The organism is Salinisphaera dokdonensis CL-ES53, from assembly GCF_040361215.1.
Taxonomy (GTDB): Bacteria; Pseudomonadota; Gammaproteobacteria; order Nevskiales; family Salinisphaeraceae; genus Salinisphaera; species Salinisphaera dokdonensis.
The window spans coordinates 1-51,983 of the sequence record NZ_APND01000007.1 but is presented as its reverse complement, the minus strand read 5'-3'; the positions used below and the strand labels follow the sequence as shown (position 1 = coordinate 51,983).

45 protein-coding genes and 1 pseudogene are annotated in these 51,983 nt (G+C 62.8%); 29 read left to right on the top strand and 17 right to left on the bottom strand.

Features of this window, described 5'->3' with window-relative positions:
* Window positions 1–214: 214 nt before the first annotated feature.
* From SADO_RS16705 to SADO_RS16685, 5 genes are all read right to left on the bottom strand, one after another.
* Entirely contained in the window at window positions 215–736 is a 522-nt protein-coding gene (locus SADO_RS16705; RefSeq protein ID WP_353113489.1) for a hypothetical protein, read from the bottom strand.
* A gap of 13 nt (window positions 737–749) precedes the next feature.
* Complete coding sequence (locus SADO_RS16700) at window positions 750–1,709, bottom strand: caspase family protein (protein WP_353113487.1); 960 nt, start codon at window positions 1,707–1,709, stop codon at window positions 750–752.
* Window positions 1,709–2,116 carry a TIR domain-containing protein gene (locus tag SADO_RS16695; protein ID WP_353113485.1) on the bottom strand — a complete coding sequence of 136 codons (408 nt, stop codon included), beginning with the start codon at window positions 2,114–2,116 and terminating at the stop codon, window positions 1,709–1,711. Before SADO_RS16695 ends, SADO_RS16700 begins: the two co-directional genes overlap by 1 nt.
* 40 nt (window positions 2,117–2,156) lie before the next feature.
* On the bottom strand, window positions 2,157–3,365 hold the full coding sequence (locus tag SADO_RS16690; RefSeq protein WP_353113483.1) for a ribonucleotide-diphosphate reductase subunit beta: 1,209 nt from the start codon (window positions 3,363–3,365) through the stop codon (window positions 2,157–2,159).
* Between the two features lie 234 nt (window positions 3,366–3,599).
* Window positions 3,600–6,623: a ribonucleoside-diphosphate reductase subunit alpha gene (locus tag SADO_RS16685; protein ID WP_353113481.1), complete on the bottom strand. Its 3,024-nt coding sequence runs from the start codon at window positions 6,621–6,623 to the stop codon at window positions 3,600–3,602.
* Window positions 6,624–7,127: 504 nt separating this feature from the next.
* Between SADO_RS16685 and sixA the strand changes: the two genes are divergently transcribed.
* Window positions 7,128–7,637 carry a phosphohistidine phosphatase SixA gene (gene sixA / locus SADO_RS16680; protein WP_353113479.1) on the top strand — a complete coding sequence of 170 codons (510 nt, stop codon included), beginning with the start codon at window positions 7,128–7,130 and terminating at the stop codon, window positions 7,635–7,637.
* A gap of 19 nt (window positions 7,638–7,656) precedes the next feature.
* On the top strand, window positions 7,657–8,781 hold the full coding sequence (locus tag SADO_RS16675; RefSeq protein WP_353113477.1) for an FAD/NAD(P)-binding protein: 1,125 nt from the start codon (window positions 7,657–7,659) through the stop codon (window positions 8,779–8,781).
* A gap of 5 nt (window positions 8,782–8,786) precedes the next feature.
* Here the strand turns inward: SADO_RS16675 and SADO_RS16670 are convergent.
* From SADO_RS16670 to SADO_RS16655, 4 genes and pseudogenes are all read right to left on the bottom strand, one after another.
* Window positions 8,787–8,888: pseudogene (locus SADO_RS16670) on the bottom strand (VapC toxin family PIN domain ribonuclease); the annotation flags it as partial.
* Between the two features lie 73 nt (window positions 8,889–8,961).
* Window positions 8,962–10,116 (bottom strand): NAD(P)/FAD-dependent oxidoreductase, encoded by a 1,155-nt coding sequence (locus tag SADO_RS16665; protein ID WP_353113475.1) that lies wholly within the window; start codon window positions 10,114–10,116, stop codon window positions 8,962–8,964.
* 64 nt (window positions 10,117–10,180) lie between these two features.
* Window positions 10,181–10,348: a rubredoxin gene (locus tag SADO_RS16660; protein WP_353113473.1), complete on the bottom strand. Its 168-nt coding sequence runs from the start codon at window positions 10,346–10,348 to the stop codon at window positions 10,181–10,183.
* A 125-nt stretch (window positions 10,349–10,473) separates the two neighbouring features.
* Window positions 10,474–11,655, bottom strand: a complete 1,182-nt coding sequence (locus SADO_RS16655) for an alkane 1-monooxygenase (RefSeq protein ID WP_353113471.1) — start codon at window positions 11,653–11,655, stop codon at window positions 10,474–10,476.
* Window positions 11,656–11,811: 156 nt separating this feature from the next.
* On the opposite strand from SADO_RS16655, the gene SADO_RS16650 reads away from it, so the two are divergent.
* The 5 genes from SADO_RS16650 to SADO_RS16630 all read left to right on the top strand — a co-directional run bounded on the left by SADO_RS16650 (window position 11,812) and on the right by SADO_RS16630 (window position 18,282).
* On the top strand, window positions 11,812–12,456 hold the full coding sequence (locus tag SADO_RS16650; protein ID WP_353113469.1) for a TetR/AcrR family transcriptional regulator: 645 nt from the start codon (window positions 11,812–11,814) through the stop codon (window positions 12,454–12,456).
* A gap of 101 nt (window positions 12,457–12,557) precedes the next feature.
* Window positions 12,558–14,003 carry an aldehyde dehydrogenase family protein gene (locus SADO_RS16645; RefSeq protein ID WP_353113467.1) on the top strand — a complete coding sequence of 482 codons (1,446 nt, stop codon included), beginning with the start codon at window positions 12,558–12,560 and terminating at the stop codon, window positions 14,001–14,003.
* 207 nt (window positions 14,004–14,210) lie between these two features.
* Window positions 14,211–15,077, top strand: a complete 867-nt coding sequence (gene prpB, locus SADO_RS16640; RefSeq protein ID WP_353113465.1) for a methylisocitrate lyase — start codon at window positions 14,211–14,213, stop codon at window positions 15,075–15,077.
* 28 nt (window positions 15,078–15,105) lie between these two features.
* Window positions 15,106–15,741 carry a hypothetical protein gene (locus tag SADO_RS16635; protein WP_353113463.1) on the top strand — a complete coding sequence of 212 codons (636 nt, stop codon included), beginning with the start codon at window positions 15,106–15,108 and terminating at the stop codon, window positions 15,739–15,741.
* 558 nt (window positions 15,742–16,299) lie between these two features.
* Window positions 16,300–18,282 carry an alpha/beta hydrolase gene (locus SADO_RS16630; RefSeq protein ID WP_353113461.1) on the top strand — a complete coding sequence of 661 codons (1,983 nt, stop codon included), beginning with the start codon at window positions 16,300–16,302 and terminating at the stop codon, window positions 18,280–18,282.
* Window positions 18,283–18,318: 36 nt separating this feature from the next.
* Here SADO_RS16630 and SADO_RS16625 read toward each other — a convergent pair whose 3' ends face one another.
* From SADO_RS16625 to SADO_RS16615, 3 genes are all read right to left on the bottom strand, one after another.
* Window positions 18,319–19,356 (bottom strand): OmpW/AlkL family protein, encoded by a 1,038-nt coding sequence (locus SADO_RS16625; RefSeq protein ID WP_353113459.1) that lies wholly within the window; start codon window positions 19,354–19,356, stop codon window positions 18,319–18,321.
* A 346-nt stretch (window positions 19,357–19,702) separates the two neighbouring features.
* The gene (locus tag SADO_RS16620) at window positions 19,703–20,587 is read right to left on the bottom strand and encodes a phosphoribosylaminoimidazolesuccinocarboxamide synthase (protein ID WP_353113457.1); all 885 of its coding nucleotides are present in this window, start codon (window positions 20,585–20,587) and stop codon (window positions 19,703–19,705) included.
* A gap of 88 nt (window positions 20,588–20,675) precedes the next feature.
* On the bottom strand, window positions 20,676–21,131 hold the full coding sequence (locus SADO_RS16615) for a CopD family protein (RefSeq protein WP_353113455.1): 456 nt from the start codon (window positions 21,129–21,131) through the stop codon (window positions 20,676–20,678).
* Between the two features lie 71 nt (window positions 21,132–21,202).
* Between SADO_RS16615 and rpe the strand changes: the two genes are divergently transcribed.
* The 17 genes from rpe to SADO_RS16530 all read left to right on the top strand — a co-directional run bounded on the left by rpe (window position 21,203) and on the right by SADO_RS16530 (window position 41,795).
* Window positions 21,203–21,889, top strand: coding sequence for a ribulose-phosphate 3-epimerase (gene rpe, locus SADO_RS16610; RefSeq protein ID WP_353113453.1), 687 nt, complete (start codon window positions 21,203–21,205; stop codon window positions 21,887–21,889).
* A 290-nt stretch (window positions 21,890–22,179) separates the two neighbouring features.
* Complete coding sequence (trpE, locus tag SADO_RS16605) at window positions 22,180–23,769, top strand: anthranilate synthase component I (RefSeq protein WP_353113451.1); 1,590 nt, start codon at window positions 22,180–22,182, stop codon at window positions 23,767–23,769.
* Window positions 23,766–24,377, top strand: coding sequence for an anthranilate synthase component II (locus tag SADO_RS16600; protein WP_353113449.1), 612 nt, complete (start codon window positions 23,766–23,768; stop codon window positions 24,375–24,377). Before trpE ends, SADO_RS16600 begins: the two co-directional genes overlap by 4 nt.
* Window positions 24,374–25,426: an anthranilate phosphoribosyltransferase gene (trpD, locus tag SADO_RS16595; RefSeq protein ID WP_353113447.1), complete on the top strand. Its 1,053-nt coding sequence runs from the start codon at window positions 24,374–24,376 to the stop codon at window positions 25,424–25,426. The genes SADO_RS16600 and trpD overlap by 4 nt, the downstream gene beginning before the upstream one ends.
* The gene (trpC, locus tag SADO_RS16590) at window positions 25,423–26,244 is read left to right on the top strand and encodes an indole-3-glycerol phosphate synthase TrpC (protein ID WP_353113445.1); all 822 of its coding nucleotides are present in this window, start codon (window positions 25,423–25,425) and stop codon (window positions 26,242–26,244) included. Before trpD ends, trpC begins: the two co-directional genes overlap by 4 nt.
* A gap of 318 nt (window positions 26,245–26,562) precedes the next feature.
* Complete coding sequence (locus tag SADO_RS16585; RefSeq protein ID WP_353113443.1) at window positions 26,563–28,782, top strand: thrombospondin type 3 repeat-containing protein; 2,220 nt, start codon at window positions 26,563–26,565, stop codon at window positions 28,780–28,782.
* Window positions 28,783–28,923: 141 nt separating this feature from the next.
* Window positions 28,924–29,343, top strand: a complete 420-nt coding sequence (locus SADO_RS16580) for an OsmC family protein (protein ID WP_353113441.1) — start codon at window positions 28,924–28,926, stop codon at window positions 29,341–29,343.
* Window positions 29,344–29,460: 117 nt separating this feature from the next.
* On the top strand, window positions 29,461–30,246 hold the full coding sequence (speD, locus tag SADO_RS16575) for an adenosylmethionine decarboxylase (protein WP_353113439.1): 786 nt from the start codon (window positions 29,461–29,463) through the stop codon (window positions 30,244–30,246).
* A gap of 123 nt (window positions 30,247–30,369) precedes the next feature.
* Window positions 30,370–31,410 carry a DNA polymerase III subunit delta gene (holA, locus tag SADO_RS16570; RefSeq protein WP_353113437.1) on the top strand — a complete coding sequence of 347 codons (1,041 nt, stop codon included), beginning with the start codon at window positions 30,370–30,372 and terminating at the stop codon, window positions 31,408–31,410.
* Window positions 31,411–31,422: 12 nt separating this feature from the next.
* Window positions 31,423–32,712, top strand: a complete 1,290-nt coding sequence (locus tag SADO_RS16565) for a glutamate-5-semialdehyde dehydrogenase (RefSeq protein ID WP_353113435.1) — start codon at window positions 31,423–31,425, stop codon at window positions 32,710–32,712.
* A gap of 40 nt (window positions 32,713–32,752) precedes the next feature.
* Complete coding sequence (gene nadD / locus SADO_RS16560; protein WP_353113433.1) at window positions 32,753–33,418, top strand: nicotinate-nucleotide adenylyltransferase; 666 nt, start codon at window positions 32,753–32,755, stop codon at window positions 33,416–33,418.
* Window positions 33,415–33,807 (top strand): ribosome silencing factor, encoded by a 393-nt coding sequence (rsfS, locus tag SADO_RS16555; protein WP_353113431.1) that lies wholly within the window; start codon window positions 33,415–33,417, stop codon window positions 33,805–33,807. Before nadD ends, rsfS begins: the two co-directional genes overlap by 4 nt.
* 18 nt (window positions 33,808–33,825) lie before the next feature.
* The gene (rlmH, locus tag SADO_RS16550; protein WP_353113429.1) at window positions 33,826–34,317 is read left to right on the top strand and encodes a 23S rRNA (pseudouridine(1915)-N(3))-methyltransferase RlmH; all 492 of its coding nucleotides are present in this window, start codon (window positions 33,826–33,828) and stop codon (window positions 34,315–34,317) included.
* A 126-nt stretch (window positions 34,318–34,443) separates the two neighbouring features.
* Window positions 34,444–35,943 (top strand): Rne/Rng family ribonuclease, encoded by a 1,500-nt coding sequence (locus tag SADO_RS16545; RefSeq protein WP_353113427.1) that lies wholly within the window; start codon window positions 34,444–34,446, stop codon window positions 35,941–35,943.
* Window positions 35,944–36,038: 95 nt separating this feature from the next.
* Window positions 36,039–39,872 carry a YhdP family protein gene (locus tag SADO_RS16540; protein WP_353113425.1) on the top strand — a complete coding sequence of 1,278 codons (3,834 nt, stop codon included), beginning with the start codon at window positions 36,039–36,041 and terminating at the stop codon, window positions 39,870–39,872.
* 61 nt (window positions 39,873–39,933) lie between these two features.
* Window positions 39,934–40,797, top strand: coding sequence for a carbon-nitrogen hydrolase family protein (locus SADO_RS16535; RefSeq protein ID WP_353113423.1), 864 nt, complete (start codon window positions 39,934–39,936; stop codon window positions 40,795–40,797).
* 23 nt (window positions 40,798–40,820) lie between these two features.
* A complete protein-coding gene (locus tag SADO_RS16530; protein ID WP_353113421.1) occupies window positions 40,821–41,795 on the top strand; it encodes a quinone oxidoreductase family protein in 975 nt (324 codons plus the stop codon).
* Between the two features lie 3 nt (window positions 41,796–41,798).
* Here SADO_RS16530 and SADO_RS16525 read toward each other — a convergent pair whose 3' ends face one another.
* Window positions 41,799–41,930, bottom strand: a complete 132-nt coding sequence (locus SADO_RS16525) for a hypothetical protein (protein ID WP_353113419.1) — start codon at window positions 41,928–41,930, stop codon at window positions 41,799–41,801.
* Window positions 41,931–41,985: 55 nt separating this feature from the next.
* Here SADO_RS16525 and SADO_RS16520 point away from each other — a divergent pair, with 55 nt between their 5' ends.
* The 5 genes from SADO_RS16520 to ggt all read left to right on the top strand — a co-directional run bounded on the left by SADO_RS16520 (window position 41,986) and on the right by ggt (window position 46,952).
* Entirely contained in the window at window positions 41,986–42,330 is a 345-nt protein-coding gene (locus SADO_RS16520; protein WP_353113417.1) for a GNAT family N-acetyltransferase, read from the top strand.
* Between the two features lie 24 nt (window positions 42,331–42,354).
* Entirely contained in the window at window positions 42,355–43,821 is a 1,467-nt protein-coding gene (gene tldD, locus SADO_RS16515; protein WP_353113415.1) for a metalloprotease TldD, read from the top strand.
* 26 nt (window positions 43,822–43,847) lie between these two features.
* On the top strand, window positions 43,848–44,489 hold the full coding sequence (gene rsmD, locus SADO_RS16510) for a 16S rRNA (guanine(966)-N(2))-methyltransferase RsmD (RefSeq protein WP_353113413.1): 642 nt from the start codon (window positions 43,848–43,850) through the stop codon (window positions 44,487–44,489).
* Window positions 44,490–44,609: 120 nt separating this feature from the next.
* Entirely contained in the window at window positions 44,610–45,104 is a 495-nt protein-coding gene (gene coaD / locus SADO_RS16505; protein ID WP_353113411.1) for a pantetheine-phosphate adenylyltransferase, read from the top strand.
* Window positions 45,105–45,194: 90 nt separating this feature from the next.
* Window positions 45,195–46,952: a gamma-glutamyltransferase gene (gene ggt / locus SADO_RS16500; RefSeq protein ID WP_353113409.1), complete on the top strand. Its 1,758-nt coding sequence runs from the start codon at window positions 45,195–45,197 to the stop codon at window positions 46,950–46,952.
* Between the two features lie 905 nt (window positions 46,953–47,857).
* Here ggt and SADO_RS16495 read toward each other — a convergent pair.
* From SADO_RS16495 to htpG, 4 genes are all read right to left on the bottom strand, one after another.
* Window positions 47,858–48,343: a hypothetical protein gene (locus SADO_RS16495; protein WP_353113407.1), complete on the bottom strand. Its 486-nt coding sequence runs from the start codon at window positions 48,341–48,343 to the stop codon at window positions 47,858–47,860.
* 105 nt (window positions 48,344–48,448) lie between these two features.
* Window positions 48,449–48,943, bottom strand: coding sequence for a DUF2489 domain-containing protein (locus SADO_RS16490; RefSeq protein ID WP_353113405.1), 495 nt, complete (start codon window positions 48,941–48,943; stop codon window positions 48,449–48,451).
* 6 nt (window positions 48,944–48,949) lie between these two features.
* On the bottom strand, window positions 48,950–49,525 hold the full coding sequence (locus SADO_RS16485; protein ID WP_353113403.1) for a hypothetical protein: 576 nt from the start codon (window positions 49,523–49,525) through the stop codon (window positions 48,950–48,952).
* 124 nt (window positions 49,526–49,649) lie between these two features.
* A complete protein-coding gene (htpG, locus tag SADO_RS16480) occupies window positions 49,650–51,605 on the bottom strand; it encodes a molecular chaperone HtpG (protein ID WP_353113401.1) in 1,956 nt (651 codons plus the stop codon).
* Window positions 51,606–51,983: the final 378 nt, after the last annotated feature.

Sequence of the window (51,983 nt, the reverse complement as noted above, 5' to 3'; positions counted from 1 at the left end):
CGAAATACCGATGGCGGGGCTTGAAATTCAAGAGGGTATCTGACCCCATTCGCCCTCTACATTTTTCCCTTGCGCCACTTACAATTGATTGGCAACATTAGATCACTAAAAAAGAAAAATATTCACTACAATTAAAATTGAGAGCTGCTCGACATGTCGGTCGATGATAAGAAAAAACCGAATATCCCCCAGCCTCAACCGATAAAGCGCGGACCTAGCCGCCCAACACCGAACAAACAAGATCCTTCACGGAGGCCTCCCAGCCCTCGTAAGCCATCCCACTAAGAATAGCAACAAAAGGCGTCCCGCTCGCCAGCAACCGCAAGTTGTTTAAACTTCTAGTTCGAGACGAATTAACCTGCTGAGCTTCTTCTATACGAGCTTGGAGGTTGTCTAGCTCAGCCCAACGTATACTAGATAACTCATAGCCCACAGCGTTTAAATTTTTAGGCTCGTTCGCAGGCGCAGGAAAATTCCTGACCTTAAGGCAAAGCTGCACGACCGCTGCAGATAGCGCAAAGAGGTATACACTCACACAGATCGCTGAGAAGGAGATATGCCCAAGCGGCAAGTTTTGTTTTGCGGCAAAGCCTAAAGCTGCTCCGGCACCGGCTAGTAAAACTGTTACCGTGGTGACGGACTCTCGTTGCAGTATGGCCGAAGTCTCAAGATGAGCGGTAAAATTTTTTTCGCCCGCGTCTTCTATATATCGAAGCTTTTCCTCGTCGCCCACCATCACCCCTAAGCTGCTAGATCAGATTTCTCTGGACTAAACGCCGATAATGCTCTCCGAGCGCAGTCAGCTTACATCCCGTCGACCCCATAGCGGCGTGATACATGTGGGGAGCGTCTACCGGCACCACTAGATTTACTCGATTGTATTTTTGCAGAATCGCGAAAATCTCAGTTTTATCAGCATCAGGGGCATCACTTTCAGGCTCATAACCGGGGTCTAAAGCGAACTCGTGCCCCGGAGATGGGAAAAGCTCAGTGATACGCTGGAGAACTTGTAAATCAATTGGCGGCTGGGTGTGCCGCATCGAGACAAACGACTTAACGTTAGTCTTAAAAACAGGGCGCTGCTCCCATGGACCGAGCGACTGATCTATGTGCGCATAAACGCTTCCTGGGGTGACATCCCCTAAAAGGTTAGCTCCAGCGCCGCCTAAAGCATCTACCAATAGATTCGTAAACACACCTCCGTTACGATCTTCGGTTGCATATTGGTCTTTAGTGGACGCCGTTAATACGGTCAAGCCATCGGTTAGCTCGGAAATTCCGGATTCAGTCGAGCGATCGCAAACTACTCCGGAATGGCAGCTGTCCAAAATTATTATTTTATTCTGAGTCTTAGACCGATTAGCAAACGTCAGAATATCGTTTAATGCTAGGCCGTCGTCGCCATTATCGCACTCGCTAGTAACGAGATATCCACCAGTAGAATCAACTAACCCATGCCCAGCAAAATACAATAAAGCGATCTCATTTTCGCCCTCGAAAAGCTCTTGCACTTCTTCTTTTAGCGTGCCACGGGTGAGCTTAGAATTCTCAGCGTTGGCAGCAATCGTTTTTACGCTAAAGTTAACGGTACCGTCTGCATGCCGATCCAATACGCTAGCGACAGAGTATGCGTCATTGACACAACCATGCAGGCCTTTCATTTGATCGTAGTAGTCGACCCCCACGACCAAGGCTTTTCGATATCGCATCAGGCAACCTCGCGAATCGCATCGACGATGGAACTAGTATTCCATTTAACTATTCTAGTGGCATTATCTTTAACAATTTTTGAAGTACGCTGCGATGCCCAAGGCTCAATCGCGATAATCGGTTTTTTTGTACTAAAACTCTCGTTGCAAATGATTATTTCTTTGTTAATCCACTTGCTATAACTAGAGTACACTCCCGCTAAGATTAACACTACGTTAGATAACGCCATTTTTCGAGAAATAGCGTCCGCCAGCTCGCGATCAGTGCCGCGAGTATGCACTGGATTATCTTTAGGAACTGAAAAGTTCTTGAAAGAGAAGTAAGGGGCATCTTCGAGCTTTTTTACAAGGTTGTCGTATGTATCGCTATATGCCCACGAATGGCTAATGAATAGATTATAAGACATTATTTATCCCCTCCTCCGGTCGAATACAGAATTTAAATGATTAGTCCCAGCTCAACGCCCCACCCGACTGATACTCAATCACCCGAGTCTCAAAAAAGTTCTTCTCCTTCTTGAGATCCATCATCTCGCTCATCCACGGGAACGGGTTCTCGGCCCCTGGATACAGCTCGGCGAGGCCGATCTGCGAGCAGCGGCGGTTGGCGATGAACTTCATGTACTCGTCGAACATGGCGGCGTTGAGGCCGAGCACGCCGCGGGGCATGGTGTCGTGGGCGTATTCGATCTCGAGGTGCATGGCTTCGTCGATCATGTCGCGAACTTCGGCCTGGAATTCTTCGGTCCAGAGGTTCGGGTTCTCGATCTTGATCTGGTTGATGACGTCGATGCCGAAGTTCAGGTGCATGGACTCGTCGCGCATGATGTATTGCATCTGCTCGGCGGTGCCGGTCATCTTGTTGCGGCGGCCGAATGACAGGTACTGCACGAAGCCGGCATAGAACCAGATGCCTTCGAAGATGACATAGAAGGCGATCAGGTCACGCAGGAAGATCTGGTCGTTTTCGTGGGTGCCGGTCTGGAATTCCGGATCGTTCAGGCTCTGGGTGTACTGCATGGCCCAGGCGGCCTTGTTATGCACGCTGGGCAGCTCGCGGTACATGTTGAAGATCTCGCCCTCGTCGAGGTTGAGGCTTTCCACGATGTACTGGAAGGTGTGGCCGTGCACGGCTTCCTCGAAGGCCTGGCGCAGCAGGTACTGGCGGCATTCGGGGTTGGTGAGGTGCTTGTAGACGCCGAGCACGATGTTGTTGGCGACCAGTGATTCACTGGAAGCGAAGAAGCCGAAACCGCGCTTGAGGATCTGGCGCTCGTCGTCGGTTAGGGCGTCCGGATCCTGCCACATGGCGATGTCGGCGGACATGTTCACTTCCTGCGGCATCCAGTGGTTGGCGCAGGCGTTGAGGTACTTTTCCCAGGCCCAGGTGTACTTGAACGGCACGAGCTGGTTGACGTCGGCGCGGCAGTTGATGATGCGCTTGTCGTCCACCGAGACGCGGTCGCCGCCGAGCTCGACCTGTTCCAGACCGGTGACGGCCTCTTCCGGGCCGGACTGGTTGGTCTTTTCGGCCTGCTTGTTAAGCGCGTACGGGTCGGGCGAGACGCCTTCGCCGGCCGGATTCGGGTTGGCCGTGGTCGGCTTGGGCGTGCCGGGGCTGTCGTCCTGGCGCGGGGTGTCTTCGAAGTCGAGCATGGCGTTGTCCTTGTTCGCTTAAGTCTTCGCTGTTATTTGCGGCGCCGGTGATGGATCACGCGGCGGCTCTTGATCGTTTGCCGGATGGCGTTGGCCCGGCGTGGCCGGCTTGCCCCGGGTGTGGGGCAAGCTGGCTCGCCTGCGGCGGCCTCGGCGTTATCGAAGTTGGCGGAAGCGGCGTTGTCGTTGCTGTTCGACATGGCTTTTCCCTTATCGCCTATAGCCTTGCTTGGCCTACTGGCAGGCTTCGCAGTCCGGATCGTCGATGGCACAGGCCATCGGCGCGGTGGGCTGGGCCTCGGGCGCCGGCGACGGCTTGGCTGCTGCGGCACTGCTGCCGCCATTGCTGGCCGATGCACCGGCCGGGGCCGGACGGCTGCCGCCTGCGGACCCGGCAACCGAGCCGCCTGCACCGGCACCACCGCCGGAGCCCTGGCCGCCATTGCCGACCGCGTTCAGACGGTGGTCGGTAATGGTGGACTTCTCGGTATGCGTGGCGCTCATGGAACGCAGGTAATAGGTCGTCTTCAGGCCCTTGGTCCAGGCGAACTTGTAGAGCTCGTCCAGCTTACGACCGGACGGTTCGGCCATGTAGAGGTTCAGGCTCTGGGCCTGATCCAGCCACTTCTGGCGCCGCGAACCGGATTCGATCAACCAGCGGGCATCGATCTCGAAGGCGCATTTGTAGAGCACCTTGAGGTCGTCCGGAATCCGGTCGACGGCCTGCACGGAACCGTCGTAGTACTTGAGGTCATTGGCCATGACCTCGTCCCACAGATCCAGCGCCTTGAGGTCTTCGACCAGGTATGGGTTGATGACGGTGAACTCGCCCGACAGGTTCGATTTGACGTACAGGTTCTGATACGTCGGCTCGATCGACTGCGATACGCCAGTGATGTTGGCGATGGTCGCGGTCGGCGCGATGGCCATGCAGTTGGAGTTGCGCATGCCGACTTGGCCGATGCGGTTACGCAGGGCTTCCCAGTCCAGGGTCTGCGTCTCGTCCTGATCCAGATATTCCGCGCCGCGGTTCTCGCGCAGGATCTTGATCGAGTCGATCGGCAGGATGCCCTGGTCCCACAGGCTGCCCTTGAAGGAGCTGTAGGCGCCGCGCTCTTCCGACAGGTTGGTCGAGGCCTTGATGGCGAAATAGCTGATCTGCTCCATGGAGTGATCGGCAAACTGGACGGCTTCGGAGGATTCGTACGGCAGCTTGAGCTTGTAGAGCGCGTCCTGGAAGCCCATCAGGCCCAGGCCGACCGGGCGGTGACGCAGGTTGGAGTCACGCGCGGTCTTGACGCTGTAGTAGTTGTACTCGATGACGTTGTCGAGCATGCGCATGGCGGTGTTGATCGTGCCTTCCAGCTTGGCCACGTTCAGCTCGCCGCCCTCGATGTGCTGCGGCAGGTTCACCGAACCCAGGTTGCAGACCGCGATTTCCTTGCCCGGCGAGGTGTTGAGCGTGATCTCGGTGCACAGGTTGGACGAGTGCACCACGCCCTTGTGCTGCTGCGGGCTGCGCAGGTTGCACGGATCCTTGAAGGTGAACCAGGGGTGGCCCGTTTCGAACAGCAGGCTGAGCATCTTGCGCCACAGGTTCACGGCCGAGAGCGTCTTGTAGTTCTTGATCTCGCCGCGGGCGGCCTTGGCTTCGTAGCCGGCATAGGCTTCTTCGAAGGCCTTGCCGGTGAGATCGTGCAGGTCCGGCACGTCGTTGGGCGAGAACAGCGTCCACGGTTCATCGTTCAGAACACGTTTGACGAACAGATCCGGGATCCAGTTCGCGGTGTTCATGTCGTGACAGCGACGACGGTCGTCGCCGGTGTTCTTGCGCAGGTCGAGGAATTCCTCGATGTCCTTGTGCCAGGTTTCCAGATAGGCGCAGACCGCGCCCTTGCGCTTGCCGCCCTGGTTCACGGCCACGGCCGTGTCGTTGACCACCTTGAGGAACGGCACGACGCCCTGCGACTTGCCGTTGGTGCCCTTGATATGGGCGCCCATGGCGCGGACGTTGGTCCAGTCGTTGCCCAGGCCGCCGGCAAACTTGGACAGCATGGCGTTGTCCTGCACCGCACCGTAGATGCCGTGCAGGTCGTCGGACACGCTGGTGAGATAGCAGCTCGACAACTGCGGGCGCAGGGTGCCGGAGTTGAACAGCGTCGGCGTGCTGCTCATGAAGTCGAACGAGCTCAGCAGCTTGTAGAACTCGATGGCGCGCTCTTCGCGCTCAATCTCGTTGATCGCCAGGCCCATCGCCACGCGCATGTAGAACGCCTGCGGCAGTTCGAAGCGCTTGGATTCGTGATGGATGAAGTAGCGGTCGTAGAGCGTCTGCAGGCCCAGATAGGTGAACTGCAGGTCACGATCGGCGATCAGTGCCTGGCCGAGTTTGTCGAGGTCGTACTCGAGCAGCTCGGGATCCAGCAGTTCATGCTCCACGCCCGTGGCGACGAAGTCCTTGAAATACTGCGGATAGCGCTCGCGCATTTCGGCGTGCGTGGCATATTCCACGGCGCCGTCGGCGAGGAAAGTCAGGCCTTCGTGACGGATCTTGTCCATCAGCAGGCGCGCGGCAACCGTGCCGTAATTGGGCTCGGCTTCCAGGCGCTGGCGTGCGGACAGCACGAGGGCGGTGGAGAGTTCGTCTTCCGAGATGCCGTCAAACGCGTTCTTGAGCGTGTCCTTGAGAACCTGCTCGGCGGAGACGCCGTCGACGCCGGCACAGGCTTCGTCGATCACACGGCCAAGGCGGTCGCGGTCCAGCGTGCGCGTGGTGCCGTCCTTGAAGGCGACATTGATGTCGGCATTCTCGGCGGCTTCTGCGCCGGTCGGGCCCTTCTCGGCCTGCTTGGCAGCACGCTCGTGGGCACGCTCTTCGCGATAGAGCACATAGGAGCGGGCGACCTTGTGCTCGCCGCTGCGCATGAGCGCGAGCTCGACGTAGTCCTGGATATCCTCGATATGCACCGCGCCGCCGCCCGGCAGGCTGCGGGTCACGCCCTGCACGACCTGCTGGGTGATGTCCTTGACGGTCTGGCGGATACGGCTGGAGGCCGCGCCCTGCTGGCCTTCCACGTCGATGAAGGCCTTGGTGACAGCCAGCTCGATCTTGGAGGCATCGAACGGCGTGACCTTGCCGTTACGACGAATGACCTTGTGGCCGCCGGGCGCGGTCGCTTCGATGCTCGCACCGTAAACGTCCTCGGATGGCTGCTGGCCGCGCGATTGCGCGCGCTCGGAAACCTGTGTCTGCTCCATGGCAATGCCTCGCATGAGCGGCCCGTCGGGAGAAAGACGCACCGATTGAAAATCTGGACTCGCGACGACGCATCCGTGGGGACAACGCCGTTGCAGACGAACTCTACCCCACTAGATGCTGTGGTCAAGCACTCGTTTTCAGCACTACAAAGACTATATGTTGTGGTTTCCCGGTTAACAAGAGGTGCACAACACTGTGGATAAACCAGGGTACAAAAAGCGCGAATCCGCATCCCGCAAGGCTTAGCCGCCCTGATCATCGCGTCGCCATCCCGGGTAATAATTCGACAGTGACCGCACAAGGCCCCGTGACGGCATCACGACGCGCAAAAATCGAATCAGTCCCGCGCTGAATAAATTACCTGTTTAACAACAGCTGCTTGCATGCCCGTCAGAGATACAGTGAAACGACGATTATTTTTTTCATCGCTCACGCGCATCTTGATAGTGCGATACCGGCCTATCTGCCTGGCGGCCGTCATCTTCCCGGGTGACAATAGGGGTATGGAAATCATCGTAATCCGCCACGGCATCGCGCTGGATGGCGACAAGGCACGCGACATGGGGTTGTCCGACGGCGAGCGGCCGCTCACGCCCGAAGGCATGCGGCGCACACGCGCAGCAGCGGCCGGGCTGCGGGCCACGCTCGCGGATCTGGCCATCGACGACATCGTCACCAGTCCGCTGCTGCGCGCCACGCAGACCGCCGAAATCCTGGCCGGCTATCTGGACGACCCGACCATCGAGGAATCCGACGCGCTCGCGCCGCCGGTCGATATGGAAGCGCTGGACGCATTCCTGCACTCGCATTTCGGCGACCGGCGGCTGCTGCTCGTTGGCCACGAACCGGATCTGGCGACCTGGGTGTCCTGGAGCCTGACCCGCCGGCGTGATCGGCTACTGGCGTTCAAGAAAGCCGGCGCCGCCCTGCTCGAATTTCCCGGCCCGCCGGAAGGCGGCACCGGCACCCTGCGCTGGCTGCTCGCCGCCCGCCAGCTGCGCGCACTGGGCTGATCGCCGTTCGCGTGCATTGATGTTCGACTGGCTGATTGTCGGCGGCGGCCTGCACGGCAGTTTCGTCGCCGAAGCGATTCGCCGTGCGGCACCGCGGTCCACGCTCGCCGTGCTGGACGACCAAGGCCCGCTCGATGCCTGGCAACGCCGCGCGGCCGCTTGCCGGATGACCTATCTACGCTCGTCCAACGCCCACCATCTGGGCCCGCGTGCCGATGACTTGCGTCGATTCGCGGCGGAAAAGGATTTCGACGCCGCCCACGAACTCGGCTACTACCGGCGCCCATCACGCGCGTTGTTTGAAGCCCATGCCGCACGGGCGTTAACCGGCATTGAAAGAATCCTCGATCGCGCGGAGAAGATCGAACGCACCGCCAGCGGGTGGCGGGCCATTACTGTCGGCGGCGCGCGCCACGACACCAAACGGTTGGTATTGGCGCTTGGCCCTAACGCGCCCTACCGGCCGGCCTGGGCCGCGGGCTGCGAACACGTCTACGACAAGGACTTCGACGCGGCAGCCGACCCGGCTGCACGCACTGCCGTGGTCGGCGGCGGCATCACCGGCGCACAACTGGCTTTGCGGCTACAGGCGCAGGACCAACGCGTGTGCTGGGTCACAAGAGACACGCCCAAACGCGCCGATTTCGATAGCGACCCCTGCTATGCCGGCCCGCGTTGCCTCGCGCCATTCGAACGCACGCTGATCGAGCAGCGCAGCGCCCTGCTCTGCGCCGCTCGACAACCCGGCACGCTGCCGCCCGACGTCTTTGCACGCATTACCGCCGCGTTGGCCGCCGGCGATATCGCCTGGCGCCGCGGCACGGTAGAAACCTGCGAACAAAACGGGCTGGGCTTTTCCGACGGCACCCGTCTCGCAGCCGATCGCATAATCCTCGCCACCGGCTTCGACCACCGGCCAGCGCGCGGCAGCCTGCTGCATCGTTGCATCCAGGAATACGACCTACGCTGCGACGAGGACGGCCACATATTCATGAACCCATCGCTGGAAGCAGCGCCGGGGCTACACCTGCTCGGCCGCCCGGCCAGCCTGCAACTCGGGCCGATGGCCGGCAATATCAAGGGCGCGCGGCTGGCGGGAGTACGGCTTGGCGATTTGGCGCGTGCGTCGGATCGCGCCGCCTGATTCGTTTAGTTGCCCGAAGCCTGGATCCAGCTCTCGATACGCAGCTCAGGGACTCGCTCGAATTCTCTGACGTTGTTCGTTACCAGCACGAGGCCCGGGGCACGCGCGGGCACAACGTCACGTCTGGTCGATTTTTACGCCCGTCGCTATATGGCGCATCGTGGACTAACGCGAACTGCGCTAGTCCATCAGTGGCGGCGCGTCCTTGAGATAGTCGCGGCGCTTGTTGGTGGCGTCGCCGGTGAGCGCGAAGCCGAGCAGCTCGCCGTCTTCATTCACGAAGCGGGCTTCCAGGTTGGCGCCGTCGCCCTCGACCTGCCACTCGCCGTGCTTGTCGACCGGCGGGTAGACGATCACCGGGCAGACATGGGTCTTCACGATGATGGGCAGGGTGGGGTATTTCACCGCGCCAGCCGTATCGCCTTCGCCACCGGCCAGGGTCTTGCCGAGCGTACGGGCGCACTGCATGAGCGGGCCGACGTATGGCCGCCATTGCCCGTCGACTTCGGCACAGTCGCCGAGCGCATAGATATGCGGGTCGCTGGTGGCCAGGGTGCGGTCGACCTTGATGCCCTGATCGGTCTCGAGCCCCGCATCCTGCGCCAGGCTCACGCCGGCACGCAGGCCCACGGCCGAGAGAACGACATCGGCATAGACACTATCATCGTCGTCGAGCACGACCTGCAGTTGCTCGTTCGATTCGTGCACGGCCACCGCAGCATGGCCGAGATGCCAGTGCACGCCGGCGCGCGCCAGCTCTTTTTCGACAGCGTGGCCGCACGCTTCCGGCAGCAGCTGCGACAGCGGCCAGCCGGCCGGGTCGAACACCGAGACTTCGTAGCCCGCGCCCACCAGATCGTTGGCGAACTCGCAGCCGATCAGGCCGGCGCCGAGAATCGCAACATGCTTGGCGTCACCGAGATGGCTCCGGAAGCTGCGGTAGTCGGCCAGGTTGTTGACCTTGTGCACGGACTGGGTAGCGTCGCCGCCGAGGTTTAGCAGGATCGGATCGGCACCGAAGGCGAGCACAAGCTTGTGGTACTTGAGCGTATCGCCGTTGAGCGACAACTCGCGCGCCTCGGGGTCGATGGATTCGACCTGACGATGAGTATGGATCGTGGCGTCGAGCTCTTCGGCCATGGCGTCGACGTTTTTCTTGATCAGATCGTCGGGCGAGGCTTCCTTGGCATGCGCTTCCGAAAGGTCGGGCTTGTAGTAGCTCGCGCCATCGTCGCGCGTGATCAGGACCAGCGGCGTTTCCTTGTCGTGCTTGCGAAACTCGCGGGCGGTGCCGTAGCCGGCCAGCCCGGTACCGACGATGATGATCGGATCCATGCAATTTCCTGCGTTGAAAGCGAAACGGGCCGCGCTTACGGCCCGTCGAGTGCGGCCGTAAGTTCTAGTCGACTTCCATCATTTCAAAGTCATCCTTGGGGGCGCCGCAGTCGGGGCAGGTCCAGTCTTCGGGGATGTCTTCCCACTTGGTGCCCGGCTTGATGTCCTCGTCCGGCATGCCTTCGGCTTCGTCATATTCGAAACCGCAGACGATGCATTGCCACTTCTTCATTTAACGTCCCTTGACTCGTTGCGCGTTACTCGAAAAACGGGCGCTGTCGTAACAGCGCCCAGTCGGTGGAGCCCAAGGCTACCAAAACCGCCTTGTCACGGCGATCTGCAACCTCTTCCGTAGCATTACGCCGCGGCGTTCTCGCGAGTTGCGGACGGCGTGTAGTTCTTCAGCAGTCGTTGACGCGCCGACGGCTGCAGATTGGCCTGGCGCAGATCGCCGTCATAATGAGCCACAACACGCTTGTCCATGACCCGATACCAGAGCGGCGGGAAATAGGCGAGCACAATCATGCCCGCATAGCCGGTCGGCAGTTCCGGTGCTTCGTCGAAGTGACGCAGCGACTGGTAACGACGGGTCGGATGCGCGTGATGATCGGAATGGCGCTGCAGGTGGAACAGCATGATGTTGGTCACGATGTGATCGTTGTTCCAGGAATGCTCCGGCTGACAACGCTCGTAGCGGCCGTCTTCACGCTTTTTGCGCAGCAGGCCGTAGTGCTCGGCGTAGTTGACCGCTTCCAGCAGCGAGGCACCCAGCACCGCCTGAATGACCAGAAACGGCAGCAGTTCGATGCCGAACGCGAACATCAGCGCGCCCCACAGTACGACCGTCATGCCCCAGGCCTGCAGTACTTCGTTATGCACGCTCCAGACGCTGCGGCCCTTACGGGCAAGCGTGGCCTTCTCGATCTCCCACGCCGAGCGCAGGCTGCCCATCACGGTGCGCGGCAGAAACGCCCAGAAGGATTCGCCCATGCGCGCGCTGGCCGGGTCTTCCGGCGTGGCCACCTTGGAATGATGGCCGCGGTTGTGCTCGACATAGAAATGGCCGTAGGCGACCGGTGCGAGCGCGATCTTGGCCAGCCAGCCTTCCAGCCAGGTGCGTTTATGCCCCAGCTCGTGCGCGGTATTGATGGAAATACCCGAGAGCATGCCGATCGTGGTCACGAAGCCCAGCCACTGCCAGGCCGTCAGATCCTGGGTGCCGGCGATGGCGCAGGCGCCGATGAACAGACCCATCTGCACCACCACATAGATATAGGTGGAGTAGCGATAGAACGGGTCGTGCTCGAGGATTTGCATCACCCGCTCAGGCGGATTGCTGCTGTCCTTGCCGATGAAGAAATCGAGCAGCGGCACGATCACGTAGACCATGAGCGGGCCCGCGAAGATCAACGGCGTAATGCCGGTATACCAGCCCGTTAGCGCGGTGACGGCAACGATGATGATGATGCCGAAGCCCATCGGCCACAGCCAGCGTTTGCGGTCGTGGGCCCTTGCTTCGGCCATGGTCATAGTACTCATCTACATACTCCTCAATCCGGATCGACGCGGAACGCGTAATTGCCCGGCGGGTTGTTGTCTTTTACATTGCGCGCTGTAAGCGTAGCCATTAACCGACCGGTCAGTCAACTCGCTGTGCTAACGTCGCGACAAATTCATGGTTGTTCAACTGATTCAATGGCGAGACCGGCGGACGTCAATCCCGGCGAGACACGCAAACGCATCCACGAAGCCGCATTCCGCCTGTTCGGGCGCTTCGGTTACGACGGCGTCTCCATGACCCGCGTGGCGACCGAATCCGGGGTGACCAAGGCCGCCCTGTACTGGCATTTCGAGAGCAAGGAAACGCTCTATGTGGATGCCATGCGACAGCTCGTCAGCGTTTTCGAGACCCATGTCTTCGAAGCGGTCGCGCGCGAGGACGACCCGGTCGAACGCATCTTTGCGATGTTCTCGGGGCTGGAACAACTAGTAGAAGACCCGCGTCTGGCCGAGGGCATTGCCGGCTTCTGGCTCAAGCCGAGCACGGCGGATGTGGCCCATGCCACCGCCGTTCAGGACGATTTCGAGGCCGGCGCGGCGGAGGCCATCGAGACCCTGCTCGACAACGCGCGCGATACCGGCGCCCTTGGCGTGGAAGGCTCGACGCATGACATGGCGCGGGCGTTCATCGCTCTCATGGAAGCGATAGTCCTGCCGCTGGGCCATCGCAGCGCCCGCGATCATCGTCGCCTGGTGCGGGTGCTCGCCCATATCTTCTTCCAGGCGCACGCCCGGGCACCCGAGCTGGCAGCCCGCGCCGCGCGTAGCCTGGAAAGCTGAGCACAGGCCCGGAACCCGCAAACCAGAACCGAAGAACTAGACTAAGCTCACTACGGCCGACCGATCATACCGACAAGAATCGGCCGAGCAGGAGGAACCCGATGAGCACCGCCGTTCAAGATATCGCCCCCCAGCAGGAAGCCGATACCGGCCGTACAGAGCGCCTGTTCGAAGCCCAGCGCGGTCGCGCCCTGGCCTTGCGCACATCCAGCGCCGCAGACCGTATCGACAAGATCAAGCGCCTGCGCCAGGCGATGTTCGATCGCACGGATCAGATCTACGCTGCCTGCCACGCGGACTTTGCCAAGCCCGCGCCGGAAGTCGACATCACCGAAATCCTGCCGGTGGTGATGGAGGCGAACCACGCCATCCGTCATCTCAAGGGCTGGATGAAGCCGGAGCGCAAGCGCCCGACGCTGCTCATGTTCGGCACCTCCGCCGAGGTGCGCTACGAGCCGCGCGGCGTGTGTCTGATCATCTCGCCCTGGAACTACCCGATCAATCTGTCGCTGGGCCCGCTGGTCTCGGCGATCGCGGCTGGCAACACCGTGATCCTCAAGCCATCGGAGATGACGCCGCACTGCGCGCAGCTGATGGCCGAGATCGTCGACGAGGTCTTCGACGAAAACGAAGTCAGCGTCGTGCAGGGTGCGGTGGAAACCTCGCAGCACCTGCTGGGTCTGCCGTTCGACCATATTTTCTTCACCGGCTCGCCGGCGGTCGGCAAGATCGTCATGCGTGCGGCGGCGGAACATCTCACCTCGGTCACACTCGAGCTTGGCGGCAAGTCGCCGGTGATCGTCGACAAGACCGCAGATCTCGACAAGACCGCGCAGAATCTTGTCTGGGGCAAGTTCGCCAACAACGGCCAGACCTGTATCGCGCCGGACTATCTCTATGTCCATGCCGACGTCTCCGATGCCTTTGTCGAAGCCATGGGCAAGGCACTGACCCGGCTCTATGGCGACCAGAAGGCGATGGCGTCCAACACCGACTACTGCCGCATCGTCAATGACAAGCATCACGGCCGGGTGAAAGCGCTCATCGACGACGCCACCGAACGCGGCGCGCGCGTGTCGACCGGCGGCACGCCCGCGAACGAAGACAACTACATCGCGCCCACGATTCTCACCGACGTCGATGCCCAGTCGCGCGTGCTCGACGAAGAGATCTTCGGCCCGGTGCTGCCGATCATCCCGTTCACCGATACCGACCGCATCCTCGCCGACATCAACGCCAAGCCCAAGCCGCTGGCGCTTTACGTGTTCGCACGCGACAACGAATTCATCGACAAGGTGCTCGACAACACCAGCGCGGGCGGCACCTGCGTGAACCATTCGATGGTGCAGTTTCTGCACGCCAACCTGCCCTTCGGCGGTGTGAACAACTCCGGCATCGGCAACTCGCACGGCCACTATGGCTTCAAGGCGTTCTCACACGAACGCGCCGTGGTGCGCGAACGCTTCTCGCTGAGTTTCCTGTTCCTGCCGCCCTACAAGGGCTTCACGAAATGGTTCATCCGGTTCGCGGTCAAGTACCTGAACTAGTCACAAGAAACTTATCCGCAGGTTTCGCAGCTGGTGGCGCGGGCTGCAGATAGGCGTGGCATGAACAGGCGAACGCTCGCCTACTGAAGTGTCGCCTCGTATCTGCGCGATCTGCGGTTTGTGTCTTGTCGGAACCCGCGCCGGGCGTCGCTATCTCACCCTTGAGTTAAGCTGACGCCCGCCATTCAACCTGACCGTTCGATGCCCATGACCGCAGCGCAACGCTTCCTTTCCGCTCTCGAAACCGAGAAACCACTCCAGATTGCCGGCGCTATCAATGCCTATTCGGCGATGCTTGCCGAGCACAGCGGCTTCAAGGCGATCTATCTGTCCGGCGGCGGCGTGGCCAACTGGTCCTATGGCCTGCCCGATCTGGGCATGACGACAATGAACGACGTGCTCGAAGACGTGCGTCGTATCACCTACGCCACCGACGTACCGCTGCTGGTCGATATCGACACCGGCTGGGGCAGCGCCTTCAACATCGCGCGCACCATTCGCCAGATGGAAAACGCCGGCGTCGCCTGCGTGCATATCGAAGACCAGGTCGCGGCCAAGCGCTGTGGCCATCGCCCCGGCAAGGAAATCATCTCGAAAGACGAGATGGTCGAACGCGTCACGGCCGCGGCCGATGCGCGTGATGACATGTTGATCATGGCCCGTACCGACGCACTCGCCGTCGAAGGCCTGGATGCAGCCGTCGATCGCGCCAAGGCCTGTATCGAAGCAGGGGCCGATTTCATCTTTGCCGAGGCCATGACAGATCTGGCTATGTACAAGCGCTTCACCGATCTCGGCGTACCGGTACTCGCCAATATCACCGAGTTCGGCTCCACCGATCTGTACACCACCGAAGAACTCGCCAGCCAGGACGTGGCGATGGTGCTGTATCCGCTGTCGGCCTCCCGGGCGATGGCCAACGCCGCGCTCGACGTCTATGCCGCCATCCGCGCTGAAGGCACGCAGAAGAACGTGGTCGATCGCATGCAGACCCGTAGCGATCTCTACAAACACCTCGGCTACCACGAATACGAAGACAAGCTCGACGCGCTGTTCGGCCGCGACAAGGGCTGATCTCACCCCCGCAATACCGGAGACGTCCATGTGGAAACCCATTGCCATCATTACGGCGGTTGTCGCCGTGCTCATGGCTGCGATTATTTTCTGGCTCGCGCGTGACCCGGGCCGGGTCAACGACGGTGCAGCGTCGACGGCTATAGAGCAGCCCGCCGACAACCTGGCCACCAACGAAGCCGGCGCCGAGGCGCCGGCTTCGTCGATTGAGTCGACGGAATATGACGCCCAGGCCCAAGTCGACGCCAAGCCGAAGGGTTTCTGCGAACGCGATTTCGAGCAGGTCGAAGCCCGCGAGGCCGATGCATCCGAGTTGCAGGCCGCCGGCGGACTGGTGCATATCTTCGAACGCGAAGCCCAGCTCGAAGACCCCTACGGCTGTGCCGATTTCTATCTCGCCCACGGCCTCGACGTCGACGCCGTAGACGAGCGCGAGGACACCGAGCCGCTGACCGGCCTGTTCTACGCCATCCAGCGCAACGACCCGAAAATGCTGCGTTTCATGATCGAGCACGACGCCGATCTGGAAAAACGGGCCGGCGCCAAGGACACCCGCGCCATGGGCTATGCCTACTACCTGGCGATCAAGGACCAGCGCATCGATCGCAACAAGATCATCAGCCTTCTTGATGCCGAACTGACCCGCCAAGCCAATAGCCGCTAAAGCGCATAGAAACAACTATCCAGCAGCTTAGGCCGCTGGTCCGCCGCGACCACCCTCGATTTCGACACCGGCCGGCTTGTATTCCATTGCTGAATCGGGAACGCCCTGCCTGCCCGGTATATGCCCCACCCCGGCTCGCCTCGCCTTCGATTGGGAACGCCGAGCCTAGGCCGCGAGCCAATCGCTCTGCGTAACGCCATCGAGAGCCATGCCGACTCAAATCCCAGCGACTGACTTAGCGCTACAAGCAAGCTAGTACGCTTATCCAGGCGCGCCGAAGCGTGCGCCAACGGGCACCCGCATCTTTATCGATTCGGCGCCTGGGTCATAGATTTCTTATTGGCCGCCCGATACTTGCTTCGTCCGCTGATTCGCTGCGGCCCATAGCCCGGTGCATCCCACTACGCAGCCCGTATTGCGGGCGCTCAAGCTTTCCCGTAAAGATTTCTTTTCAGATTCGCGACAAACGCCGCACGACCGGATAACAGCGCGGCCGCTGATCCCGAAGAAACAGAAAACAACGCGATAGCCGGCAAACGGCACGGGGGAGAAGACCACATGGCAACGATTCAATTCGGCCGCGTGACGCGGGCGATCCTTGTAATGATGTGTTTGACGCTGGCACTGGCCGGCTGCAACGACGACAGCGATGTGGTGCTCGGCGGCACCCAGGCCGGCCAGAACGGCGGCGGCAGTGGTGGTAGCGCCAGCGGTGGGGGCACGCCGCCCACCGATTCCGGCACACCGGACGACGACAGCAGCGAACCCACGGTGCCGGTCAGCGAAAGCCGCGCCGGCACGGTCTATCGTCAGGCCCTTGAGGTCGACTCGACGGGCGATACCATCGTGATCCAGCTCATGGAACCCAGCGAACTCGTCGAGGGCGAAAGCTATCCGCTGGTGCTGCATGGCCACGGCTACGGCGGTTCGCGCAGCGTCGAACCGGACGCATTTCAGCAACAATTGCGGGACGCGGGCTACTACGTGCTGTCGATCGACGAGCGCGGCTTTGGCGAATCGTCGGGCACCGTGCGCGTGATGTCGCCCGACTTCGAAGGCCAGGACCTGATCGCCGTGCTCGACTGGGCCGAGGATCTCGAAGGCCTCGCTCGGCGCGCGAACGGCAAGATGAAGGTCGGCAGCTACGGCGGCTCCTATGGAGGCATGTACCAGTGGCTGCTCGCCGGGGCCGATCCCGAGGAGCGGCTGCGTGTACTCGCGCCGGATATCGCGCCTTTTGATCTCACCTATTCGCTCAACCCGAACAATGTCGTGAAGACCGGCTGGGTCTTGGCGCTGGTCGGCGCCGGCGAACTGCCGATTCTCGGGCTAGCGACCACGGGCGATCCCACCGCGCTGGTCGACGACGCGCTCGAGCAGTTCCAGCGGGCCGAGGGACTGCGCCAGGACCCGGTCATCTACGAAAGCGTCGTCCGCGGCGCACTGACCAACAACCTGCCCGATCCGGCGTCCAACCTGTTCCGTTATCACAGCCTGCGTTATTTCTGCGAAACCACGCCGGCCGCATCGCAGGCAGGTTTCACGCTCGGTGTTCCGGACCCGTTAGCCGTAGCGCCGGGCGGCCTCCACGAGCTCGATGCACTCATCACCCAGGGGTTTCGCGACACCCTGTTCAACTTCAACGACGCGGCCAACAGCTACGACTGCCTCAAGCAGCTCGGCGGCGACGTGCGACTGCTCACCCACCAGACCGGGCATGTGCTACCCGTCAGCCTTGGCGCGGTCGGCCTCGAAGAACCACTCGACCCGTTCTACGCCGCGCTCACGCTGCCCGGCTTTCAGGACGCCGGCGGTAGCCAGACCTGCGGCAGCCTCGATCTCTATGCGGTTACGTTTGCCTGGTTCGAGGAGAAGCTACGCGGCCAGACCGGCGCCATCGACAACGCGCTCACGATCGGCGACGACGTCTGCCTGAGTCTCGACGAGGGCGACGCAATCGCGGTCGACACGATCACCTTTGGCGGCGAAAGCCACGATCTGACCATGGACACGCCCGCCCTTTCCGGCGTGCTGGGGCTGCTCGGGGCGACGCTGGGCAGCGAAGGTCGCGAGCGCCTGCTTCAGACCCAGTCGATCTATACCGCGCCAATGGGTGGAGCGGTCCTTGCCGGCGTTCCCAAACTGTCTGTAACCATCGAGCCGACCGCTCTGCTGGAAGACGTGCTGCCGCTACCGAGGATCGCCCTGCTCGATCCCGACGCCTGCGTGGCCGCGTTACCGCTGAACTGCGATCCCGTGTATTTCTTCGCCCTCGGCAAGCGCGCGCCGAACTCCGAGCGCTGGGACCTGATCGACGATCAGCTGACACCGCTGCGCGGCTTTGGCACGCACGACCTCGACATGACCGGCGTGGCCGAGCGCCTGAGCGCGGGCGACGAGGTCGGCGTACTGATCTACGGCTTCCATCCGCAGTACCCGATCAGCTTCTCGCGAGATCTGTTCGTACCGGCCAGCACCATCAATGGCAACGTCGAGATTCCGATTCTCGACCCGCAGGAGATCGCGCGCGAAGGCGTCTGAGCTAAGGCGGGCAGCCGGCAGGGCTGCCCGCCTGCATCAGAACCGGTAGCCCACGCCCACGGTATAGATGATCGGGTTGATATCCAGCTCGATATCGGCGTCGCCCACGGCGATGTCCTCGCCGTAACCAAGCGCATCGAGGGTGGCGCCCAGCGCCTGATTGCGTACGCGTACGTTCACGTCGCTGAGCTCGCCCTTGACCGTGGCCTCACCGATATAGCGCACGTCGGCGAAACCAAAGAAGCCGTGCTCCGGATTGCCGATATCGATCCCCGCCTGCAAGACGTAGCCCGGCGTGGAGGACACATCGAAGCCCGGGTCGTTGACCTGGGTCAACACGTCGTTGGTGATCTCGGAGTCGAAGTTGTAGAGGTACACCGCGCCGCCACCGATATAGGGCCGAAAATACGAATCCGGGAACGGGTGATAGAGCAGCGTCATCATGATCGGCAGGCTCTTGACCGACCCCAGTTCGCGCCCGAGCGGCGGGATGCCGGTATCGAGCAGGCCGGTGGTGTCGTTGACCGCGCCGCCGAGGCCGTTGAGCAGATCCTGCAACGCCTCGCCGCCGATGATGCCCTCCGGCACCACGTTGCCGAGTCGCGCGGTCGGCGCCAGCGATTCATCGCGCAACGCCCCTTCCTGGGCGACAAAGCTGATATCAATCGGCTTGCCGATGATGGTCTCGAACGACAGATGCCGACCGGTACCGGGAATGTTGTAACCGAGCGCGATGGTGCCGATCGTCTGGTTGCTGATCGAGGCCTTGGCGCCATCCACTCCGCCATTGCCGATCGCGAGCGTGGCCGGGAATTTCACCCCGGACAGCTTCAGGTCGGTGCTTTCCAGACGCCCGAAATCGAGATAGCTCGCCCCCGGCTTCAGGTAAAGACGATCCTTGATATAGCGCTTGTAGAAGCCATCCGACTCGGCTGCCTCGCCCGTGTCCGGAACCGCAAGGCCGTCGCTATTCTCCACTGCCCGTGCGGGTGCCGTCACCGCGGCCAGCAGCAGACCCAGACCAATAAACATGAACCGAACATGGTCCGGTCGTTGGTTCCCGTTTTCAGGCATGCATCTCCTCCCTTGCGTATAACCCTAAACGTCGCTCGCACACGGATTCAGGTTACGCGTCCCAACGGTTTTGGGAATTTGTAACCATTTGTTTTTGATTCGCTTTTACGAAATAAAACCGCGATAAACGACGCAGCGGAGCCTAGCAACGGCGGCGCTCGGAAAACATGCCTTTTCGGCTATGGGTGGCGCGCGCAGACGGCCAAAAGCCGCGTCGCGACGGGCGTCGCGGCGGCTGGAAAGAAATTGAAATCAGCGCCTTATCGGCTGCCGTATCCCGAAATTCGCGCGCGCTTTGCGCAAAAATCGCCTATGAACAACGGGTTATCTGGATAGCCCGAGGCGTCTAGCGCGCCATCAGACGCTCGCAGGCTTCGCGATACTTGGCCGCGGTGTTGTCGATCACCTGCTGCGGCAGACGCGGGCCGGGCGCCGTCTTGTCCCAGTCCAGCGTTTCCAGATAGTCACGCACGTACTGCTTATCGAAGCTGGGCGGGCTCATGCCGGTGGCATATTCCGACACCGGCCAGAAACGCGAGGAGTCCGGGGTGAGCACCTCGTCGATAAGAACCAGCTCACCTACCTTGTCGACGCCGAACTCGAACTTGGTATCGGCAATGATGATGCCGCGTTCGCGCGCGTAGGCCGCTGCTCGCTTGTAGATCGACAACGTGGCATGGCGAATCTGCGTGGCGCGATCACGCCCGACCAGATCGACGACGGCATCGAAATCGATCGCTTCGTCGTGGTCACCGGCCTCGGCCTTGGTCGAGGGCGTGAAGATCGGGTCCGGCAGCTGCTCGGCCTGCGCCAGGCCCGCTGGCAGTTCGATTCCCGACACCGAACCACTCGCCTGATAGTCCTTCCAGCCGGAACCGATGATATAGCCGCGTGCCACGGCCTCGACCGGCAACGCGTCGAGACGCTTGACCAGCATCGCGCGCGTGCCGACCTGCTCGATCTCGTCGGCGGTGAGGATATCCGTCAGCGGCATATCGGCGCGGTGATTGGCGATATCGTTGGCGAAATGGTCGAACCAGAAATTGGAGACGGCCGTCAGCACGATGCCCTTGCCCGGAATCGGGTCCGGCAGGATCACGTCGAAGGCCGACAGTCGATCCGTCGCCACGATCAGCAGATGGTCGTCCCCCACGGAATAGACATCGCGAACCTTGCCGCGCATAAGCAGCGGCAGGCTGTGCAGATCGGATTCGAACAGCGTATCGGGCATGGCGCGGACGCCTCGTGGGCGCGGGCTGAAGAATGTGACGCGGGAATTCTAGCAGTGCGGGCGCTGCGCCCGGCACGAGTGCGCTAGATCAGACCAGTCCGTAGCGCCCGCCGGTGGCAATCACCACGATGACCAGGCCGATCACCAGATTGACCGTGGCGAAGAAACGCAGCTGGTTCATTGCCCGGCTCGCGTCCGCAAGCGCGCCCGCGGCCAGCGCAACCCGCACCCGTCGCCAGGGCGCGAAGAACATGTGCCCGAACAACAGGAACATGATCCAGCCCAGGCCCTGCATGAGATGAATATAGAGCGGCACGGCGCCCATGCCGCCGAGCGCAAAGATCATCGTGTTGCCGGTCACCAGCAGTACGATCACCGCAATCCACACCCACAGGAAAAAGCGCCCCATGGCGTTGGAAAGCAGCGGCAGGCGTTCGGCCAGCGGCACCGCCGAGGCGGCCGGCCGCAGGATGCCGACGAGGAAAAACAGGCCGCCAACCCAGATGACTGCGGCCAGCGCATGCAGCGCAACGAGATATGCCATTCCAGCTTGACTGACAGGGGTAATTCGCAGAGCGTAAACTAGCTCCGCCCGCCGATCCACGGTTTTTATCTATGTCTGTATCCAAGCTGCCGCCGCTTATCGCGCCTTCCATTCTCGCTGCCGATCTGGCGGCCCTGGGCGACGAGTGCGAAGCTGTCATCGACGCCGGCGCGGACTGGATCCATTTCGACGTAATGGACAACCATTACGTGCCCAATCTCACCTTCGGCCCGCCGGTCTGTGCAGCCTTGGCGAAGCGCCTGAAGGCCAAGCATCCGAACGTGCCGATCGATGTACACCTGATGGTCAAACCGGTGGATTCGCTGATCAGCGCCTTCGCCGATGCCGGGGCGGATTCGATCACCTTCCACCCGGAAGCCAGCGAGCACATCGATCGCAGCCTTCAGCTGGCGATTGATGCCGGCTGCAAGACCGGCCTGGTGTTCAACCCGGCCACGCCGCTGGAATATCTCAAGTACGTGCTCGACAAGATCGACATCGTGCTGATCATGTCGGTGAACCCCGGCTTCGGCGGCCAGAGCTTCATCGAGGAAGCGATCGGCAAGATCGCCGAGGCGCGCGAGATCATCGATGCCTCCGGCCGCGACATTCGTCTCGAGGTCGACGGCGGCATCAAGACAGAGAACATCGGTCGCATTGCAGCGGCCGGCGCGGATACCTTCGTGGCCGGTTCCGCCATCTTCGGCCAGTCCGACTATGCCAAGGTCATTAAGGACATGCGCGCCGAACTCGGCTGATCCCGGCCGCTTCAGGCCCAGAGCGTGTTGCCTGAACCGACTTGGCAAGGCGAACGAGATAAGTCAGCATTGCGTGAATTCGGCGCGGCTACGCGCGATAAGCGAACGACGACAGACATGGCATCGAATCGATCGAAAAACACCGCCAACTGCGCATTCGACGCAGCCTGGCGATGGCAAGAAGGCGACTGGCGGGGCTAACACCCCTTCATCCGGTCGCGCGTTTTCCGGTGGTTGCTGCAAACCGACGCGCGTACCCGTTTTCTTGACTGTCCTGATCGAGTGATCCCATGAACAATCCGTCTTCCCCGGACCGTAATTCGGCCCATCCGCTCCATGCCAAGCGCGTACCGCTGGTTGTCGAGGCGCTGGCCGATCTCGACACCCCGCTGTCGACTTATCTCAAGCTGGCCGACGCGCCCTATTCGTTTTTGCTGGAATCCGTTCAGGGCGGTGAGCGCTGGGGCCGTTATTCGATCATCGGCCTGCCCTGTGCCGAACGCATCCGCGTGCGCGGCAAGACCCTCGTTCACGAGCGCGACGATGAGGTGCTCGAAGAGATCGAGACCGACGACCCGCTCGCCTGGATTCAGGCTTTCAACGACGCCCGGCCGCTGCCGCGCCTGCCCGAACTACCGCGCCTGACAGGCGGGCTGGTCGGTTATTTCGGCTACGACACCATTCGTTATATCGAACCGCGGCTAGCCAAGGGCGCCAACAAGGACGACCCGCTCGACCTACCGGATATCCTGTTGCTGGTGGCCGAGGAACTGGTCATCTTCGACAACCTATCCGGCAAGCTCTATTGCGTGGCCCACTACGTGGACGGCGATAGCGCCGACCGCGAGCGCGTGGCCGCGCGGCTCGATCAGCTGCTCGACGCGCTCGAACAGCCGCTGACCACGAGCACTACCCGCGGCAGCACGAAGGACAGCGGCGCATCGACCACGACGCTCGACGACAGCCGTTTCGTTTCCGGTCTCACCCAGGCCGGCTACGAGGACGCGGTCCGGCGTATCCGCGACTACACCCAGGCCGGCGACGTGATGCAGGTGGTGCCCAGCCAGCGCCTGTCCGCGCCGTTCAACGCGGAGCCGATGTCGTTGTATCGGGCGCTGCGCAGCCTGAACCCGTCGCCTTATATGTATTACTTCAACTTCGGCGACCATCACGTCGTGGGCGCTTCCCCGGAGATTCTGGTGCGCGCCATGGACGGGGAAGTCACCGTTCGGCCGATCGCCGGCACGCGCAAGCGCGGCGCCACGCAAGCGGAAGACGAAGCGCTGGCCGAAGACCTGCTCGAAGATCCGAAAGAGATCGCCGAGCACCTCATGCTCATCGATCTCGGCCGCAACGATGTCGGCCGAGTGTCCCAGCCGGGCAGCGTGAAGCTGACCGAACGCATGGCGATCGAGCGCTACTCGCACGTTATGCATATCGTGTCGAACGTCACCGGCAAGCTAAAAGCCGGTCTCACACCGATGGATGCGCTGCGCGCGGCGTTCCCGGCCGGCACGCTTTCCGGCGCGCCCAAGATCCGGGCGATGGAGATCATCGACGAGATCGAGACGGTCAAGCGCGGCGTCTATGGCGGCGCGGTAGGCTATCTGGCGGGCAACGGCAGCATGGATCTGGCGATCGCGATTCGTACCGCGGTGCTCAAGGACGGCGAGATCCATGTGCAGGCCGGCGGCGGCATCGTCGCCGACTCGCAGCCGACCGCCGAATGGGAAGAGACCATGAACAAGGCCAAAGCCGTGATGAAGGCGGCGGCCATTGCCGAACGCGGCCTGTCGACACGCAACGCGGTCGGCAGCGGCCCAACCTACGGCCAGAACGACACGCCGGCCACGGCAGGCAGCAAGGGAGACGCATCATGATCCTGATGCTCGATAACTACGACTCCTTCACCTACAACCTGGTGCAGTATCTCGGCGAGCTCGAGGCCGAGGTGCATGTCGTGCGTAACGACCAGGTCACGGTCGAAGACATCGAGGAAATGAAGCCGAAGGGTATCGTCGTCTCACCCGGGCCGTGCTCGCCGGACGAGGCTGGCGTGTCGATCGAGCTGATCCAGCGCCTGGCCCATCGCCTGCCGATCTTCGGCGTGTGCCTGGGCCATCAGGCACTGGGCCAAGCCTATGGCGGCAAGGTGACCCGCGCGCGCCAGGTCATGCATGGCAAGACGTCGGTGATCCGACATACGGGCCGCGGCGTGTTCGAGAACCTCGCCGAGCCGCTGACCGCGACGCGCTACCACTCGCTCATCGTCGCCCGCGACGGCCTGCCGGATGATTTCGAGATCACCGCCTGGACCGAGAACGACGCCGGCGAGATGGACGAGATCATGGGCTTTATCCATACCCCCACCGGCGCCGAGGGCGTGCAGTTCCACCCCGAGTCGATCCTGTCCGAACACGGCCACGAGATGCTGCGCACCTTCCTCAAGCGCTGCGGCGAGTCCACGAAAGACGAGAACGCGTCATGATCGATCGCGAACTGATGAACCACATCGTCGCCGGGCGCGACCTGAGCGCGGATCGCATGCATGACGCCATGAAGGCGATCATGACCGGCGAAGCCACCGAGGCGCAGATCGGTGGCTTCCTGATTGCCATGCGCATGAAGGGCGAGACCGTCCCCGAGATCGCCGCGGCCACCGCGGTGATGCGCGAACTGGCGACCGATGTGCCGATTGATGACGCACTGGCCGAAGACCTGGTCGATACCTGTGGCACCGGCGGCGACGCCGCGGGCCTTTTCAATGTATCCACCGCAGCCGCATTCGCGGTTGCCGCAGCCGGTGGCCATGTGGCCAAGCACGGCAACCGCTCGGTCTCCAGTTCGTCGGGCAGCTCCGACCTGCTCGAGGCGGCCGGTGTCGCGATCAACACGTCGCCGGAACAGGTTGCTGAATGCATCCGCCGGCTGGGCGTAGGCTTCATGTTCGCGCCGGCGCATCACGGCGCGATGAAGTACGCCGTCGGCCCGCGTCGCGAACTGGGCGTACGCACCATCTTCAACATCATCGGCCCGCTGACCAATCCGGCCGGTGCGCGCAACCAGGTGATGGGCGTGTTCAACGGCCATCTCTGCGAGCCGCTCGCCGAAGTATTGCAGCGCCTGGGCAGCAGGCACGTGATGATCGTGCACGGTGAGGACGGCCTCGACGAGCTCTCGATCAATGCACCCAGCCGGGTCGCCGAACTCAAGGACGGCAAGATCGAGACGTACAAGATCGCCCCCGAGGATGTCGGACTGGAGCGCGGCTCGCTGGACGGCCTGCGTGTCGAGTCTGCCGCACAGAGCCTGGAGATTGTGCACGAGGTGCTGTCCGGCAAGCCGGGGCTGGCGCTCGACATGGTCGCCTTCAACGCGGGCGCGGCGCTTTACGTCTCCGGCCATGCCGTCGACATCACCGCCGGGGTGAACCTGGCGCGTGACGTGCTGCTCAGCGGCGCGGCCGGCGAACGCATGGCTGCCCTGGCCGAGCTCACCCAGACCATGACCGGCGCGACCGGCGTCGTACAACCATGAACGTCCGCACCACCGACACCATTCTCGACCGCATCCTGACGCGCAAACGCGAGGAGATCGAGGATTTCCGTGCCGCCACGACGGACGCCGAACTCGCGCGCGCCGTGGCGGCAGCCGACGCACCCCGCGGATTTGCCGACGCCCTGCGGGCCAAGGTGCCGCGCGCGGTGATCGCCGAGGTCAAGAAGGCCTCGCCCAGCAAGGGCCTGATTCGCGAGGATTTCGACGTCGCCTGGCTGGCCGAGCGCTATGCTGCCGGCGGCGCGGCCTGCCTGTCGGTGCTTACCGATCGCGACTTCTTCCAGGGCGACAACGACTTCCTTGCCGCCGCGCGCCGCGCCTGCGACCTGCCGGTATTGCGCAAGGACTTCATGATCGAGCCGATCCAGGTCGACCAGGCCCGTGCCTTGGGCGCGGACTGCATTCTGCTGATCGCCGCAGCCCTGTCGACCGACCTCATGCAGACCCTCGCCGCCCGTGCGTTCGAGCTGGGCATGGACGTGCTGGCCGAAGTCCACGACGGCGAAGAACTCGAGCGCGCGCTCGAACTGCCCGCGCAGACCATACTCGGCATCAACAACCGCGACCTGCGCACCTTCGAGACCACGCTCGACACCAGCCTCGCCCTGCGCGACGCCATCCCCGGCGACCGACTGCTGGTCAGCGAAAGCGGGATCCACACGCCGGCGGATCTAGAGAAGCTCGCCAACGCCGATTTTGGCGCCTTTCTCATCGGCGAGTCCTTCATGCGCGAACCTGATCCGGGCCAGGCAGTGGCGGCACTGCTGGGCACCCATGTGTCGACTGGTGCGCCGTAGCGCGGCACTGCCGCCATTAAAATGACATTAGACGTCATTTTTTTGAATGAAACCATGTTTCATTTCTCGTGCTCGAAGCTCGCCTAATCGGCATTCCACGTGCTTGATATTTTTAATTATTGTTTTTTATCAAGCGATTAGTCGGTTTCGCCTGGCGCTACACGTGTAGTCGCCACGTATAGGTTTGCGTCGCTTATTTGACACTCTATTAAATAATGCACGATCTAGTGTGACAATTTTTGTCAACGAATGCTCTCATCGTCCCAGAGCTCGCTGAGGCCAATGCGGCGAGCCGATCAACTACGAGGGAGACACACCATGAGGGCGAAACATCTTTTCGCGCTCCTGCTACTGAGCCTGGTACTGGCTCTGGCGGGATGCAGCGGAGACGAGGACATCAATCTGCCGCTGGGCAATGACAACGGCAGCCAGAACGATAACGGGGACGACAGCGACGACGACGGCGTTCCCGACGATGAAGACAACTGTCCGACGGCTGCCAACCCGGACCAACTGGACACCGACGGCGACGGCATCGGCGACGTCTGCGACAACGACGATGACGACGACGATATCGCCGACGATGTCGACAACTGCCCGCTGGTATCGAATCCGGACCAGACCGACAGCGACGGCGACGGCATCGGCGATGCCTGCGACGAGGACGAGGGCAACGGCGACAACGATGCCGACAATGACGGCATTCCGGACGACGACGATAACTGTCCGACCACGCCGAATCCGGATCAGGCGGATGCCGACAACGACGGCATTGGCGATGTCTGCGATCCCGGTAGCGACGTCGACCAGACGGCCTGCAGCTTCGGGACCGATTCGCCCTACACACCGTTGGCAAACGCCGACGGCTCGAGCAATATCTCGATCGACAGCGGCTCGAACGGTATCTGCCTACTGTGCGGCGTCGATGGCGATGAGAACGTCATCGATGACAATCTCGACAACGCCGCGCGCATGAACACCACCGTGGGCGCTCTCGGCGGCGCGAGCTTCCTGCGCGTCAGCGACAGCTCGCAGTCCTTCAGCGGCAACCGTCGCGTGGGCTTCGTGGTTTCGCGCCCAGACAACATCCTTACGCTCGATGTGATCCGCAACGCCGAAATCACGCTATTCGACGGGGACACAGAGGTCGCCAACTCTGGCGACACCGGCGTTCTCAATCTCGATCTACTGGGACTGATCGGCGACAACGCACGCCAGCTGTTACTGGTCACCGCGCCAGAAACGTTCGACTCCATCCAGATTGAGCTCAACGGTGCCGTGAACGCCGTATCCAACCTCGACGTGTATTCGGCCTGTGTCCAGAACGGCACGGTTCCGGATGGCGCGGGCGATGGTACGGATGACGACGCCACCGCGGCCGTGACCAGCGGCGTAAGCCAGCTCACGAACGCTCTGACCAGCATCGGCACCGATAACCCGGTGGCCGACGAGCTGAACACGGTCGTGACCGATCTCGTCGACTCCATCGAGGAACTCAACCTCACCGGCGAGAACACCAGCATCTCGACTGCGCTGAACAACACGCTATCGAGCCTGCAATCGGTACTCACCGGCTTCGCGCCAGGCGATACGCCCGACGCCCCCGCCCCGCAGGACCTCGTCGACCAGCTCCAGGATGCGCTGGCTGGCGGTGTGCCGGGCGGAGACGGTGACGACAACGCCCTCCTGATGGCCCTGGCACAACTGCAGGGCGCGCTGACCGGACTGGGTGATGGCGAGGATCCGGCTGCTGCTTTGCAACAGGCGGTCTCCGACTTCACCACACAGCTGCAGTCGCTCGGTGGCGATGCCGGCAGTGATGAACTGCAGGGTGTTCTGTCCCAACTGATGACTGCTCTCGGCCAGTTCGACCCGTCCAACGGCGACACCGACGTGCCGGAGCCGTTGGCCATGGTTCTCGAGACCTTGCAAGGGACCCTCCCTGGCCTGGAACCCGGCCAGGGTCCGGACGCCGACTCGGTCCAGGAAGTCGCTCAGCGCCTCCAGAACGCGCTGAGCGGCTTCACGCCGGGCGAAGTGGGTGGCGACAATGCGCTGACGCAGGCGCTGACCTCGCTCCAGACCCAGCTTGAGTCCACCCTGTCAGGACTCACCGGTGGTGAGCAGGATCCAACCGCGGCGCTGACTAGCGCACTCAATCAGCTACAGAGTGCGTTCGAGGATGCCAGTGGCGGCAGTATTGGCGGCGACCAGCTCACCAGTGCGGTCACCAATCTGCAGTCGACGCTGGGCGACCTGGCTGGTTCCGGCGAACAGCTGCCGGGACCACTGGCCGACGTGGTGTCGCAGCTCACCGAGGCCGTTAGCGACTTCGACCCGAGTAGCGGCAACGCCACCGACCTCAACAATGCGGTCGGGTCCATTCAGGATGCCCTAAGCGGCTTCTCACCCGGTGACCTGGGCGATGATTCTCCGCTTACCGGCGTCTTGGCGCAGCTACAGAGCACGCTGGACGGGCTGCTCGGTGGCCTGCTTGGCGGGCTGCCGCTAGGCGGTTCGGGTCTCGGCCTGCGCTGAGGCCAGTAGAGAGAACGCGTTCCGCCTGCCCCGCCCCCGGGCAGTCGGAGCGTCTCCCGGGAGGCGCGGGTAACCGCGCCTCTTTTTTTGTCTGTCGCCAGCCCCATCATCCCGAGAGCACATCAACGCGCGACAGTAAATATGAAGGCAACGATCGACTGGCAGGGTCAGCTGCAGTTCTCCGGCACCGCAGACAGCGGCCACCAGCTGACCATCGACGGCCCGCCCGACATCGGCGGCGAGAACGCCGGTTTTCGCCCCATGGAGATGATTCTTCTCGGTGTGGGTGGCTGTAGCGCCATGGATGTCATGCACATCCTCAAGAAATCCCGTCAGGATGTGACCGGCTGCCGTATCGAGGTGGATGGCACACGGGCGAGCACTGACCCGAAAGTGTTCACCGATATCCACCTGCAGTTTTTCGTGTCTGGCCGCGACCTTAACGACAAACATGTCGCCCGCGCCGTCCAGCTGTCGGCAGAGAAATACTGCTCGGCCTCGATCATGCTCCAGGAAAGCGTCAACCTCACCCACGACTACACGATCGAGACCGCGGACTGAGGCTTGCCCGCCTAGGCGCTCCAGGCGCCAGGCGGCCCCACGCTGGCACCATGCTTGACGCCAGCGCATGGGTACGGATACTGCGCTCCTTCGATCGGCCCGCATCGCGAATACGCCATGGATAAACTGCGCCTGCACGGCTTCAACAATCTCACCAAATCGCTGTCGTTCAATATCTACGACATCTGCCATGCACGTACGCGCGAGCAGAAAAAAGCGTATATCGCCTATCTGGATGAGGTGTTCAACGCGGATCGGCTTACGCAGATCCTGACCGAGGTTTCGGACATCATCGGCGCGCATATCCTCAATATTGCGCGCCAGGACTACGAGCCGGAAGGCGCGAGCGTGACCATTCTGATCGCCGAGGAGGCCGCCTACGACGGCCCCACTCCGGATGCCGTGGTTGGCCATCTCGACAAGAGTCATATCACGGTCCACACGTATCCCGAGTTCCATCCGGATAACGGCATCTCCACGTTTCGTGCGGATATCGATGTCTCGACCTGCGGCCTGATCTCGCCGCTCAAGGCGCTGGATCATCTGATTCACAGCTTCGAGTCCGACGTGGTTTCGATGGACTATCGCGTACGCGGCTTCACCCGCGACGTGGACGGTGTGAAGCACTTCATCGATCACGAGATCAACTCGATCCAGGATTACATTCCGGAAGACATCCGCAACCGCTACCAGATGATCGACGTGAACGTGCTCGCCGAGCGTATCTTTCATACGAAGATGCGACTCACCGAGTTCTCGCTCAACGACTATCTGTTCGCCGAAAAAGCCGAAGATCTCTCCGAGGCCGAAGCCGCCGAACTCACCGACCGGATCGAGGCCGAGGTCAACGAGATTTTCTACGGCCGCAACTTCGCCAGCGACGGTAGCGCCAGCACGAGCTGAACAGGTCTCTGCACGGTTTCGCCGTGCCTCGACCGGCGCAATCGGCGCGTCTATTGCTTGTCCTATCGCGTGATGTGTTCTGATCGTGTTTCAGTAGCCTTGCCGACCCGATAAGAGACGCCCATGGAATTGCGCGCGGACCAGTTCCAGCGACAGCTCGACAACCAGCCGCTGGCCCGTTGCTACCTGCTGGCCGGCGACGAGCCGCTACAGGTGCTCGAGGCCGCGGACGCGTTACGGGCAACCGCCCGCGCCCAAGGCTTCGACGAACGCGAAGTGCTGCATGCCGAACCCGGCTTCGACTGGGGCCAGCTGGCCAGCGCGGGCGCGAGCCTATCCCTGTTCGCCGACAAGCGCCTGCTCGAACTGCATCTAACCGACAAGGGCCCGGGCAAGCCCGGCAGCGCGGCAATCACCGAATACGCCAAGAACGCTCCGGACTCGACCCTGCTTCTCATCATCGCGACACCACTGGCCGCGAGTGCGCGCAAGAGCGCCTGGTACAAGGCCATCGTGAAGGCCGGGGTCGCCATGTACGCCTGGCCGCTGCCTGGCGCACGCATGGTGCAATGGGTGGAACAGCGCGCTCGCGGGAACGGCCTGACCTTGAATCGCGATGCAGTCGCACTGCTCGCAGAGCAGACCGAGGGCAATTTGCTTGCGGCCGCGCAGGAAATCGATCGGCTGGCGTTGCTGCACCCCGATGAAATGATAGGCGCGGCGGAGATCGAGGCTGCCGCCAGCGATCACACCCGCTTCGGTATCTTCGACCTGCCGGCCAAGGCCATGGCCGGCGACGCGGCCGGCGCGCTACGCACCTTGTCGCGACTGCGCGCCGAGGGCGTGGACGCCGTGCCCATCACCTGGGCGCTGGTTCGCGAGATCCGCATGCTTTATCAGGCCGCGCTCGCGGCGCGCGCCAACCGGCTGGACGCGATGCTGGGCAAGATCTTCATGCCGCCCGCGCGCAAGCGCCAGCTTGGCGAAGCAGCCGGCCAGGCAGATCCGGCCCTGCTTGCCGATCTGCTACGTCGCGCGGCCCGGCTCGACCAGATCAACAAGGGAGCGGCTGCCGGCCGGGCCTGGGACGAACTGATAACATTGACCCTCGGACTTTCGGGTAAACCCGTACGTCAATCCGCCATACTCGCAAACCGCCCCTGAATTCAAAGGATCATGAGCGCCAACCTAAGCGACCGCGACAACAACGATTCCCGCGTCGACCGTCAGATGCAGGCCATGGGCAAGCGCGCCCGCAAGGCGTCGCGCACCATGGCCGCCGCCGAGCCGGGGGCCAAGAACGCCGCATTGTTCGCGATCGCGGAAGCGCTGATCGCCAATCGCAGCGCGATTCTCTCGGCCAACGCCCGCGACATGCGCGAGGGCCGCGACGAGTTGGACACCGCCCTGCTGGAGCGCCTCGAGCTCAATGAAAAGCGCATCGAGCAGATGGCCGAAGGCCTGCGTCAGGTCGCGGCCCTGGCCGATCCCGTGGGCGGTATCACCGATCTGAACTATCGCCCTTCCGGCATTCAGGTCGGCCGTATGCGCGTGCCGCTGGGCGTGATCGGCATCATCTACGAATCACGGCCTAACGTGACTGCCGACGCCGCGGCGCTGTGCCTGAAATCAGGAAATGCCGCGATCCTGCGTGGTGGCTCGGAAGCCGCCCACAGCAATCAGGCGATCGCGTCCTGCATCAGTCGCGGGCTGACCGACGCCGGCCTGCCGGCCGATGCAGTGCAGGTCGTCGAGACCACCGATCGCGCGGCGGTCGGCGCGTTGCTGCGCATGCCCGACTACGTGGACGTGATCGTGCCGCGCGGCGGCAAGGGCTTGATCGAGTTCGTGTCCAGGAACGCGCAGATGCCGGTCATCAAGCATCTCGACGGCGTCTGCCATGTGTTCATCGATGAGGCCGCCGATATCGAGAAGGCGATCGCCATCGCGGTGAACGCCAAGACCCAGCGCTATGGCACCTGCAACACCATGGAAACGCTGCTGGTCGCGGAACCCGTTGCCGGGAAAGTGCTGGAAGCGCTATCCCAGGACCTGCGCCAAGCGGGCGTCGAGCTGCGCGGCTGCGAGCGCACCCGCAAGCTGCTCGGGCCCAGCATCAAGCCGGCCAACGATTCGGACTGGGCCGAGGAATACCTCGCGCCGATCCTCGCGGTGAAGATCGTCGATGACATGGACGAAGCCATCGACCATATCGAAACCTGGGGTTCGCACCACACGGACGCCATCGTCACCGAGAACGTGACGCGCGCGCGGGCGTTCATACGTGCCGTCGATTCGTCATCGGTCATGGTCAACGCCTCCACCCGTTTCGCCGACGGCTTCGAATACGGGCTCGGTGCCGAGATCGGCATCTCCACCGACAAACTGCACGCGCGCGGCCCGGTGGGCCTGGAAGGCCTGACCACACTGAAGTACGTCGTCTTCGGCGACGGCCACGTTCGCTAGATCGGCGCTCGCGGATGCACGTTTTTCATAAAGGACGCTCATGAACAACCGTCCGGTGGGTGTCCTGGGTGGCACCTTCGACCCTGTCCATAACGGCCATCTGCGCCTGGCCATGGAAATGGCCACCGCACTCGACATGGAACATGTGCGCCTGGTGCCCTGCGCGCGCCCGCCGCATCGCGGCGCGCCGACGGCATCACCCGGCCAGCGGGCAAAATGGATCCGTGTGGCCGTAAGCACCGAACCGCGCCTGCGTCTGGACGACCGCGAACTGCTGCGCGACGGCCCGTCCTATACCGTGGACACGCTGGCCTCGATGCGTGCGGAGATGCCGGATACGCCCCTGTGCCTGATCATGGGCCGCGACGTGTTTGCGAAACTGCCGCAATGGCATGAATGGGAGCGCATCTTCGACAGCGCCCATATCGTGCTCATCGATCGTCCCGACATCGACGCGCAGCTCGACCCAAAAGCCCTCGAGGCCCTGGAACAGCGCGCGGTCAGCGATCTGCAGGTATTGCATGACACGCTGGCCGGCCATATCTACACCTATACGCCACCGCCGCTTGCCATCTCGGCCAGCTATATCCGCGAACTGCTTGGCGAAGGCCAGAGTCCGCGTTATCTGTTGCCGACAGCGGTACTCGACGACATCATGGATGCAGGCGTTTATCAGCCCCAACCGGCCACGGCCGCGAGTCAATGAATTTACAAGACGAATCCGACAAAGCGAAAACGACGAACACGCAGAACAGCAAACTGCTGGATCTGGCCATCGAAGCCGTCGACGAGCTCAAGGGCGAATCGGTCCAGGTTCTCGATGTGGCCGCGTTGACCACCATCGCCGATCACATGGTGATTTGCAGCGGCCGTTCGGCCCGGCACGTCAAGCGTCTCGGTGAGACCGTGATCGCCCATGCCAAGGAAGCCGGCATCAAGCCGCGGGTCGAAGGGCTGACCCAAGCCGAATGGGTGCTCATCGACCTCAATGGCGTGGTCGTACACATCATGCAGCCGGTCACCCGCGCCTATTACCAGCTCGAAAAGCTCTGGGACATGGACGCGATCACCGGCGAGACCCCGACCGCCCACTAACGGGCGCAGGGTTCGCATATGCGGATTCGCCTGCTGGCCGTGGGCCGGCGCATGCCGGCGTGGGTGGACACTGCCTACAACGACTACGCACGGCGTCTGCCGCACGAATGCCGGCTCGATCTTACCGAGATAACGCCCGGCAATCGCCAGGGCAAGAGTAAGGGCAAAGCCAAAAACGCCAGCACAGATCGCGCGATCGCCGACGAAGACCGCCGCATCTGCGACAACCTCGATGGCGACCTTGACGTGATCGCGCTAGCGGTCGACGGCAAGCCCTGGTCCACCGAGCAGCTCGCGGCTCAAATGCGCGAATGGATGGCCGATGGCCGTGATCGCGCCCTGCTCGTCGGTGGCCCCGAAGGACTCGGCCCCGAGAGTCTGGCCCGGGCGAATCGGCGTTGGTCGCTGTCGCCGCTGACGCTGCCGCATCCGCTGGTACGCGTGATTCTGGCCGAACAATTGTTTCGCGCACACAGCATTCTCACCGGCCATCCCTACCACCGCGGCTGACCCGAAACCGCGCACCACGCCAGCGCACAGTGCTTGCAGGCGCACAGCTGCTGCGCCGACAATCAAAGTCATGGCACTGAATCAGCAAATATTGTCGGTCGTGATCGCGGCGCAGAGCGCCGTCCGATGAGCGCCTCCAGCATGGCCATGCCACGCACGGAAGAGCCGCGTATCGAGATCCTGGTCAATGTCTCGACCGGCGAGACGCGCGCTGCGCATCTCGAGAACGGCGTACTCCAGGAGATCCACGTTCAGCGCGATGCCACCGGTAGCGTGGTGGGCAACATCTATCTCGGCAAGGTGCAACGCGTGCTGGCCGGCATGCAGGCCGCCTTCATCGATATCGGTCTGCCGCGAGCGGCCTTCCTACAGATTTCGGACATGGTCCGCCGCACCGCGGAAACCCAGGATGTCGCCCCGCGTATCCAGAACCGTCTGAGCCAGGGCGATCGCGTGCTGGTGCAGGTATCCAAGGATGCGATGAGCACCAAGGGCGCCCGCCTGACCACGGATCTGGCGATCCCGTCGCGGTTTCTGGTCTACATGCCTTACAACCCCCGTATCGGCGTATCCGCGCGCATCGAGAACGAGGACGAGCGCGAACGGTTGAGCAGCACGGTGGACAGTATCCGCGAGGAACTGGGCCTGACCGGCGGCTTCATCGTGCGTACCGTCGGCGATGGCGCCCCGCATCATGCGCTGGCCGCGGACATGCGTTTTCTTGCCACGGTCTGGAACGACATCCTGACGCAGAGCCGCATCGTCGAGCCCGAAAGCCTGCTCTACGGCGATCTCGCGCTGCCGATCCGGATGCTGCGCGACATGCTCACGCCGGATGTCGCCGCCATAACAATCGACGATGAAGAAGCCTGGCGCGAGATGATCGGCTTTACCCGGCGGTTCGCTCCCGAGTTCACCGATCGTGCATTGCACTACACCCGTCCGATACCCCTGTTCTCTCAATACGGCGTGGAAGAAGCGATCGAGCGTGCTCTGCAGCCCAAGGTGCCGCTCAAGTCCGGTGGTTTTCTGATCATCGAACAGACCGAGGCGATGGTCACAGTCGATGTGAACACCGGCGGCTATGTCGGCACCCGCAGCCTCGAGCAGACCGTGCTACGCACCAATATTGAGGCCGCCAATACGGTCGCGCGCCAGCTGCGCCTGCGCAATCTGGGCGGCATTATCGTGATCGACTTCATCGACATGGTCGATTCCGCGCACAAGGAACAAGTGCTGGCCGCGCTCAAGGAAGCGCTCGATGCCGACCCGGCCAAGACCACCGTCGGCGACATCTCGCCGCTGGGGCTGGTCGAGGTCACCCGCAAGCGCACCCGCGAATCACTGCAACAACTCATGTGCAGCGCCTGCGAGGCCTGTAATGGCCGTGGCTTCATCAAGACCGGCGAAACAGTCTGCTTCTCGCTATTCCGGGAGATGAGCCGACTCGCCCATGCCCGGGCCGCCGAAGAACTGCTGATCCTGGCCGCACCCGACATCATCGGCCTGCTGCTCGACGAGCTCTCGGGCGCCTTCAGCGCCGTATGCGCAGACACCGGCCTATCGGTAAGACTGCAGGCAGAACAGCTGTATACGCCGGAACAGTTTGATCTGGTGGTGATGTAAGCTGTGGCGTTCGTGCCGCGCGTCCGTCCGGCCCGTGTTTCATGCATGCCCGCCGGGCGCCATACGTGCCTACCTGACCGCCGATCCACACGTCCATGCCCGCCAGCCGTCTTCTGATCAAACGCACGTTCGTGATCGCGCTGGCCAGCGTGGTGATCCTGGCCGGTCTACTGGTTGGCGGCGTACGTCTGATCGACCATCTCATGCCCGGCTACCGCGAGGCACTGGCCGAGCGCATTGGCGGCCGCATAGATGCGAATATCGATATCGGCGCAATCGAGCTGCGCTGGCAGTGGCGAGGTCCGCTGCTGGAACTTGCCGATGTACGCATCGTGCGCCGCGGCAGCGAAAAGCCCGCTGTCACTCTCGACAGCCTCGGCCTGCATTTCTCCTTCAACGACCTGATAAACGGCAAGCGACTGCCCGACGGGCTCGTGCTCGAGCGTCCCGAGTTGGCTCTGCGTCGCGGCGAAGACGGCCGGCCGCAGGTCGAACACTGGTCGCGCCCGGGCGACGAACCCCTCGACTGGGGTGGCGTCAACGATGCATTGCAGATGATGCATTCGGTACAGGTCGACGACGCGCGTATCACCCTGCGCGACGACGCCCTGCCCGAAGGCCAGGCAGTGATCGAGCAAGCCAACGCTTCGATCGTCCACGGCGAAAACGGCTACGACTGGCAAGCCAGCGCGAACGGCCCCGACTGGTTCGAAAGCATCGACGGCGAGGGCCGCTTCAGCGGTACGCTGCCAGTCGTCGACACGGCCGATTTCTCCTTATCCCTGTCCGGCGTCCAGGCGCTGATGCTCGCGCGCACCGCCGAGCTGCTCGGCCCGAATCTCTCCGAGCGCCTGTCCGGCGGCGAGCTGTCGACCACCGTCGAAGGCCAATGGCGGCACGGCCGGCTGACCACCGCACAGGCCGATATCGATCTCGCGGCGGTCCGCGACAGCGACCACGACGAGCCGCTGCTGCCCGAGCTATCCACCACGCTCAAGGCCGCGGGCATGCTTGAATCGGCGACAGCGACCGCCGGAGTCGGCGCTGGCCCGGACGATTTCAGTATCGTCGTGTCGCGACTGGAAGGCGCGCTCGACGGCCTCGACGCGTTTTCCCTGACCGGCGCCGTGGATATCGATGAGCCATCTCTGCAGCTGGATGCCCGCCACGTACCGGTGCCGCTGGCACTGCGCCTGGCACGGCTGAAGTTCGAGCGGCTGGCCCGTTCCGAGATCGACGCCCGGGTCGACGATCTGAGTTTCGCGATCGGCGCCGATACGCCGGCCCGCCTCGCCTTCGATTTCAAAGACCTGTCGATCGCCGACCCGGCCGTGACCGTTGGGCCGCTGGCCGGCAGCTACTACCAGCAGGCCGATACTCACCGTCTGACCTTCTCGAATGCCGGCGGCACGCTCACGGTGCCGCGTTTTCTGCGTGGCGAGCTGCCCCTCGACGATCTCGACGGCGAGTTGAGCTGGCGCGAGAACGAAATCGGCTGGCAGGTCGATGCGCGCACGTTGAAAGTAGCCAGCGGCGAAGCCCAGCTTCAGGCCAGTGGCAATGTGACCCTGCCACGCAACGGCGCGCCGAAGGTGGATATCGACGCCCGTGCCAGCGCGCCGGAGGCCGCCCGTCTGCTGCAATACATCCCGCAAGCCGAAGATCTGCCCAACGAACGCCTACGCGACTGGCTGCCCAAGGCGATCACGGCCGGCACGCTCGACAGCGCACGCCTACAGATCGCCGGCGCGCTCGATCGCTTTCCGTTCGAAGACCCGCGCGAAGGCGAACGCTTTACGCTGGAGTTGACCGGCCACGGTGTGGACGTGACCTACAAGGACGATTGGCCCGCGCTCGACAATGCCCGCGGCAAGCTCGTGCTCGACGGCGACGATCTGCGCGTCGATGTCGCGGAAGCCGCGATGCTTGGCGTCGCGCTCGGCCCGGCTACCGGCCGAGTCGCCAACGTGCGCGAACCCGTACTGCTGATCGACGGCAAGGCCAGCAACGGCGAAGCGAAGAAGATGCTGTCCTTCCTGTCGAAATCGCCGCTGCGCGATCGTTTCGACAAGGTGCTCGAGGCCATCGATGTCAGCGGTCCGGCCGATCTCACCCTCGATCTGCGTATTCCCCTCAAGCCCGGGTTGGGCGATCTCGCAGTCGCCGGCACCGTCGATGCCCGCGGCGCCACGCTGCGTCAGGACGCCCTGCCGGGGCCGATTACCGGCATCACGGGTCGTCTGCGATTCGATGCGGCTGGCCTGCATGCGAAGGGCCTGCAAGGCGATATGCTCGGCGTCGCGCTGGATACCGATCTCGAGCCGGTCGGCGACGACCGCCAGCGCATCACCAGCCGCGCACGCCTGGAGCTGCCGCGCGACGGCGAAGCCGTCAGCCGCTATCTCCCCAAACCCTGGCTACGCTATGCCAATGGCGTAACGGATCTGGATGTCGCTTTCGAAGTCGCCCGCGACGGCGGCCTGTCCGATATCAAGCTCACCAGCGATCTCGCCGGCATGGCCCTGACCCTTCCCGACCCGCTCACGAAGCCGGCCGGCAAAAGCGCGCCGCTGGCGATTACCATCGCCGGCAACGCGTCGCGGATCGATATCGACTACGACCAGCGCGCCGACGTCGACGTGCGCCTGGTCGACGGCAAGACCACGCGGGTGCAGGCGATATTCAACGATGAGACGCTTGAAGCGCCCGACGTCGACGGCATCTGGATCGGCGGGCATACCGACTCGGCCGATGGTCTCGGCTGGTTCACCGTCGTACGAGATCAGGTTCAGGCGGCGCTGGACAAGGCCGCTGCCGGCGGTAGCGCCTCCGCACTCGAGTTCACCGGCGGCGATCTGACGGTCGGCGAGCTGAACCTCGATAACCGCTATTTCGAGAATGCCCAGTTGCGCGCCCAGACCATGTCGGCCCAGCCGGGCTGGCGTATCGATTTCGAAGGCCCGAACACGCAAGGCCAGGTCACCTGGACCCAACCACGCGGCGGCAATATCAACATCGCCGGCAATCTCGCCAAGCTGGCGCTGAAGACCCGTGACGACCCGCCGGCACCGGCCGAAGACGACGAGAGCACCGTGATGTGGGAGGGCGTCAGCCCGGTGGATCTGCCCCATCTGGATATTTTTGTCGGCAACGTGCTTGTCGACGCCATCGATTTCGGCACCGCCGAGGTCAACGCCAGCGCGTTGCCGAACGGCTGGCAGCTGGACCGCTTCAAGCTCAGCGACGGCGCACTCACCGGCTGGGCCACAGGCCAATGGTTGCGTGACGACGGCATGACCCGCGCCACCGCCCAGACCCGTCTGGAGGGGCACGGCCTGTCCGGCCTGTTGCGCTCGCTGGGCTATGCCTCGACCGTAAGAGCCGAGACGGCCCGTATCCACGCCCGCCTCGACATCGCGCCCAATCCGGCTGGCCTCGACCTGCGCGCACTGGATGGCGACGTGCAAATCGCACTCGACGACGGCACGTTCACGGCGGTCGAGCCGGGGGCTGCGCGCGTGCTCGGGCTCGTCAACCTCTATGTGCTGCCGCGACGACTGCGGCTGGACTTCCGTGACGTGGTCGACGAAGGGCTGGCCTTCGACAAGGTGCGCGCCAACTTCAAGATCGACAACGGCGATGCCTACAGCGACAGCGTGCGCATCGAAACGCCGTCTTCGAAAATCGTCATGAGTGGACGTATCGGCCTCGCCGACCGCGACTACGACGAACAGGTGCAGATCACGCCCAAGGTGGGCAGTGGCGTGACCATCGCCAGCACCGTGCTGGGCGGGCCACTGGTCGGCGCTGCGGTGTTTGCGATGCAGGAATTGCTCAAGAAACCGATCCAGAAATTCTCCAGCATCACGTATACCCTGAAAGGCAGCTGGGACGACCCGCGCATCGAGGAACCTCGGGCCGAGGAATGACGTCGAAAAGGGCATTGTTTCGGCCCTGAAGCACCGTTACACCATCGCATTCGGACAACCCATGACAGCCGCCGACTCCAACAATCCCCTGATTGCCGCCATTCAGATGAATTCGCTGGGCGAGGTCGCGCCCAATCTCGCGCGCGCCGACGACCTGCTCGCGGATGCCGCCAAGCGCGGCGCGACACTTGCGGTGCTGCCCGAGAATTTTGCGCTCATGGGCGCCCGCGAGACCGACAAGCTCGGCGTTGCCGAACCCGATGCCACCACGCCCGAGGCCGCCGACGCCGCGACGCCGATCCAGGATTTCCTGGCCCGCGCCGCGCGCGACTACGGCCTGTGGATCGTGGCCGGCACGATTCCCATCGCCAGCCACGAGCCGGATCGCGTGTATGCGGCCTGCTGTGTCTACAACGACAGCGGCGAGCGCGTCGCCCGTTACGACAAGATCCATCTGTTCGATGTCGGCGTGCCGGACTCGGCCGAGGCCTATCGCGAGTCGGCGACGTTCGTGCCCGGTCTGCCGGAACCGCTGGTCATCGACACACCCTTCGGCATGCTCGGCCTGAGCGTGTGCTACGACCTGCGCTTTCCCGAACTCTATCGCGCCCTGTCGGCGGCGGGCGCGGAGATCATCGTCGCGCCGTCGGCATTCACCCATACCACCGGTAGCGCCCACTGGCACGTGCTGACCCGCGCCCGCGCAATCGAGAACCTGGCCACGCTGATCGCGCCGAACCAGTCCGGTCATCATGCAAGCGGGCGGCAGACCTATGGCCACAGTCTGATAGTGGACAGCTGGGGCCAGGTCCAGGCCGAGGCCACGTCCGATGCCAACGAGGTCGTGATCGCCACGCTCGATCGCAAGCGTATCCAGACCCTGCGTGAAGGCTTTCCCTGCCTGACGCACCGGCGTCTGTTCTAGTTTCTGCCCACGGAGAAAATCCCATGGCCCGACAGATCCAGTTCGCCCAGACCGGCGGCCCCGAGGTACTCGAAGTCGCCGACGTCACCCCGCGTGATCCCGGCCCCGGCGAGATCCGTATCGCCAATCGGGCGGTCGGCCTCAACTTCATCGATATCTATATCCGCAGCGGGCTCTATCCCGCCAACCTGCCCAGCGGTCTGGGCACAGAGGGCGCAGGTGTGGTCGATGCAGTCGGTGACGGCGTCGACGATTTCGCCGAAGGCGATCGCGTGGCCTACGCCCAGGGCCCGCTCGGCGCCTATGCCGATTTCATCACCATGGATGCGGAGAAGGCGATCGCCCTGCCCGAGGCGATCGATTTCGAAACGGCCGCTGGCGGCATGCTCAAGGGCCTCACGGTCCAGTACCTGATTCGCCAGACCTATGCGATCGGCGAAGGCGACACGATTCTGTTCCATGCGGCCGCCGGCGGTGTCGGCTCGATCGCTTGCCAGTGGGCGCATGCGCTGGGCGCGCATGTGATCGGCACAGTATCGAACGAGGACAAGGCCTCCATCGCCCAACGCAACGGCGCCTGGATGACGATCGACTACACCCGCGAATCCGTGCCCGAGCGCGTACTCGAACTCACCGACGGTGCCGGCGTGCCGGTCGTCTACGATTCGGTCGGCAAGGACACCTGGAGCGATTCGCTGGCCTGTCTGTCCAAGCGCGGGCTGATGGTGAGCTTCGGCAATGCCTCCGGTCCGGTCGAGGGTGTGAACCTGGTTGAACTCAACAAGGGCGGCTCGCTGTTCGTCACCCGCCCGAGTCTCGGCGGCTACGCCGACACGCGCGAGCGCTTCGAGATGATGTGCGACGACTTCTTTGCCGTGCTCGAATCGGGCGAGGTGAAGATCAATATCGGCCAGCGTTTCGGTCTCGAAGAAGCCGGGAAAGCACAGGAAGCGTTGGCCAACCGGGAGACCACCGGCTCGACGATCCTCACGCTCTGAGTCCTAGCGTGTCGAGACGCTGCGGCCCGGTTCACAAACCACCGCAGCATTAGGGTTGGAGCCGATCATGACGCATTCACCCGAGATCAGGATTAGAAACGCCATGGCGGCCGACGCATCGAGCGTGGCCGCCATCGTGTAATCCACGTATCAGGGCTATATCGAAAGACTGGGCCGCGCGCCGGCGCCGGTGCTTGTCGACTACGAGCAGGCCGTCGCCGATGGCAGCGTGTACGTGGCCGCGCATGGCGCAGCCATCGCCGGCCTGGTCGTGCTCTCCGACAGCGATGCCGGTTTCATGCTCAACAACCTCGCGGTCGCGCCGGACTGCCAGGGTCAAGGCATCGGCCGGCTTCTGATCGAGTTCGCCGAAAACCAGGCTCGGGCACGCGGTCATGACCATATCGCGCTCTATACAAAAGAAAAGATGACAGAGAACATCGCCCTGTACGGGCGACTCGGCTATATCGAAGTCGCGCGCCGCTGCGAAGCCGGATACCGGCGGGTCTATATGGTCAAGCCGCTCCGCCCATGAGGCGCTCGGTGTTAACCTGACGGCATGAACAATGCCATCGACATCGCTTCCGATACCCTGCTCGGCACCGCCGGCATCGACGCGTCGCAGCTGCAATCCACGCTGGGCGCGCTCATGGTGCCGGGCGTCGACTACGCCGATCTGTACTTCCAGATTCTCAAGAACGAATCCTGGATGCTTGAGGACGGCGTGGTGCGCAGCGCCGGGGCTTCGACCTCGCAAGGCGTGGGCGTGCGCGCGCTCGCCGGCGAACAGACCGGCTTTGCCTATGCCGACGAACTCGCATTCCCGGCACTGACGCAGGCCTCCCGGGTCGCTTCCGCCATTGCCCGCGAGGGCAAAAGCGCGACCGCCAATGCGCTGACCCGCCGCGACGGCGCCGGGCTGACCCGCTATGCGCCGATCGATCCGGCCGCCACGCTGGACGCCGACGCCAAGGTCGCCCTGCTCCACCACGCCGACAAGATCGCGCGCGACGCCGACGATCGCGTTGTACGCGTGACCGTGTCGCTGGCCGGCTCGTCCGACACCATGCTGGTGGCCGCCTCCGACGGCACGCTCGCAGGCGACGTGCGCCCGCTCGTGCGGGTTAACGTGATGGTGCAGGTCGAGGAAAACGGCATGCGCGAATCCGCCAGTGCCGGCGGCGGCGCACGCATGGGCTACGACTATTTCAGCTCGGCCAAGGGGCAGGCCATTGATCGCGTGGCCGGCTATGCCCGCGAGGCCGTACGCCGCGCGCTCGTACGCCTGCACGCCGAACCCGCGCCGGCCGGCAGCCTGCCGGTGGTGCTCGGCGCCGGCTGGCCCGGCGTGCTCCTGCACGAAGCCGTGGGCCACGGCCTGGAAGGCGACTTCAACCGTCGCGGCTCGTCCAATTATTCCGGGCGTATCGGCGAAAAGGTCGCCTCCGACCTGTGCACGATCGTGGACGACGGCACGCTCGACGGCCGCCGTGGCTCGCTGGCCATCGATGACGAAGGCAGCCCCGCGGCCTGCAACACCTTGATCGAGAATGGGCGCCTGGTCGGCTATATGCAGGACAAGCAGAACGCACGCTTGATGGGCATGCAGCCCACCGGCAACGCGCGCCGCGAGTCCTATGCGCATACGATCATGCCGCGCATGACCAATACCTATATGCGGCCCGGTCACAGCGAACCAGGCGATATCATCGGCTCCGTCGACAACGGCATCTACGCGGTGAACTTCTCCGGCGGCTCGGTGGATATCACGTCCGGCAACTTCGTGTTCTCGGCCGACGAGGCCTACCGCATCGAAAACGGCAAGATCGGCGCACCGGTGAAAGGCGCAACGCTGATCGGCAACGGCCCCGAAGTGCTCGAACGCATCTCCATGGTCGGCAACGACATGGCGCTGGACGAAGGTATCGGCGTCTGCGGCAAGAACGGCCAGAGCGTGCCGGTCGGCGTCGGCCAGCCCACCCTTAAGGTGGATTCGATCACCGTCGGCGGCACCCAGCAGGGTTAGCCAGCGCCACGCGAGCAGGTCGATCGATGGGCCGTCGTAACCCGGCACGCCGCCGCCCGCGCGGCGTCGAAAGCACGATTCGCATCATCGGCGGCGAATGGCGCGGCCGGCGCCTGCCCGTGACGATCGCCGAAGGCCTGCGCCCGACGCCGGACCGGGTGCGCGAAACCCTGTTCAACTGGCTGGCGCCGCGCATCGAAGGTGCGCGCTGTCTCGACCTGTTCGCCGGCACCGGCGCACTCGGTATCGAGGCCCTGTCGCGCGGGGCGGCCCATGTGCAGTTCATCGACAGCGACCGCGAGGCCATCGCCTCCATCCGGCGCACCCTGGATACCCTCGGCGCCGGCGAGCGCGCCACGCTTACACAAGGGGATGCGCTGTGCACGCCGCTCGGCACGTCGGGGTCTCGAATTGCCCCCGAAATAGTATTCATCGACCCGCCCTTTGCCGGCCATCTACACGGCGCGGCGCTGGATGCGATCTTCGCCGCGCTGGCCCCGAATGCGCGCGTCTATCTGGAATATCCGGCCGCGGACCAGGCCACGATCGAATCGCTACTGGCCGGACGGGCCCGCATTCTGCGCGAAAAGCGCGCGGGACAAGTCGGCTACTGCCTTGCAGAGCCGAGCGGCGACGGCGAAGATGAGCGCCAACCTCAGACCCCATAAGAGTTACGCAGCGCTTGCCGCGCGCCTGACAAGAATCAAGGAGAGCGATGTGCGTTTGGCACAGATACTGACGACGTCCATGACACCGCCCGGACTCAGGATCGCAGGAGCAGCAAGCGCATGACCGACGGCAAGAAAGTACGCGCGGCGTATACGGGCACGTTCGATCCGATCACCAACGGCCATGCCGACGTGATCCGCCGGGCGGCCGGCATGTTCAGCGAACTGATCGTGGCCGTGGCCAGCAACGCCAGCAAGAAATCGATCTTCGATCACGAGGAACGCTGCGAACTCGCCAAGCAGGTGCTGGCGGATGTCGACAACGTGATCGTGATGCCGGTCACCGGTCTGATCGTGGATTTCGCACGCAAGAACGAAGTGCGCGTGTTGGTGCGTGGCGTACGCGGCGTCGGCGACTACGAATACGAGAAACAGATGGCGGTGATGAACCGACACTTGGCGCCCGAGGTGGACACCATCTTCCTCGCGCCCTCTCCCGAGTACGCGCATATCTCGTCGACCCTAGTGCGCGAGATCGCATTCTTGGACGGCCGCATCAGCGGGCTCGTGCCCAGCCTGGTCGCCGACAAGCTGCACGAAAAGACCGGCGGCTGAAGAATCCCTCCAGCGCTAAACTCGGCGCTGGAGCGCAACGATTCGAGGCGGTATCGTGATGATCCGTCTCACGTTTTTTCGGTACTGCCCATGCCTGCCCGGCTCCGGTTAATCGCCTGCGCGGCGCTCGTCTCGTTTTTGCCGCTAAACGTCGCACATGCTGCGGACGACACCCCGCCCGCACCGGCAGTCGCCAGCGCGCACCCGGCGGCCACCGCCGCCGGTATCGCCGCGCTGGAAGCCGGCGGCAACGCCTTCGATGCCGCCGTGGCGGTCACTGCGGCTCTGGCTGTGGTCGAACCGCAGGGTTCGGGTCTTGGGGGCGGCGGCTTCTGGCTGCTGCACGACGCCCGCGAAGATCGGGACGTGATGATCGATGGCCGCGAGGAAGCGCCCGGTGCCGCCACCCGCGAGATGTACCTCGACGATAAGGGCAACTTCGTCCAGGACCTGTCGCGAAACGGCGCGCTTGCCGCCGGCATCCCCGGCGAACCCGCGGCGCTGGTGCATATCGCCGAGAGATACGGAACGCTCGATCTGGCCACCACGCTGGCGCCGGCCATCCGTCTCGCGCGCGACGGCTTCCGCATCAACAACCACATGCATCAGCTCGCGCAGTACCGCAAGAAAACGCTCGCCAAGCATCCCGCAAGCGCCAAGCTAATTCTGGATGAGGATGGCGAACCGCTGGTACCGGGCGAAGTCCTCAAGCAACCCGATCTTGCGAACACCCTGCAGGCACTCGCCGACAAAGGCCGCGACGGGTTCTACGATGGCGATATCGCCCGTCAGCTGGTCGAGGCCGTACGCAGCGCCGGCGGCATCTGGACCCGTCAGGACTTGCTCGACTACGACATCGTCGAACGCGAGCCGATCCGTGGCACCTATCGCACACCCAGCGGCGAATACGAGATCATCTCCGCCGCGCCGCCCTCGTCCGGCGGGCCGGTACTGGTCGAGGCGCTCAATATCCTCGAAGGCTTCGACTGGGGCGCGCTCGACGACGTGCAGCGCCGCCACGTCACCATCGAGGCCATGCGCCGCGCCTACCGCGATCGGGCCGTGTACCTGGGCGATCCGGACTTCGTCGACATGCCGATCGAACGGCTGACCGACAAGAACTACGCCGCCGGCCTGCGCGTGGGCATTCGGACAGATCGGGCCACGCGCAGCGACGAAATCGCTGGCGTGACCGCCGACCACGCCAACGGTCGCCACACCACGCATTTCTCGGTGATCGACGCCGAAGGCAACCGGGTGTCCGCCACGCTGTCGGTGAACTTCCCGTTCGGCTCGGGCATGGTCGCGGCCGGCACCGGCGTGTTTCTCAACGACGAGATGGATGACTTCTCGGCCAAGCCGCTTACACCCAACGGCTATGGCTTGGTTGGCAGCGAAGCCAACGCCATCGCCCCCGGCAAACGGCCGCTGTCGAGCATGTCACCAACGTTCGTGGTGGGCGAAGATCGCGAGATCGCTCTCGGTACGCCCGGCGGCAGCCGTATCATCACCATGGTGCTGCTTGGCATACTCGACTTTGCTCACGGCGGCGATGCCGCAAGCGTGGTGGGCACGCCGCGCTATCACCACCAGTACCTGCCCGATCACGTCGAGTACGAACCGGGCGCGCTCTCCGCGGAAACTTTGGCCGGCCTGAAGAAACTCGGTCACAAGTTCGAGAAGGTGAATCGCCACTACGGCGACATGCATGCCGTTATCTGGAACAAGGCTGAGGCGACGATGGACGCTGCATCCGATCCGCGCGGCATCGGCTGTGCGGCGGTCGGCCAGCAGGCGCCGATCTGCGAGCACGAGTCGCGTGATGGCGAGGTTACGGCTTCCGAGTAAAAGGACGCCATCGAGATAAGAGATAAAGCCCGAAAGCTTCAAGCCACGAGGCTTTCGGCACTTACGAGTTCGAAGCACCTTTTGTTTCGCACTGCTGTGCGACTCACTTTCTTTTGCTTGTCCAAAAGAAAGTAAGCAAACAAAAAGACACCCGGGCACGGCGCCGGCTACGCCGGTGCACTCCGATGCTCGCGGCAAAGGGATGCGGCCAGAACTCGGATCGCTTTGGCGATCCTCAAACAGCTGGCCGCACCGGCGCAGTGCGCCGGACACCCTTCACCGCTGCGCGTCTCCGTCGGCGTGCAACGGGGCCCGAATACAGACACCACACCAAAAGCGAAAACCACTGAACCTGCCGAGCCGAAATTCAGCTCGCGACTCCGTTTTCGTCGGATTAGGCAGCTGCCTAATCCGACGCGAAGAGCGCGACCTTGAGCGAGCGACAGCGAGCTTGTCTGTATTGGGGCCCCTTAGGCGTAGCGCCGAGCAGCGGAGGCCGGCCGGGATGAAGCAGCCGGATGTTTGAGCGTTAGCGAGTTCCGGCTGCGCCCGGTCGGGCGAGCAGCGCAGGGCATCGGCGCGTAGCGCCGACGCAAGGCGGGGTGTCTTTTGTTTTGGTGACTTTTATTTGGACAAGCAAATAAAAGACACTCGCACAGCAGTGCGAAACCCCAAGTCAAAATTCACCCAAGGAACTAATCTAGGACTCGCGGATTCAAGCCGCGAATTTTTCGGCACTCACGAAGAAGGCGAACCACGCCCAAAGCCTGACCCGATATACGAAGAGCGAAACGAGCCTTGAGCGAGCGATAGCGAACTTGTCTATATTAGCGAGCACTGCAGCACAGGGAGTCATGCCCGCAGCGGATTTTAGGCGTTCACTACTATGGACTTACCGAGAGTAACTACACGTCGCCCCGAAGCTGTTTTACCGCTGCACGAAGCATACCGTGTAGCGCCGTGGCCCAAAGTACGAACTGATCTTTGGGATCAAGCTCGCGAAGCGACCGATATTCCCCACCAGTGTCAAGCTCGCTTCTTGTGCTCTCATAAACACGATGGGCTATCACCTTATCCTCAGGTGAGAGTGATTTATACAAGTTATCGACGCGATCTTTCGTGAGCTTTTGACCTACATTATGAGCAAATGCGTTCCGTAACTTCCCGAATGCTAAAAGAGGGCTTCTATGCTGCTCTTTTAAGCCAAGCGCTATAGCCAGATTAACTCGTTGGTGATACTCGAGCTGAGCTTTCTCCAGATACTCCATATCAACAACGAGCTGACTTAGAACTTCGTTAAGCCACGCCTCGATGTGTATATGAGCGCGAATAACGACGCCCAACTCATCCTCGCCAACTAAATCTTTAACGAACGTGTCCTGATCGATCATGGTGGATTCTCCGCCGATGAATCGCTAAGGATCCTGAGACCCGCCAAACAGAGCTTTGGCATTTCTCCTGATGGCCTTATCTGCCAATCCAAGCGCTTTCGTGCGCTAAACCGTATCCACCGGCCGCGAAGTCACCAACCCTTCACGCCCCTCGGGCACGCCAAAACGCTCCCGCAGCCGTGCCGCTTCATCAAGCACTGAGTCCTTCGCGGCGACTTCCAACATCTCCCGCTCCCGATCCAACCGCCGAATCTCAGCCTTCGGCCATTGGTCGCGTTCTTCGCCGCGCGGCATAGTCGAGGTGGAAAGAAACAGGCTGTAGATCGCCGGGTAGTCGTCCTGCCCGTTGCCCGGCGCATACCAGTGGTCAAGCAGCACCTTGAGACGGATCGCGCCTTCGGAGAGATTCAGCTCGCCGGTCAGCAGGCTGTCCGAGATGATGGCGATACTGCGTGACAGGTCCGCCTCGGTTTCAGCCAGCACACCGGCGTTATGCGCCTCGCGGACTTTCTTTTGGTTCAACAGGCGCCACCAAAGCCAGCCCGCATAGCCGGCCAGCGCCAGTACGATAATCGTGGCGAGCGTTCCGAGAAGCATCATCACGGGTTAGCGGCGCCCCTCACGGCCATTGCCGTTACCCGGACGCAGGGCGTACTGCTCGGTGATATCGATGGTCGCCAGCCCGGCCCGATTGGTCGGGCGGAAAAGTACGATCTGGATCGCGCGATCCGGATAGCTGAAATACACCCGCGAGGTGCTCGCATCGCCGCTTTGACCGGTATCGGTACGCACCGCGGGGGTGTCGCCATCGTTCGGCGCCCGCGAGAAGGCCGAGATGAGCCGCTCTATAGCGACTTCGCCGTCTTCACTGCGGAACGAGCCGAGATTGCGGCTGACACGCGTCAGCTGGTTGTCGCGGATCGTGATGGTGCCCACGGGCTTGCCGTAGGTATCACGCCCGACGATCACCGGCCCCTTCTTCGGAAACAGCATGTACTGGCCGTCCACTTGGGCCGGCACGATATTGAAGTGGGCGTTGGCGATGGCCAGCGTATCGGCGCGTGTCGCACCAAGTTCCAGCGTGGTGCCGCCGATCGACACGCTCAGCGCAGCCATCGCGAACGGTGCGACGCAGAGCGCCAACAAGCCGAACGCGGCGTAGGTCCATTGGTTTTTATTCATATTGTCATCTCGTCGTTGCCCCATCCCGCGACATTGCCTGTATGAAGCACTATGCCTGCAGCGGCCCGCTCGAGCGAACGGGCCGCATAGGCAACGACGCGATGGGCGCCGCCATGGGTGCGGGTTAGGCCGCGCCCTTGGAGACGGCCAGCAGCATCTGGTTCATACGGCGCACGAAAGTGGCCGGATCATCCAGTTCACCGCCTTCGGCCAGCACGGCCTGTTCGAACAGCAGCTGCGAGAAGGCTTCGAATTCTTCCTCGCCCTGTTCGGAGGCCAGCTTGTCGACCAGCGGATGGGTCGGGTTGATCTCCAGATGTGGCGCCTGGTTCGGCATCGCCTGGCCGGCTTCCTTGAGGATGCGCTCGAGATGGCCGGATATGCCGTTCTCGTCAGCGACGAGACAGGCCGGCGAATCGGTCAGACGGTGGGTGACGCGCACCTCGTTGACCCGCTCGCCGAGTGCGGTCTTCACGCGCTCGACCAGATCCTTGGACTCTTCCTCGAGCTTCTTCTGCTCGGCCTTCTCTTCCTCGGTCTCGGCCTCGCCGAGATCCAGCGCGCCCTTGGCGACCGAGGCGAATTCCTTGCCTTCGTACTCGGTCAGGTGCGCCATGACCCACTCGTCCACGCGGTCGGTGAGCAGCAGCACCTCGATGTCCTTCTTCTTGAAGATCTCGAGATGCGGGCTGTGCTTGGCCTCGGCCAGCGTGTCCGCGGTGATGTAGTAGATCTTTTCTTGCCCGTCCTTCATGCGGGCGATGTACTCGTCCAGCGACACGCCCGGATCGGCGTCCTGATCGGTGGTCGTCTTGAAACGCAGGAGCTTGGCGATCTTGTCCCGGTTCTCGTTGTCCTCGACGATGCCTTCCTTGAGCACCTGACCGAACTCGTTCCAGAAGGTCTTGTACTTCTCGGGCTCGTCGTCGTCGCGGGCCATGGACTCGAGCAGGCCGAGCACCTTCTTCACCGAGCCGGCGCGGATCTTGTCGAGCAGCTTGTTGGACTGAAGAATCTCGCGCGAGACGTTCAGCGGCAGATCGTTGGAATCGATCACGCCCTTCACGAAGCGCATGTAGCGCGGCATGAGCTTCTCGGCGTCGTCCATGATGAACACGCGCTGCACGTAGAGCTTCACGCCGTGCTGCTTGCCCTGCGGATCGAACATGTCGTAGGGCGCGCGCTTGGGCACGTAGAGCAGCGAGGTGTATTCCTGCGAGCCTTCGACCTTGTTGTGGGTCCAGGTCAGCGGATCTTCGTAGTCGTGGCAGGCGTGCTTGTAGAACTCGGCATAGTCCTCATCGGAGATTTCCGACTTGGACTGGGTCCAAAGTGGCGCGCCGCGGTTGACCTGTTCCCAGCCGGCTCCTTTGCCCTCTTTCTCGTCTTCTTCCGACAGCTGCTCGCGCATCTTGATCGGGAAGGCGATGTGGTCCGAATAGGTGCGCACGAGATGACGTAGGCGATAGTCGTCGAGGAACTCGTCCTCGCCTTCGCGCAGGTGCAGCGTAACTTCGGTGCCACGCTTGGCTTTTTCGACCTCTTCCAGCGTGTACTCGCCGCCGCCGTCCGAAATCCAACGCACGCCGGTGGACTCGCCGCCACGGCGCGTATCGACCACGACCTGGTCGGCCACAATGAAGGCCGAGTAGAAGCCGACGCCGAACTGGCCGATGAGATGGGCGTCCTTCTTCTCGTCGCCCGAGAGCGAGTCGAGGAAGGCCCGGGTGCCGGACTTGGCGATGGTGCCGATGCGGTCGATGACCTGGTCTCGGGTCATGCCGATACCGTTGTCACCGATGGTGACGGTACGCGCTTCCTTGTCGTAGTCGATCCAGATCTTGAGTTCCGGCTCGTCCTCGAAGAGGGCGTCGTTCTTCAAGCCCTCGAAACGCAGGGTGTCGAGCGCGTCGGAGGCATTCGAGATCAGCTCGCGCGCAAAGACTTCCTTGTTCGAGTACATGGAATGGATCATCAGCTGCAGCAGCTGCTTGACCTCGGCCTGAAAACCGCGCCGTTCGGCATTTGCGCCTGCGCTGGCCTGCCCCTGATTCTCGGTATTCGCTTCGTTCTCGCTCATGGCTCGTCTTCGGTTGTCGATTGGGTAGATGACCTGTGGCGCCCTCGCCACCCTTTGGCTGCGTAATGCGGTCTGGGGCTGGTGTTTTCAAGTTTCGCTGGGCGGCGGAGTCGATGTTTCGCTCTGCGAGTCCGACCATCGGTCAACGCGGATTCTCGCAAGCACGACGGTCAGCAAGACGATAACTGGGCTCTTCGTTTTTTCAGGACTCTATTGGCTTGGTGCCAAACACCGGAGGCCAATCGTTAGGGCGTGCTCGGTGGACGAATCAGGAATGGCTGGCTTTGGGCCGCGAGTCTTTCGGCACTCACGAGTTCATAGGACCTTTGGTTTCGCACTGCTGTGCGACTCACTTTCTTTTGCTTGTCCAAAAGAAAG

Coding starts and splice junctions, on each gene's coding strand:
- SADO_RS16580 (WP_353113441.1), top strand. CDS start 28,924: ATGAAGGCAACGATCGACTGGCAGGGTCAGCTGCAGTTCTCCGGCACC.
- SADO_RS16625 (WP_353113459.1), bottom strand. CDS start 19,356: ATGCCTGAAAACGGGAACCAACGACCGGACCATGTTCGGTTCATGTTT.
- SADO_RS16600 (WP_353113449.1), top strand. CDS start 23,766: ATGATCCTGATGCTCGATAACTACGACTCCTTCACCTACAACCTGGTG.
- coaD (WP_353113411.1), top strand. CDS start 44,610: ATGACCGACGGCAAGAAAGTACGCGCGGCGTATACGGGCACGTTCGAT.
- rsfS (WP_353113431.1), top strand. CDS start 33,415: ATGAATTTACAAGACGAATCCGACAAAGCGAAAACGACGAACACGCAG.
- SADO_RS16530 (WP_353113421.1), top strand. CDS start 40,821: ATGGCCCGACAGATCCAGTTCGCCCAGACCGGCGGCCCCGAGGTACTC.
- SADO_RS16495 (WP_353113407.1), bottom strand. CDS start 48,343: ATGATCGATCAGGACACGTTCGTTAAAGATTTAGTTGGCGAGGATGAG.
- SADO_RS16490 (WP_353113405.1), bottom strand. CDS start 48,943: ATGATGCTTCTCGGAACGCTCGCCACGATTATCGTACTGGCGCTGGCC.
- rlmH (WP_353113429.1), top strand. CDS start 33,826: ATGCGGATTCGCCTGCTGGCCGTGGGCCGGCGCATGCCGGCGTGGGTG.
- ggt (WP_353113409.1), top strand. CDS start 45,195: ATGCCTGCCCGGCTCCGGTTAATCGCCTGCGCGGCGCTCGTCTCGTTT.
- sixA (WP_353113479.1), top strand. CDS start 7,128: ATGGAAATCATCGTAATCCGCCACGGCATCGCGCTGGATGGCGACAAG.
- SADO_RS16675 (WP_353113477.1), top strand. CDS start 7,657: ATGTTCGACTGGCTGATTGTCGGCGGCGGCCTGCACGGCAGTTTCGTC.
- speD (WP_353113439.1), top strand. CDS start 29,461: ATGGATAAACTGCGCCTGCACGGCTTCAACAATCTCACCAAATCGCTG.
- SADO_RS16485 (WP_353113403.1), bottom strand. CDS start 49,525: ATGAATAAAAACCAATGGACCTACGCCGCGTTCGGCTTGTTGGCGCTC.
- SADO_RS16660 (WP_353113473.1), bottom strand. CDS start 10,348: ATGAAGAAGTGGCAATGCATCGTCTGCGGTTTCGAATATGACGAAGCC.
- tldD (WP_353113415.1), top strand. CDS start 42,355: ATGAACAATGCCATCGACATCGCTTCCGATACCCTGCTCGGCACCGCC.
- SADO_RS16630 (WP_353113461.1), top strand. CDS start 16,300: ATGGCAACGATTCAATTCGGCCGCGTGACGCGGGCGATCCTTGTAATG.
- SADO_RS16690 (WP_353113483.1), bottom strand. CDS start 3,365: ATGCTCGACTTCGAAGACACCCCGCGCCAGGACGACAGCCCCGGCACG.
- SADO_RS16700 (WP_353113487.1), bottom strand. CDS start 1,709: ATGCGATATCGAAAAGCCTTGGTCGTGGGGGTCGACTACTACGATCAA.
- SADO_RS16545 (WP_353113427.1), top strand. CDS start 34,444: ATGAGCGCCTCCAGCATGGCCATGCCACGCACGGAAGAGCCGCGTATC.
- SADO_RS16620 (WP_353113457.1), bottom strand. CDS start 20,587: ATGCCCGATACGCTGTTCGAATCCGATCTGCACAGCCTGCCGCTGCTT.
- nadD (WP_353113433.1), top strand. CDS start 32,753: ATGAACAACCGTCCGGTGGGTGTCCTGGGTGGCACCTTCGACCCTGTC.
- holA (WP_353113437.1), top strand. CDS start 30,370: ATGGAATTGCGCGCGGACCAGTTCCAGCGACAGCTCGACAACCAGCCG.
- SADO_RS16535 (WP_353113423.1), top strand. CDS start 39,934: ATGACAGCCGCCGACTCCAACAATCCCCTGATTGCCGCCATTCAGATG.
- trpC (WP_353113445.1), top strand. CDS start 25,423: ATGAACGTCCGCACCACCGACACCATTCTCGACCGCATCCTGACGCGC.
- trpE (WP_353113451.1), top strand. CDS start 22,180: ATGAACAATCCGTCTTCCCCGGACCGTAATTCGGCCCATCCGCTCCAT.
- prpB (WP_353113465.1), top strand. CDS start 14,211: ATGACCGCAGCGCAACGCTTCCTTTCCGCTCTCGAAACCGAGAAACCA.
- SADO_RS16665 (WP_353113475.1), bottom strand. CDS start 10,116: ATGGATCCGATCATCATCGTCGGTACCGGGCTGGCCGGCTACGGCACC.
- SADO_RS16525 (WP_353113419.1), bottom strand. CDS start 41,930: ATGGCGGCCACGCTCGATGCGTCGGCCGCCATGGCGTTTCTAATCCTG.
- SADO_RS16650 (WP_353113469.1), top strand. CDS start 11,812: ATGGCGAGACCGGCGGACGTCAATCCCGGCGAGACACGCAAACGCATC.
- htpG (WP_353113401.1), bottom strand. CDS start 51,605: ATGAGCGAGAACGAAGCGAATACCGAGAATCAGGGGCAGGCCAGCGCA.
- SADO_RS16585 (WP_353113443.1), top strand. CDS start 26,563: ATGAGGGCGAAACATCTTTTCGCGCTCCTGCTACTGAGCCTGGTACTG.
- SADO_RS16655 (WP_353113471.1), bottom strand. CDS start 11,655: ATGAGTACTATGACCATGGCCGAAGCAAGGGCCCACGACCGCAAACGC.
- SADO_RS16540 (WP_353113425.1), top strand. CDS start 36,039: ATGCCCGCCAGCCGTCTTCTGATCAAACGCACGTTCGTGATCGCGCTG.
- SADO_RS16615 (WP_353113455.1), bottom strand. CDS start 21,131: ATGGCATATCTCGTTGCGCTGCATGCGCTGGCCGCAGTCATCTGGGTT.
- SADO_RS16645 (WP_353113467.1), top strand. CDS start 12,558: ATGAGCACCGCCGTTCAAGATATCGCCCCCCAGCAGGAAGCCGATACC.
- trpD (WP_353113447.1), top strand. CDS start 24,374: ATGATCGATCGCGAACTGATGAACCACATCGTCGCCGGGCGCGACCTG.
- SADO_RS16695 (WP_353113485.1), bottom strand. CDS start 2,116: ATGTCTTATAATCTATTCATTAGCCATTCGTGGGCATATAGCGATACA.
- SADO_RS16705 (WP_353113489.1), bottom strand. CDS start 736: ATGGTGGGCGACGAGGAAAAGCTTCGATATATAGAAGACGCGGGCGAA.
- SADO_RS16565 (WP_353113435.1), top strand. CDS start 31,423: ATGAGCGCCAACCTAAGCGACCGCGACAACAACGATTCCCGCGTCGAC.
- rpe (WP_353113453.1), top strand. CDS start 21,203: ATGTCTGTATCCAAGCTGCCGCCGCTTATCGCGCCTTCCATTCTCGCT.
- SADO_RS16685 (WP_353113481.1), bottom strand. CDS start 6,623: ATGGAGCAGACACAGGTTTCCGAGCGCGCGCAATCGCGCGGCCAGCAG.
- SADO_RS16635 (WP_353113463.1), top strand. CDS start 15,106: ATGTGGAAACCCATTGCCATCATTACGGCGGTTGTCGCCGTGCTCATG.
- rsmD (WP_353113413.1), top strand. CDS start 43,848: ATGGGCCGTCGTAACCCGGCACGCCGCCGCCCGCGCGGCGTCGAAAGC.